General features: G+C 68.9%; 60 protein-coding genes and 1 pseudogene (1 of these 61 only partly in view). 30 read left to right on the top strand and 31 right to left on the bottom strand.

Annotation, left to right across the window (positions count from 1 at the left end):
* Window positions 1-1,089 carry the 5' portion of a glycosyltransferase 87 family protein gene (locus N803_RS11165; RefSeq protein WP_245617209.1) on the bottom strand. 177 nt of this gene lie to the left of the window's left edge, so the window shows 1,089 of its 1,266 coding nt (coding positions 1-1,089); it begins with the start codon at window positions 1,087-1,089; its stop codon lies off the left edge, out of view.
* A 97-nt stretch (window positions 1,090-1,186) separates the two neighbouring features.
* On the opposite strand from N803_RS11165, the gene N803_RS11160 reads away from it, so the two are divergent.
* A complete protein-coding gene (locus N803_RS11160; protein ID WP_035905298.1) occupies window positions 1,187-3,361 on the top strand; it encodes a hypothetical protein in 2,175 nt (724 codons plus the stop codon).
* On the opposite strand, the gene N803_RS11155 is transcribed toward N803_RS11160, so the two are convergent.
* From N803_RS11155 to N803_RS11135, 5 genes are read right to left on the bottom strand one after another with little or no spacing between them, the layout of a single operon-like run.
* Complete coding sequence (locus N803_RS11155) at window positions 3,300-4,814, bottom strand: MptA/MptB family glycosyltransferase (RefSeq protein ID WP_035905296.1); 1,515 nt, start codon at window positions 4,812-4,814, stop codon at window positions 3,300-3,302. The genes N803_RS11160 and N803_RS11155 overlap by 62 nt on opposite strands.
* Window positions 4,795-5,580 (bottom strand): glycosyltransferase, encoded by a 786-nt coding sequence (locus tag N803_RS11150; protein WP_052112191.1) that lies wholly within the window; start codon window positions 5,578-5,580, stop codon window positions 4,795-4,797. Before N803_RS11150 ends, N803_RS11155 begins: the two co-directional genes overlap by 20 nt.
* Window positions 5,580-6,476, bottom strand: coding sequence for a DUF5926 family protein (locus N803_RS11145; protein WP_035905294.1), 897 nt, complete (start codon window positions 6,474-6,476; stop codon window positions 5,580-5,582). The genes N803_RS11150 and N803_RS11145 overlap by 1 nt, the downstream gene beginning before the upstream one ends.
* 22 nt (window positions 6,477-6,498) lie before the next feature.
* Window positions 6,499-6,972 (bottom strand): ATP-binding protein, encoded by a 474-nt coding sequence (locus N803_RS11140; RefSeq protein WP_035905292.1) that lies wholly within the window; start codon window positions 6,970-6,972, stop codon window positions 6,499-6,501.
* Between the two features lie 10 nt (window positions 6,973-6,982).
* Window positions 6,983-7,798 (bottom strand): glycerophosphodiester phosphodiesterase family protein, encoded by an 816-nt coding sequence (locus N803_RS11135; protein WP_052112190.1) that lies wholly within the window; start codon window positions 7,796-7,798, stop codon window positions 6,983-6,985.
* Between the two features lie 111 nt (window positions 7,799-7,909).
* On the opposite strand from N803_RS11135, the gene N803_RS11130 reads away from it, so the two are divergent.
* Both N803_RS11130 and N803_RS11125 read left to right on the top strand, forming a co-directional pair.
* The gene (locus tag N803_RS11130) at window positions 7,910-8,389 is read left to right on the top strand and encodes an RNA polymerase sigma factor (RefSeq protein WP_052112219.1); all 480 of its coding nucleotides are present in this window, start codon (window positions 7,910-7,912) and stop codon (window positions 8,387-8,389) included.
* Window positions 8,386-9,009, top strand: coding sequence for a methylated-DNA--[protein]-cysteine S-methyltransferase (locus tag N803_RS11125; RefSeq protein ID WP_052112189.1), 624 nt, complete (start codon window positions 8,386-8,388; stop codon window positions 9,007-9,009). Before N803_RS11130 ends, N803_RS11125 begins: the two co-directional genes overlap by 4 nt.
* Here N803_RS11125 and N803_RS11120 read toward each other — a convergent pair.
* Complete coding sequence (locus N803_RS11120) at window positions 8,969-10,378, bottom strand: tryptophan-rich sensory protein (RefSeq protein WP_035905291.1); 1,410 nt, start codon at window positions 10,376-10,378, stop codon at window positions 8,969-8,971. The genes N803_RS11125 and N803_RS11120 overlap by 41 nt on opposite strands.
* Window positions 10,379-10,460: 82 nt before the next feature.
* Between N803_RS11120 and N803_RS11115 the strand changes: the two genes are divergently transcribed.
* On the top strand, window positions 10,461-10,919 hold the full coding sequence (locus N803_RS11115; RefSeq protein ID WP_035905288.1) for an SRPBCC family protein: 459 nt from the start codon (window positions 10,461-10,463) through the stop codon (window positions 10,917-10,919).
* Window positions 10,920-10,931: 12 nt separating this feature from the next.
* The gene (locus tag N803_RS11110; protein WP_035905285.1) at window positions 10,932-11,891 is read left to right on the top strand and encodes a MerR family transcriptional regulator; all 960 of its coding nucleotides are present in this window, start codon (window positions 10,932-10,934) and stop codon (window positions 11,889-11,891) included.
* 48 nt (window positions 11,892-11,939) lie between these two features.
* On the opposite strand, the gene N803_RS11105 is transcribed toward N803_RS11110, so the two are convergent.
* The 3 genes from N803_RS11105 to N803_RS11095 all read right to left on the bottom strand — a co-directional run bounded on the left by N803_RS11105 (window position 11,940) and on the right by N803_RS11095 (window position 14,019).
* Entirely contained in the window at window positions 11,940-12,242 is a 303-nt protein-coding gene (locus tag N803_RS11105) for a hypothetical protein (RefSeq protein ID WP_035905283.1), read from the bottom strand.
* Window positions 12,243-12,382: 140 nt separating this feature from the next.
* On the bottom strand, window positions 12,383-12,751 hold the full coding sequence (locus tag N803_RS11100; protein ID WP_035905280.1) for a tetratricopeptide repeat protein: 369 nt from the start codon (window positions 12,749-12,751) through the stop codon (window positions 12,383-12,385).
* An 80-nt stretch (window positions 12,752-12,831) separates the two neighbouring features.
* Window positions 12,832-14,019, bottom strand: a complete 1,188-nt coding sequence (locus N803_RS11095) for an acyl-CoA dehydrogenase family protein (RefSeq protein ID WP_035905278.1) — start codon at window positions 14,017-14,019, stop codon at window positions 12,832-12,834.
* A gap of 58 nt (window positions 14,020-14,077) precedes the next feature.
* Here N803_RS11095 and N803_RS11090 point away from each other — a divergent pair, with 58 nt between their 5' ends.
* Window positions 14,078-14,452, top strand: a complete 375-nt coding sequence (locus tag N803_RS11090; RefSeq protein ID WP_035905276.1) for a hypothetical protein — start codon at window positions 14,078-14,080, stop codon at window positions 14,450-14,452.
* Between the two features lie 84 nt (window positions 14,453-14,536).
* On the opposite strand, the gene N803_RS11085 is transcribed toward N803_RS11090, so the two are convergent.
* Window positions 14,537-15,019: an SRPBCC family protein gene (locus N803_RS11085; protein WP_169743085.1), complete on the bottom strand. Its 483-nt coding sequence runs from the start codon at window positions 15,017-15,019 to the stop codon at window positions 14,537-14,539.
* Between the two features lie 25 nt (window positions 15,020-15,044).
* Window positions 15,045-16,085 carry a helix-turn-helix transcriptional regulator gene (locus N803_RS11080; RefSeq protein ID WP_052112188.1) on the bottom strand — a complete coding sequence of 347 codons (1,041 nt, stop codon included), beginning with the start codon at window positions 16,083-16,085 and terminating at the stop codon, window positions 15,045-15,047.
* Window positions 16,086-16,205: 120 nt separating this feature from the next.
* Between N803_RS11080 and N803_RS11075 the strand changes: the two genes are divergently transcribed.
* The 3 genes from N803_RS11075 (at window position 16,206) to N803_RS11065 (ending at window position 18,885) form a co-directional block, all read left to right on the top strand.
* Window positions 16,206-16,601: a RidA family protein gene (locus N803_RS11075; protein WP_211253512.1), complete on the top strand. Its 396-nt coding sequence runs from the start codon at window positions 16,206-16,208 to the stop codon at window positions 16,599-16,601.
* A gap of 150 nt (window positions 16,602-16,751) precedes the next feature.
* Window positions 16,752-17,087 (top strand): DUF1761 domain-containing protein, encoded by a 336-nt coding sequence (locus tag N803_RS11070; RefSeq protein ID WP_245617207.1) that lies wholly within the window; start codon window positions 16,752-16,754, stop codon window positions 17,085-17,087.
* 73 nt (window positions 17,088-17,160) lie between these two features.
* Window positions 17,161-18,885: an ABC-F family ATP-binding cassette domain-containing protein gene (locus tag N803_RS11065; RefSeq protein ID WP_035905271.1), complete on the top strand. Its 1,725-nt coding sequence runs from the start codon at window positions 17,161-17,163 to the stop codon at window positions 18,883-18,885.
* 64 nt (window positions 18,886-18,949) lie between these two features.
* Here the strand turns inward: N803_RS11065 and N803_RS11060 are convergent, their stop codons facing one another.
* Together N803_RS11060 and N803_RS11055 are read right to left on the bottom strand one after the other, a co-directional pair.
* A complete protein-coding gene (locus N803_RS11060) occupies window positions 18,950-19,756 on the bottom strand; it encodes a VOC family protein (protein ID WP_245617205.1) in 807 nt (268 codons plus the stop codon).
* A 149-nt stretch (window positions 19,757-19,905) separates the two neighbouring features.
* Complete coding sequence (locus tag N803_RS11055; RefSeq protein ID WP_156969753.1) at window positions 19,906-20,595, bottom strand: hypothetical protein; 690 nt, start codon at window positions 20,593-20,595, stop codon at window positions 19,906-19,908.
* A 139-nt stretch (window positions 20,596-20,734) separates the two neighbouring features.
* On the opposite strand from N803_RS11055, the gene N803_RS17565 reads away from it, so the two are divergent.
* From N803_RS17565 to N803_RS11040, 3 genes are all read left to right on the top strand, one after another.
* Entirely contained in the window at window positions 20,735-22,663 is a 1,929-nt protein-coding gene (locus N803_RS17565) for a sensor histidine kinase (RefSeq protein WP_156969752.1), read from the top strand.
* The gene (locus tag N803_RS11045; RefSeq protein WP_035905265.1) at window positions 22,651-23,325 is read left to right on the top strand and encodes a LuxR C-terminal-related transcriptional regulator; all 675 of its coding nucleotides are present in this window, start codon (window positions 22,651-22,653) and stop codon (window positions 23,323-23,325) included. The genes N803_RS17565 and N803_RS11045 overlap by 13 nt, the downstream gene beginning before the upstream one ends.
* A gap of 159 nt (window positions 23,326-23,484) precedes the next feature.
* Window positions 23,485-24,012, top strand: a complete 528-nt coding sequence (locus N803_RS11040) for a GNAT family N-acetyltransferase (protein WP_035905264.1) — start codon at window positions 23,485-23,487, stop codon at window positions 24,010-24,012.
* A 14-nt stretch (window positions 24,013-24,026) separates the two neighbouring features.
* On the opposite strand, the gene N803_RS11035 is transcribed toward N803_RS11040, so the two are convergent.
* Window positions 24,027-24,326, bottom strand: a complete 300-nt coding sequence (locus N803_RS11035; protein WP_035905550.1) for a GNAT family N-acetyltransferase — start codon at window positions 24,324-24,326, stop codon at window positions 24,027-24,029.
* Window positions 24,327-24,336: 10 nt separating this feature from the next.
* On the opposite strand from N803_RS11035, the gene N803_RS11030 reads away from it, so the two are divergent.
* From N803_RS11030 to N803_RS11000, 7 genes are all read left to right on the top strand, one after another.
* On the top strand, window positions 24,337-25,257 hold the full coding sequence (locus N803_RS11030; RefSeq protein WP_245617203.1) for a pirin family protein: 921 nt from the start codon (window positions 24,337-24,339) through the stop codon (window positions 25,255-25,257).
* Between the two features lie 51 nt (window positions 25,258-25,308).
* Window positions 25,309-25,617 (top strand): metal-sensitive transcriptional regulator, encoded by a 309-nt coding sequence (locus N803_RS11025; protein WP_052112186.1) that lies wholly within the window; start codon window positions 25,309-25,311, stop codon window positions 25,615-25,617.
* Between the two features lie 89 nt (window positions 25,618-25,706).
* Window positions 25,707-25,913: a heavy-metal-associated domain-containing protein gene (locus N803_RS11020; RefSeq protein WP_035905263.1), complete on the top strand. Its 207-nt coding sequence runs from the start codon at window positions 25,707-25,709 to the stop codon at window positions 25,911-25,913.
* A 5-nt stretch (window positions 25,914-25,918) separates the two neighbouring features.
* On the top strand, window positions 25,919-26,914 hold the full coding sequence (locus tag N803_RS11015) for a hypothetical protein (protein WP_035905262.1): 996 nt from the start codon (window positions 25,919-25,921) through the stop codon (window positions 26,912-26,914).
* A complete protein-coding gene (locus tag N803_RS11010; RefSeq protein ID WP_035905259.1) occupies window positions 26,898-29,171 on the top strand; it encodes a heavy metal translocating P-type ATPase in 2,274 nt (757 codons plus the stop codon). Before N803_RS11015 ends, N803_RS11010 begins: the two co-directional genes overlap by 17 nt.
* Before the next feature lie 149 nt (window positions 29,172-29,320).
* On the top strand, window positions 29,321-29,707 hold the full coding sequence (locus N803_RS11005) for a GatB/YqeY domain-containing protein (RefSeq protein ID WP_052112185.1): 387 nt from the start codon (window positions 29,321-29,323) through the stop codon (window positions 29,705-29,707).
* A gap of 142 nt (window positions 29,708-29,849) precedes the next feature.
* On the top strand, window positions 29,850-31,229 hold the full coding sequence (locus N803_RS11000) for a cryptochrome/photolyase family protein (protein ID WP_035905256.1): 1,380 nt from the start codon (window positions 29,850-29,852) through the stop codon (window positions 31,227-31,229).
* Window positions 31,230-31,278: 49 nt separating this feature from the next.
* Here the strand turns inward: N803_RS11000 and N803_RS10995 are convergent, their stop codons facing one another.
* From N803_RS10995 to N803_RS10985, 3 genes are all read right to left on the bottom strand, one after another.
* Window positions 31,279-33,228, bottom strand: a complete 1,950-nt coding sequence (locus N803_RS10995) for a penicillin-binding transpeptidase domain-containing protein (RefSeq protein ID WP_035905254.1) — start codon at window positions 33,226-33,228, stop codon at window positions 31,279-31,281.
* Window positions 33,229-33,315: 87 nt separating this feature from the next.
* Window positions 33,316-33,921, bottom strand: a complete 606-nt coding sequence (locus tag N803_RS10990; protein WP_035905251.1) for a DedA family protein — start codon at window positions 33,919-33,921, stop codon at window positions 33,316-33,318.
* 37 nt (window positions 33,922-33,958) lie between these two features.
* Complete coding sequence (locus N803_RS10985; protein ID WP_035905247.1) at window positions 33,959-34,372, bottom strand: VOC family protein; 414 nt, start codon at window positions 34,370-34,372, stop codon at window positions 33,959-33,961.
* 203 nt (window positions 34,373-34,575) lie between these two features.
* Here N803_RS10985 and N803_RS10980 point away from each other — a divergent pair, with 203 nt between their 5' ends.
* From N803_RS10980 to N803_RS18915, 3 genes are all read left to right on the top strand, one after another.
* The gene (locus N803_RS10980; RefSeq protein ID WP_052112183.1) at window positions 34,576-35,697 is read left to right on the top strand and encodes a YibE/F family protein; all 1,122 of its coding nucleotides are present in this window, start codon (window positions 34,576-34,578) and stop codon (window positions 35,695-35,697) included.
* Between the two features lie 72 nt (window positions 35,698-35,769).
* Complete coding sequence (locus N803_RS10975) at window positions 35,770-36,750, top strand: GlxA family transcriptional regulator (RefSeq protein ID WP_035905246.1); 981 nt, start codon at window positions 35,770-35,772, stop codon at window positions 36,748-36,750.
* 68 nt (window positions 36,751-36,818) lie between these two features.
* Window positions 36,819-37,031 carry a hypothetical protein gene (locus N803_RS18915; protein ID WP_035905245.1) on the top strand — a complete coding sequence of 71 codons (213 nt, stop codon included), beginning with the start codon at window positions 36,819-36,821 and terminating at the stop codon, window positions 37,029-37,031.
* 6 nt (window positions 37,032-37,037) lie between these two features.
* Here the strand turns inward: N803_RS18915 and N803_RS18910 are convergent.
* Window positions 37,038-37,106 (bottom strand): annotated as a pseudogene (locus N803_RS18910) (hypothetical protein); the annotation flags it as partial.
* A gap of 239 nt (window positions 37,107-37,345) precedes the next feature.
* On the opposite strand from N803_RS18910, the gene N803_RS10960 reads away from it, so the two are divergent.
* On the top strand, window positions 37,346-39,112 hold the full coding sequence (locus N803_RS10960) for a patatin-like phospholipase family protein (protein ID WP_084764411.1): 1,767 nt from the start codon (window positions 37,346-37,348) through the stop codon (window positions 39,110-39,112).
* Between the two features lie 143 nt (window positions 39,113-39,255).
* On the opposite strand, the gene N803_RS10955 is transcribed toward N803_RS10960, so the two are convergent.
* Window positions 39,256-40,605, bottom strand: coding sequence for a DJ-1/PfpI family protein (locus N803_RS10955; protein ID WP_156969751.1), 1,350 nt, complete (start codon window positions 40,603-40,605; stop codon window positions 39,256-39,258).
* 224 nt (window positions 40,606-40,829) lie between these two features.
* Here N803_RS10955 and N803_RS10950 point away from each other — a divergent pair, with 224 nt between their 5' ends.
* Complete coding sequence (locus N803_RS10950) at window positions 40,830-41,651, top strand: DinB family protein (protein ID WP_035905242.1); 822 nt, start codon at window positions 40,830-40,832, stop codon at window positions 41,649-41,651.
* On the opposite strand, the gene N803_RS17555 is transcribed toward N803_RS10950, so the two are convergent.
* Complete coding sequence (locus N803_RS17555) at window positions 41,623-42,078, bottom strand: cupin domain-containing protein (RefSeq protein ID WP_052112180.1); 456 nt, start codon at window positions 42,076-42,078, stop codon at window positions 41,623-41,625. The two genes, N803_RS10950 and N803_RS17555, sit on opposite strands and share 29 nt — an antisense overlap.
* 170 nt (window positions 42,079-42,248) lie before the next feature.
* Here N803_RS17555 and N803_RS10940 point away from each other — a divergent pair, with 170 nt between their 5' ends.
* From N803_RS10940 to N803_RS10915, 6 genes are all read left to right on the top strand, one after another.
* On the top strand, window positions 42,249-42,590 hold the full coding sequence (locus N803_RS10940; RefSeq protein ID WP_035905240.1) for a gamma-glutamylcyclotransferase family protein: 342 nt from the start codon (window positions 42,249-42,251) through the stop codon (window positions 42,588-42,590).
* A gap of 37 nt (window positions 42,591-42,627) precedes the next feature.
* Entirely contained in the window at window positions 42,628-43,113 is a 486-nt protein-coding gene (locus N803_RS10935) for a hypothetical protein (protein ID WP_035905237.1), read from the top strand.
* A gap of 104 nt (window positions 43,114-43,217) precedes the next feature.
* Window positions 43,218-44,318 (top strand): phospho-N-acetylmuramoyl-pentapeptide-transferase, encoded by a 1,101-nt coding sequence (mraY, locus tag N803_RS10930; protein WP_035905233.1) that lies wholly within the window; start codon window positions 43,218-43,220, stop codon window positions 44,316-44,318.
* Window positions 44,319-44,422: 104 nt separating this feature from the next.
* A complete protein-coding gene (locus N803_RS10925) occupies window positions 44,423-45,061 on the top strand; it encodes a dihydrofolate reductase family protein (protein ID WP_035905231.1) in 639 nt (212 codons plus the stop codon).
* Between the two features lie 170 nt (window positions 45,062-45,231).
* Window positions 45,232-46,131, top strand: coding sequence for a PhzF family phenazine biosynthesis protein (locus N803_RS10920; protein WP_035905229.1), 900 nt, complete (start codon window positions 45,232-45,234; stop codon window positions 46,129-46,131).
* A gap of 75 nt (window positions 46,132-46,206) precedes the next feature.
* Window positions 46,207-46,800 carry a hypothetical protein gene (locus N803_RS10915; protein ID WP_035905227.1) on the top strand — a complete coding sequence of 198 codons (594 nt, stop codon included), beginning with the start codon at window positions 46,207-46,209 and terminating at the stop codon, window positions 46,798-46,800.
* 51 nt (window positions 46,801-46,851) lie between these two features.
* Here N803_RS10915 and N803_RS10910 read toward each other — a convergent pair whose 3' ends face one another.
* From N803_RS10910 to N803_RS18735, 10 genes are all read right to left on the bottom strand, one after another.
* Window positions 46,852-47,067: a VOC family protein gene (locus tag N803_RS10910; RefSeq protein ID WP_052112179.1), complete on the bottom strand. Its 216-nt coding sequence runs from the start codon at window positions 47,065-47,067 to the stop codon at window positions 46,852-46,854.
* A gap of 21 nt (window positions 47,068-47,088) precedes the next feature.
* On the bottom strand, window positions 47,089-47,697 hold the full coding sequence (locus N803_RS17550) for a hypothetical protein (RefSeq protein WP_052112178.1): 609 nt from the start codon (window positions 47,695-47,697) through the stop codon (window positions 47,089-47,091).
* Between the two features lie 48 nt (window positions 47,698-47,745).
* On the bottom strand, window positions 47,746-47,985 hold the full coding sequence (locus N803_RS17980) for a DUF4258 domain-containing protein (RefSeq protein WP_084764409.1): 240 nt from the start codon (window positions 47,983-47,985) through the stop codon (window positions 47,746-47,748).
* Window positions 47,982-48,230: a ribbon-helix-helix domain-containing protein gene (locus N803_RS10895; protein ID WP_035905223.1), complete on the bottom strand. Its 249-nt coding sequence runs from the start codon at window positions 48,228-48,230 to the stop codon at window positions 47,982-47,984. The genes N803_RS17980 and N803_RS10895 overlap by 4 nt, the downstream gene beginning before the upstream one ends.
* Before the next feature lie 204 nt (window positions 48,231-48,434).
* A complete protein-coding gene (locus N803_RS10890; RefSeq protein WP_156969750.1) occupies window positions 48,435-49,052 on the bottom strand; it encodes a hypothetical protein in 618 nt (205 codons plus the stop codon).
* Between the two features lie 225 nt (window positions 49,053-49,277).
* Window positions 49,278-51,302, bottom strand: a complete 2,025-nt coding sequence (locus N803_RS10885; RefSeq protein ID WP_052112177.1) for an ATP-binding protein — start codon at window positions 51,300-51,302, stop codon at window positions 49,278-49,280.
* Window positions 51,295-52,512: an SIR2 family protein gene (locus N803_RS10880; RefSeq protein WP_035905220.1), complete on the bottom strand. Its 1,218-nt coding sequence runs from the start codon at window positions 52,510-52,512 to the stop codon at window positions 51,295-51,297. The genes N803_RS10885 and N803_RS10880 overlap by 8 nt, the downstream gene beginning before the upstream one ends.
* A gap of 141 nt (window positions 52,513-52,653) precedes the next feature.
* Window positions 52,654-53,766, bottom strand: a complete 1,113-nt coding sequence (locus N803_RS10875) for an XRE family transcriptional regulator (RefSeq protein WP_169743084.1) — start codon at window positions 53,764-53,766, stop codon at window positions 52,654-52,656.
* Window positions 53,750-54,406, bottom strand: a complete 657-nt coding sequence (locus N803_RS18555) for a hypothetical protein (RefSeq protein ID WP_035905215.1) — start codon at window positions 54,404-54,406, stop codon at window positions 53,750-53,752. The genes N803_RS10875 and N803_RS18555 overlap by 17 nt, the downstream gene beginning before the upstream one ends.
* Window positions 54,407-54,488: 82 nt before the next feature.
* Window positions 54,489-55,179 (bottom strand): hypothetical protein (locus N803_RS18735; protein WP_211253505.1); only part of this gene is annotated, 691 nt, incomplete at its 5' end.

Genomic DNA, 55,179 nt, shown 5'->3' with positions numbered 1-55,179 from the left:
CCACGGCATCCGGCACAGGAACCAGGCCGTCACAACGACCCCCGCGACCAGTCGACGCGAGCGCCACCACGGCACTCCAGAGTCTCCCCGCCTCCACGGCCGCGCCCCGAGCAGCGCGAAGATGACGACGACGATCCAGTGGTAGTGGTGGATCCACGCCACCGGGGACAACAGGCAGGCCAACAGGCCGACGACCGCGACCTCACCGATCGAGTCGTCGCGCAGCCACATCTGCCGGGCCAGCCGATAGCCGAAGAACCCGACGACAGCGACGAGCACCAGCCACAGAGCCGTCCCGGCCACGCCATCGGGCCCGACACGCAGCAGGAACCCGCGCAGCGACTGGTTCGACGTCCCGAAGTTCGGCCCGAGCCGCGTCGGGTCCTGCAACGCCCCACCCCAGAACGCGAACGACGCCTCGGGCAACAGCACCCATGCCCCGAGGGTCACGCCGACAGCCGTCCCGACCGCCGTCGCGGCCTCGCGCCAGCGACGGTTCACGAGGTAGTGCACGACGAAGACACCGGGCGTCAGCTTGATCGACATCGCGAGTCCGACGAGCACGCCCGGCGGCACCCACTTCAGGATCCCGGGCCGCGGCCGGCGCAGGTCCATGAGGCACGCGAGCACCATGAACGCGTTGACCTGCCCGAAGCGGATCCCGTCCGACACCGGGTGCAGCCAAAACATTGGTGCAGCAAGCACTGCAAACACCATGGGCACCCAACCGTCGGCGCGATGGATGAGCCGCCACCCGGCATACCAGACGATTGCGGCGGTCGCGATGACCTGGGCGAGCGTCCAGAACCACGCGGCCACGGGGAACGGGACCCACGCCAGCGGCAACGCGAGGATCGCCGCGAACGGCGGATAGGTGAACGGGAGCAGCTGCGGCGCTTCCGTCATCGCGGCATAGATCGGGCGGCCGGTGAGGATCGAGACGCCGGCCTCGCGATAGACCTCGACGTCGACCTGCCACTGGTCCATCGGCCAGAACACGAGGTAGCGCAGCACCACGGGCGTCGCCGCCGCCGCGATGAGGAGCGCCGCCAACGGCCATTGCCAGCGCGTCGCCCTCGTCGTGGTCACCGAGCCATTGTCCATGTATGCCGTCCGCACACCTTCTCCACACGCCCCTCACGTCCTCGGCAGATCGCCCCACAACCGCCCCCGTAGGATCCCTGACGTGTCCAGACGATCGCTCGCCGCCCTGCTCGCCGCTCTCGCGACGGTGCTCGGCCTGAGCGCCCTGGCTCCTCGTGCCACGGCCGGCTCGCCGACCGCACCCTCGGACCCGTTCGGTGCGACCGTCCTCATCGGGACCGGCGGCATCACGTGGACCGACGTCTCGGAGAAGGCGACCCCAAATCTCTGGATGCTCCTGCGCGACGGGTCGAGCGCGGCGATGTCGATCCGGTCCGTCGAGACGAACACGTGTCCCGTCGATGGCTGGTTGGGGCTGTCCGCGGGCAACCGCGCGGCGGCGCCCCGGACCGGCTCCGGCCCGGCACAGCAGCGTCCGTGCAGCCCGATCGGTGAGCCCACCGGCGGGGTCGTCCCCAACTGGGAGTCGTTCGTCCAGGCGGCGCAGAGCCGCAAGTTCGACAGCAAGCTCGGACTGCTCGGCGAGGCGGCCGCGAAGTCCGACGTCTGCATCAAGCCCGTCGGACCGGGCGCGGCCATCGCGGCGGCGACCCCGGAGGGTGACGCGGACCGCTACTCGCCCTACTCCGACGAGACCCTCCTCGTCGACATGAACACCTGCCCCGTGACGATCGTCGACGTCGGCAACGTGCGCGACCCCGACGACATTGCCGAGGGTGAGCAGCCGGTCGAGGGCAGTCGGACCCAGCAGATCGCGGCGATCGACAAACGCCTCGGCGATGTCATCAACGCCGCGCCGGGTGGAGCCGACTTCATCGTCGCGAGCCTGTCCGACGCGGGCATGACCGAGCGTCTGCGCCTGGCGGTCGCCCGCGGCCCGCACTACGGACCGGGTGATCTCAACGCGCAGTCGACCCGGCAGCCGGGTCTCGTCCAGGCTCAGGACCTTCCGGTGACCCTCATGGGCATCACGGGTATCGAGATTCCGCTCGGCCTCGGTGGCACGCAACTCACGAGTGAGCCGGCCCCCGACAATTCGGAGAAGCGCGCCGAGGACCGCCTCCAGAACCTCGTCGACTACGACCTCGCCAGCCACGAGGTGCACAGCCTCGTGCCGCCGTTCTTCAACACCTTCGCCTACGGGCAGCTCGTCATCTACTTGCTCGTGTTCCTCGTCTGGAAGGGCAAGATCGGCACGTCCGACACGCGCCGCCGCGTGCTCGGCATCGTCCGCATCGTCGCGGTCGCCGCGGCGTCCGTGCCTGCGTCGACGTTCCTCGCGAACCTTCTGCCGTGGTGGCGCTTCCCCATCCCGATGATCTCGATCGTCGCCGCCGTGGGCGTCTTCGTCGGACTGATCGCGTATGCCGCACTCAAGGGTCCGTGGCAGCGCTCGGCTCTCGGACCGCTCGCCTTCGTCGCGGCCGTGACGTGGATCGTGCTCGCCGGCGACATCGTCACCGGCTCGCGGCTCCAGCAGTCGTCGCTCATGGGTCTGCAGCCGGTCGTCGCCGGACGCTTCTATGGCATGGGCAACGTGACCTTCGCCCTCTTCGCGACGTCGGCGATCCTGCTCTCGACAGCCGTGTCGAGCTATCTCGTGAGCCACGGGCGACGCAAGGTCGCGGCGATCGTCGTACTCGCCATCGCGGGCCTCACCGTGCTCATCGACGGAGCGCCGTTCTGGGGTGCCGACGGTGGCGGCCCGCCCGCCTTCATCCCCGGCATCGCCTATCTCATCCTGTCGATCCTCGGGTTGAAGATGACGTGGAAGCGCGTGGCCATGATCGGGCTCGGGTCGGTGGCGCTGTTCTTCACGGTGGCCTTCCTCGACTGGTTGCGCGCACCCGACAACCGCAGCCACCTGGGTCGCTTCATCCAGGCCATCATCGACGGCAACGCCCTCGACATCGTGGTCCGCAAGGGCGAGCAGAACTGGAACATCCTCCTCGGCAACGCCCCGCTGACCCTGCTCGTGCCGGCAGCACTGCTCTTCGTCATCTATGTGCTAGCGCGCCCGACGTCGTGGGGTTCCAAGGGCCTGGCCAAGTCCTACGAGAAGGCGCCGACCCTGCGCTCCGGTCTCATCGCCCTCGTCATCACGTTGACGATCGGCTTCCTCATCAACGACTCCGGCACGGCCATCCCTGCGGTCGGTGCCACGGTCGCGGTGCCGCTCATCGTGAGCGTCGTCGTCAGGAACCTCGAGGAGGACCTGCGCTCGGTCGCCGGGACCCGGCGCGCACGGCGCTCGTGACGAGCCAGCCCCAGACGAGCAGCAGCGCGACGGGGGCAACGCGCGTCCGGAAGGTCATCGTGAGGTCCTCGACGGCCGGGGTCATGCCCACGACGCGGCCCAAGGCATAGGCGAGCCCCATAATCCACAGGCGGGCCAGCAGGACGAGGTCGACGACGGACCCCGCACCAACCCCGACGGCAACGGGCACAGCGGGCAGGGCCGCCCAGACCATGACGTCGTACCACGGCAACGAGTACGGCGCCGCGAGCGCGTAGCCCCCGCCGAGCACTGCCACCCACGTGAGCGCCCGGGCCCCGACGTTGGTGGTCGGGGCTGAATCCGGTTGCGCCACGACGCTTTCTACAGCGTTGGACCTCGCGAGGCGGTGCAGACAGAAGGCGAAGCCGATGGCGGCGAGCGCGGCGAGCATCGAGATGAGCGACCGCACCGACGCCCCACCGCCGCTCTGCTCGAGGGCCCACCTCCACGGAGAGGCCAGCGCCACGGCCCGCGCCGACCGCCCGAGCTGGTCATAGACGTGCGGCCCCGCCCACCAGTGCAGGGCACCGGCCACGACGACCGCCGACCCCACGAGCACCGCGCTGCGTGCGACCCGACGCTCCCGGAAGGCGAGGACGAGCGCAAGGAGGACAACGGCATACGTGAACTTCGACGAGAGGGCGAGGGCAGCGAAGGTGCCGGCGAGTGCGGCTCCGGGCAGGCCGGCATACCGGTGCACGGCCCAGACGGTGAGCACGAGCAGTGCTGCCGCGACGAGGTCGACGTGCGCGCCGAGGACGCCGAACGAGAAGACGAGCGGGTTCGCCGTCCACAGCGCGTCGATGCGCGCCTCGCGCCCGGGCAGCATCCGACGCAGCACCCAACGGATCGTGAGCCACGCCGCGATGCAGAAGAGCTGCCACAGCCACACGGTCTGGCGCAGGTTGTCGCCGCCGCCGAGCGAAGTGAGCCCCTGGAGCAGCGTGGCGAACGGCCCGTAGACACTGGGCTCCTCACGCCACGGGGCCTCGACCGCCGACACGACCGGATCGAGCCCGCCACGGTAGGTCGCCGGGGAGACGAGCCACGGGTTGTCGCCGAGCGCGAGGATCCGGCCGTACGCGGCATAGCTCAGGTGGTCGCCCGACCCGAACGGTGCCGTGAGCGCTGCGGCGACGGCGAGGAGCGCGACGACCGGGCGCGGGAGTTCGCTGCCGCGGCGCCACACCGCGAGGGCGACGCCTGCGGCGCCGAGGGTGTATGCCGTCCACACGGCTGCCGTGACCGCCGCCGGGCTGAGCGTGAACGGGAGGAGGGTTCCCGGGGCCCAGCCCCGCGGACCAAGGTCGGGCGCGGCGGCGTTGGGCAGGGTGAGCCCGACGAGCAGCAGGAGGGTGAACGAGACGAACAGCAGCCCGGGTCGCACCCGATCGATCGGGCGTGCGACGACCTCAGAAGCGTTGTGCGACACCGGGTGCACGCTGTCCGATGGCCTTGCGGACGCGTCGACGGGTGAGGGCGCGCCAGACGTCGCGGTACTGCTTGGCGCGGTGGACCTGGCCGCGCCAGTCCTTGCCGGAGACGCGGTGCTGGAGTTCGCAGGGGACCTCTTCAACGCGCAGGCCGGCACCGAGGATGTCGACGGTGAGGCCGACCTCGACGCCCCAGCCGGGGGCGAGTGGGCTGGCCGCCTCGAAGGCTTCGGCGGTGAGGCAGCGCATGCCGGAGAGGGGTTGCCTGGCGGTCCAGCCGGTGAGGCGCTCGATGCCGTCGCGGGCAAGGCGGACGACGAAGCCGTGGCCCCCTCCGGAGGTCTTCTGCGGCGGAAGCGTCGCGATGGTCATGTCGGCACGACCCTCGAGGACCGGCGGGATGAGGACGCCGAGGTTGGCGGCCGAGCCCTCGAGGTCGCCGTCGACGAAGAGGAGGTGGCGCGGGGCGTGCTCGTCGGTGGAGTTCACGCCCTCGAGCTCACGCAGGTGGCGGACTCCGGTCTCCAGCGCTGCAGCCTTGCCGAAGTTGCGGGCGTGGACGATGACGTCGGCGCCGGCGGCGTCCGCGGCTGCGGCGGTGTCGTCGGTGCTGCCGTCATCGACGACGACGACGCGGTCGACTCCGTCGAGAACCAGGACCGCCTCGACCGTCGCGACGATGCGGTCGGCCTCGTCCTTGCACGGGATGATCGCGGCGACCGTGCGACTGCTCGCCCGATCGCCCCGCCCCACGCCGGCACCCATCAGCGCAGGGTCACCTGTCGGCTGAGGAGACCCGAGCGGGCCCGGCGCTCCTCAGCGGTGAGGGCCTCCGTGGAAGCCAGCGCAGCGGCATACCGGCCGCCGAAGGCCTTGAGGGAGTCATCGTGAGCGGCGGGTTCGGTGTCCGCGGGCACCTCAAGGACGGGCACGAGCAGGCCGCAGGCGCGGAACGCGCCGAGCAGGCGAGTGCCATCGCCGAGGCCGGACTCACCTGCGGCGTGCATGCGGGACAGGGCGTCGGTGGCGACGTCCTCGTCGTCGGGGAGGACGACGCGGATGTAGGTGCGCTCACCGATCCGCACCCAGTAGGCCGAGGGGAGCGCCGCCATGCGCACGGTCGGGACGACCGACTCGTTGGCGCTGTCGAGAGAGGCGCGGCCGTCGTCGTCGAGTTCCTGGCCCTCGACCCAGAAGTCGAAGCCCTCGTGGACGACGACCTCGAACGGCGCGTCCGTGTCCAGGAGATCCTGCAGTCGTGGCGTGTCGGCGGTGGCGGCGGGCACGTGCTGGACGGCGCTGCCTGGCTCCGCGGCGGCGCCGGCGAGGAGCTGGGCCGCGAGGTCACGGCTCGGGTCACCCGACGTCGAACCCGACTGGGTCCCGACGAGGATCGTGCCGTCGGCACGGTGCACGGCCGGCCAGGCCATGGGCAGGACGGTGGCGATCGTGGCGCCCTCGTGACCCTCGGGGGCCGAGTCCTTGGCGAACGACACCGACGCCGTGGCCGCCGGGAGGATCTCGCGGATCGCCACCCATTCGGTCTCGTGGGGCAGGCCCTCGAAGGGTCGCTGCACATAGGGGACGCCTGCGTTGCGCTGCCGCTTGGCGGGTGCGCCCGAGTCGTCGGTGGTCCTGCGCCGTCGTGATGCCTTGCCCATGGGCGTCAGCGTAGTGGGCGACTCAGGTGGCTCGGCGGCGGCTCGGTCCGCCCATTGCCGCCCAGACGGTCTGACCGCCCTTGTCCTCGCCGACGCCCCACTCGTGGGCGAGGGAACGGATGATCCGCAGGCCGCGCCCGCTCGACACCCAGACCGCCGCGGGCGCGGGGACGGGGGTGGTGTCGCCGCCGCCGTCGGTCACCTCGACCTCGACGACCTCGCCGCGCACCTTCCAGCGCACGCGCAGGCAGCCGTCGGCGAGGGGCCGGGCGTGCCGGATGGCGTTGGTCATGAGTTCGGAGACGACGATCTCGGACTCGTCGATCGTCTGCTCGTCGAGGTCGCGGGCGCGCAGGTCGGCCACGACGGCCTTGCGAACCCGGGTCACCGTCGAGGGCCCCCAGGGCGCGCGGATGGTGCGCACCTGGCCCTGACCGATGGCGCCACCGAACTCATCGAACTCGGCGTCGTCGACTCCCTTGTCCGCTGCATTCACGCCGGGAACTCTAATCGAGCAACGCCATGACGTCGCGCGGGCGATCGCTGATGAGGACGTCGACACCGAGTTCCAGGCAGCGTTCGACGTCTTCGCGCTCGTTGACGGTCCACACATAGACGTCGTGTCCGCGACGCTGGTGGGCCCGCACGACCGACGGGCTGCGGCGCACGATCCGGACGTCCAGACCGACGGCGTTGACCCCGCTCGGGAGCGACCCGTCGAACGACATGCGCGGTGCCGCCGCCTCGACGAGATAGACCAGCGGGATCTGCGGGGCGAGCCCGCGCATCCGCATGAGGGCGAGCAACGAGAACGACATGACGCGGACGTGCGGCAGGTTCGGCAGATCACCGATCGTCAACCCGAACTCGCGCAGCACCGTCACCAGTTGGCGCTCGACGAGCCCGCCGTAGCGCGTCGGGTGCTTCGTCTCGATGAGCGTGAGGAGTTCCTGGTTCTGGTCCACGAGCGAGGTGAGGAGGCGGCGCAGGGTGAGGATGCGGCCGCGCTCCGGGTCCTCGTCGGCGGCCTCGGGGGCGCTGCCGTCGTCGAGGACCTTCCAGCTCGCCCAGTCGAGCTCCTCGAGCCGGGCCAGTTCGAGCGTGGAGATGACGCCCGTGCCGTTGCTCGTGCGGTTGGCGCGCCGGTCGTGGACGCAGACGAGGTGGTGGTCGGCGGTGAGCCGGACGTCGCACTCGATGCCGTCGACGCCGAGGTCGAACGCCGTCGTGTAGGCCGCGAGGGTGTGCTCGGGCTGCAGTGAGCTGGCGCCTCGGTGGGCGATGACGAGCGGCCTGCCCCCGGGGCGCTCCTCAGCGTGCATCCGCCCATCGTTGCAGCGCACCCGGGCCGGTGGGTGGAGCGACTCACGGGTGCGACTCACACGGGTGAGCGAGGCGACTCACACAACCGGACGGCATACCGTTTCATCATCGTGAGCCTGCCGCCCTTCCAGACCCTCGTCGACGCGCACTGGCGCGACGTCGCCCGGCTGGCGCATGCCCTCGCCGGTCCGAACCTCGGTGACGACGTCGCCCAGCAGGCGTGGACGCAGGCGTTGGCGGCCTATCCGCGACTCACCTCCGCCCGCAACCTGCGCGGCTGGCTGCTGACCATCACCCACCGGTGCGCCATGGACGCGCACCGTGCGGCCCGGCGGACGGTCGCGCATGAGGACCCGGCCTCCCTGACGGCGGCGCCCACCGTCGACGGGCCGGTTGCCCACGATGACGGGCTCTGGGCGCGCGTCGCCGCCCTGCCCGATCGGCAGCGCGAGGCCGTCGTCCTCAAATACGTCGCCGACCTCGACCACCGCGGCATCGCCACCGCCCTCGACACCACCCCGGCCATGAGCCGCCGACTCGTCTCGGACGCGCTCGCCACCCTCCGCCTCGACCGTGAGGAACTCCGATGAATGCTTCCCCCATCACTGCTGTCTTCGACGACTTCGCCCCCGCCATCCTCCCGCCCGTCCTGCCCGAGTCCGACGTCTCGTATGCCGTCGAGGACACCGCCGTGGGCCGCCTCCTGCTTGCGGTGCGCGCCGACGGTCGGCTCGTCACGTCCGCCTACGTCGCCGATTCCGACACAGAGGACGCCTGGCTGCAACGCCTGTCCGACCACGTCTCGCCGCGCGTACTCCGCCACACGCGACCGCTCGATACGGCGCGACGGGAGCTCGCGGCATACCTCTCAGGCAAGGCGACCACGTTCTCGGTGCCGGTGGATCTCGTTCTCGCGAGCGACTTCCAGCGATCGGTTCTGGACGGGCTGCGAGCGCGGGTCGGCTATGGCGCATCGACGACCTACGGCGAGCTGGCCGCGGCCATCGACCGGCCGCGTGCCTCGCGCGCGGTCGGGACCGCGCTCGGCGGCAATCCCCTGTGCGTCTTCGTCCCGTGTCACCGCGTGCTGCCGGCGGGCGGTTCCGTCGTGGGCGGCGTCCGCAACGTCGGAGGGTATGCCGGTGGGCCGGCTGCCAAGGAATACCTCCTCACGCTCGAGGCCGGTTCCTCCGGTGGATCGCGGCGCTGAGGACGGTCGCGAAACCCGTCCACACGGCATACGGAAGAAGGGCCCGGCCGGCACCCGGGTGTGACCGGGAGACGCGCCGTGCGAGCTCTGCCGAGCTGACGGCGAGGACGGCGCTCTCGACGGCGGCCAGTCCCGGTCGGCGGATCCTCCAGAAGACCACGCTCCAGCCGGCGTTCAGGACGAGGTTGGTGGCGAGGGAGCGCCGGAGCCTCCGGGCGTCGTCGGTCTCGCCGTCCGCGTCCAGGCGCGTCAGGGCGGCTGCCGTCGCCACGGCGATGTCTGCGTAGAGCGCTGTCCACACGACGGGGAACGCGAGCTTCGGTGGCTGCCATGGGGGGAGGTCGAGTGAGCGGTACCAGCGCGAGTCCGGTTGGGTCGCGGCCATCCCGGCGAGTGCAGTGACGGTGACCGCCGCGGCCGTCAGTCCGAGGTTGCGCAGCGCCCTGTCCGGTCCGGTGTCGGCCAGGGCTCGACCGACGGCCTCATCGAAGGTGAGGGCACCGCTGGGGATCGGAACCAGTCGGATGAGGTCGTCCTCCTGCGCGACGATGTCGTGGACGAGGCTGTCGACGAGCGACCTCGCCAGCCCCGCAGGCACGGGCGTCACGAGCCGCACCCAGCGGCTTGCCGTCTGCGGCGCGAGGTAGCGGGTCCCGACGACGACCCGGGGCACGAGTCCGGCAATGTCGGCGAAGCGGCCGATCATCTCGCGGTAGGTCAGGACGTCGGGACCGCCGACGTCGAAGGTCCGGTTCACGCTCGGCGGAAGGTGTGCCGCACCGGCGAGCAGGGTGACGACGTCGTCCACGGCGATGGGCTGGATGCGGTTGTCGAGCCACGTCGGCGCGACCATGACCGGGAGGCGGGACGTGAGGTGGCGGAGCATCTCGAAGGAGGCCGAGCCCGCGCCGATGACCATCGCGGCCTGGAGGGCGGCCGTGGGCACCCCCGAGCGCAGGAGGATGCGGCCGACCTCCGCGCGGGAGGCGAGGTGGCCCGAGAGCGGTTGGTGGTCGGGGTGCAGCCCGCCGAGGTAGACGATGCGGGAGACGCCCAGGTCGCGCGCGACCTCCCCGAAGGCGAGAGCAGCCTGCCGGTCTCGCGCGGCATAGTCGGGTTCCTCGCTCATCGAGTGGACGAGGTAGTAGGCGACGCCCACGTCGGCGAGGGCGCGGCGCAGTGTGTGCCGGTCGGCCACGTCGCCGACGACCACGTCGACCTCGTTGACCCACGGCTGGTCGGCCACGCCATCGGAGCGTCGGGTCAGGACCCGCACCGCCCATCCCTCGGCGAGGAGGCGTGGCACGAGTCGACTGCCCACGTGACCGCTCGCCCCCGTGACGAGGACCCGGCCGTTGGGGTGCGTCATGGGAGCTCCTGCAGGGGGTCGCGAACCGGGCGGGATCACCGTAGAGTTGGTGTGCAATGTTTGTCAAAGGTTGGGAGACCCCATGCGCATCGTTCGGACCATCACGGCAGACGTACCCCGAGCGACAGCCTTCGGCTACCTCCGGGACTTCACGACGACGACGGAGTGGGACCCGGGCACCGTCACCACGGAACGGGTCAGCGGTGACGGTGGAGTGGGAACCACGTATCGCAACGTGTCGCGATTCCTCGGACGGACGTCGGAGCTCACCTACGAGGTCACCGCACTCGAGCCCGATCGGCGTATCGCGCTGCGCGGCACGAACCAGAGCCTCGTCGCCCACGACGTCATGACGTTTGCCGGCGATGAGCGGCGCACCTCAGTCACGTATGAAGCGACCTTCACCTTCACCGGCGTGGCTCGGCTCGTGGCGCCACTGCTCGGCCCGGCATTCCGGAAGCTCGGCGACGATGCGGAGCGTGGACTGAAGGCCGCACTCGAGGACCTCGGGCAGCAGCACAGGGGACACCTGCGAGCCTAGGCTGCACTAACCATGTACACCATCAAGAAGGCTGCCGAGCTGACCGGGATCGGCCTCTCGACTCTGCGGGCCTGGGAGCGCCGCTACGGGATCGTCTCGCCCGTGCGCTCATCCGGTGGATACCGGTTGTACAGCGACGTCGACGTCCGCGCGCTCGCGATCATGACCTCCCTCGTCCACGACGGGTGGACGGCCAGCGAAGCCGCCGCCGAGACGTTGCGCCGTGTCGACGGCGCCCGTCCGAGTGGGTCGCGGCCGGGGGCGCCCGGCGACGTCGCCGGGGAGAGTTCGAAGGTCGCTGTCGACGTGGTCGGGGCACCCGAAGGGCTCGACGACCTCATCTCGGCCGCCCAGGACATGGACGTCGTCCGGGTCGGGTCACTGCTCGACCACGCCTTCGGGAGCGGTCGCGACTTCCTGGACACGACAGGCCGGTGGCTCATGCCCGCCCTCGTCGGAGTCGGCGACGCCTGGGCCGACGGCCGGCTCGGCGTGGCCGGCGAACACCTCGTGAGCAACGCCGTCCAACGGAGGCTGTCCACGCTTTATGAGAATGCCCCGCGAGCCAACACCGGACCACTCGCCCTGGTCGGGCTACCGCCAGGCGCCCGGCACGAACTGGGACTCCTGAGCTTCGCCGTCGCCGCGCGGCGCTCCGGGCTCGCGACCGCGTACGTCGGCGCCGACCTGCCCGGCGAGGACTGGGCGCGGGCCCTGTCCGCCCACGCCGCCGGCGCGGCGGTGATCGCAGTGCCCAGGCTTGCGGACGTCGTGCCCGCCCAGACCGTCGTGGATCGCCTGCGACAGGAGACGCCGTCGACCGTCGTCGCCGTCGGCGGTCGACACCAGGACGAGGTCAAGGGAGCACTGCGGCTCGGTCACGACTTCGCCAGCGCGGTCGAGGTGCTCCGCAGCGCCCTCGCCTCGCATCGCCGTGCGCCGGAACGCACTCCACCCCTCGCCGGTCAATGAGACGAGGGGTGGAGTGCGGGGCGCCGGCCCAGTCGGTACGCGCCCGGCTCAACACCAGGGGTAGATGAAGAGGCTGTCGTCGCCGGCCCGGTGATCGGCGAGAACGACACGGAGGGGCAGGGGGTCGGGCAGGGCGCTGACGTCGGTGCCTTCGCGGGGCACGACTCCCACGCTGACCGCCACGCTGATGGGCAGCCCGTCCTTGGCGACCGCCGAGAGCAGGCCGGCGTCCTTGAGGACACCCAGCCCGGCGCGCATGCAACCGGTGTCAGGTGCGGCGCTCGCGGCGGGGGCGGACGCGACAGTGGCAGCGAGAGCCAGAGCGGCTGCGGTGGTGACGACCTTGATCATGTGGATCTCCTTGCTCTTCGCCCCCGGATCTCGGGGCCTGGGCCCCCAGCGAATCGCGCACCCGTTCAGGCGTCAAGGGTTTGTACAAGGTTGGCGCCCAGCGTTCGCGCGACCGGCGCAGAAGTTGGTGACCGGAGCCGTCAGTCTTCGTCGAACGCGGGGCCGTCGATGTCGTAGCCACCGAGCAGCTTGGCCATGGCCAGGTGCGGCTTGGCCTCGTCGTGCCGGCTCTGCCGCTGCAGGGTGCGGCCGAGCAGGAGCAGGGCGTAGTGGTCGTCGGGGTTGTCGACGAGCATGGCGCGCAGGATCTCCTCGGCGCGCGCGAGCTGGGCCGAGTGGTAGTAGCTCCGGGCGAGGTAGAGGCGCAGCTCGGTCGTGCCGTGCAGCGGCGGCTCGAGCGCGGAACGGTCGACGAGGGTGGCGAACAGGGGTGCAGCCTCGGCGAACTCCCCCGCGTCGAAGCGCTCACGCGCTGCCTCGTAGTCCGCAGCGAACGACGTGTCAGCCATCCTTCTCTCCTCCTCGATGTGGGCCGCTAGTTCAATCTAGGTAATGGCCTAGATATTCCTAGCCGGACCGATCGACGTGTTCATCGGAACGCCGGGAGCCCGGTCAGGGCCTGTCCGATGATGAGCTGGTGGACCTCGCTCGTACCCTCGTAGGTGAGGACCGACTCGAGGTTGTTGGCGTGCCGCATCGGTGAGTACTCGAGCGCAATTCCGTTGGCGCCCAATAGAGTTCGGCACTCACGGGCGATTGTGATTGCCTCGCGGCACGAGTTCAGTTTGCCGAGCGAGACCTGCTCGGATCGCAGCGCCCCGGCGTCCTTGAGGGCGCCGAGGTGCAGCGCGAGGAGCATGCCCTTGCCGAGCTCGAGCGCCATGTCGGCGAGCTTGGTCTGGGTGATCTGGTAGCCGGCGAGGGGCTTGTCGAACATGTCGCGCTCGGCCACATAGGCCAGCGTCACCTCGAGCGAGTCCCGGGCCGCGCCGAGCGCGCCGAAGATGATTCCGAATCGCGCCTCCGACAGGCACGACAGTGGGCCGGACAGCCCGCGAGCCTCGGGCAGCATCGCCGACGCCGGCACGCGCACGCCCTCGCAGACGAGCTCGGCCGTGACGGACGCCCGCAGCGAGAGCTTGCCGCTGATCGCGCGTGCCGTGAACCCGGGCGTCGACGTCGGCACGACGAACCCGCGCACCGTCTCACCGTCGGACGCATCGGTGCGCGCCCACACGACCGCGACGTCGGCGACGGACCCGTTGGTGATCCACATCTTCGTGCCATCGAGGACCCAGTCGTCCCCGTCACGCCGGGCGCGCATCCGCATGCCGGCGGGGTTGGACCCGAAGTCCGGCTCGGTCAGCCCGAAGCACCCGATCGCCTCGCCGCGCGCCATCCGCGGGAGCCACTCCTGCTTGTGCTCCTCGCTGCCGAAGCGCCAGATCGCGAACATCGCGAGCGACCCCTGGACCGAGACGAGCGATCGGATCCCGGAGTCGACCGCTTCGAGCTCGGCACAAGCGAGTCCGTATGCCGTGGCGCTCGTCCCAGCGCAGCCGTACCCCTCGAGGTGCATCCCGAGAAGACCCAGCTCACCGAGTCGGGGGGCGAGTTCGCGGACAGGAACCGAACCGGACTCGTACCAGCCAGCGACGTGCGGGCGGACCTGCGCATCGAGGAACGAGCGCACCGTGTCCCGCATGTCGCGGTCCTCGGCGGACAGCAGCCCATCGATTCCGAACAGATCGAGCGGGTGCTGAGCATCGGCAGCCATGCTTGCCAACCTACCTTCAGAGACTCCCGACGACGGCGGCCGCCGTTAGCCTGCGGACGTGACCGAAGCATGGAGAATCGTCGACGGGGAACGATCCGTGACGGGTCCGGAGGCCGCTGAGCTCGTGTCCAACCAAGTCGGGAAAGGCACGCTGACCACGTACTTCGAAAGTGACGATGGCCGCATCCTCACGGTCGTGACCAACGGCATCCGCGCCATGGTGATGCTTCTGTGGGGTGAAGGTGATCCTGGCGAGCACGCAGTAACACCGGGTGCGGTCGGCTCGAGCGACGGCTACGTCCTCGAGAACGGCCAGGTGGACACATACGAAGATGCCGACACTGTTCCTTTGGCGGAGGCCCTCGACATCGTGAGATCGATCATCGACTCCGGCACACCTCCGAGCGAAGCGTCCTGGAACGTCGACCGCTGATCCTGTCGAATCGCTTGGCGTCGCTGGCGGGACTACAAGCGGCTGCTCGAACTCGAGTTTGTCCTCAAGGTGCCCGAGGCACCCTCAGGCGGACCGCCCCTCTGCCTCGCGCTTGATGCTGTCGAGGGTGCGGCGCATCCCCGACGTCAGCTCGGTCTCGAGCCCGCCTGCCCCACCGGGGAAGAGCTTGCCCAGCTTGAGCGACATCTCTGTCACGCCACGTGGCGTCTCGCGACGCTGGACGACCCGCGTCCCGATCTCCGTCGGCTCCAGCGTGAAAGACCACACCGCCTGGTTGTCCTTGGCGACGAAGGCGTAGCGGCGCGGCTCGTCGTACTCGATGACCTTTGTCCGCATCGGCCAGAGCAGGAGACCCTTGCGGTTGAGGTTGTAGGCACGCGTGCCCTGCCGGACGGGACGGACGCGTACCCACGACGCCACGACCATGGGGCTGTGCCGGACCATCGCGGCCGGGTCGGCGAGGATCGCCCAGACCCGCTCGGGTGTCGCGGCGATCTCGACCTCGGCCTCCAGCGTGGGCTTCATCCGTGTAATTCCGGCGCTCATGCTCGTCAACCTACCTGCGGCACCCTCAGCCATCCTTGGCTCTCTCGCGGGGGACGGCGCCAGCCTCCTCGTCGTAGTGCGCGAGCACCGCCGCCGCGCGATCACGCACGGCCGCCCGCAACTCCGGCCGATCGAGCACCTCGGCACCGACCCCCAACTGCCACAGCGCCCAGATGGCGTGCCGCTCATCCTGGAAGGTTGCAGTGGCACGAACCCATCCGTCGCCCTCGACCCGCTCGTCGTGCATGGCCACGGCCGTGCTCGCGAGCTCGATGCGGCGCGCGGGGTTGACACGCACGTCGACAGTGAGCAGGTCACCGCTGTTCCGGAAGGCCTCACTCCGCTCGCGCCACACCTGGCCGAGATCGACGCGGTCGGGACGGTCCGCGCGTTCCTCCAGCGCCTCGGCCGCCTCGATCCGTGAGAGCCGATAGGTGCGGTCCTCACCGGACTTCGTCGCCAGCAGGTAGCCGTGGTCGCGGACCGTCACCAGACCGATCGGGTCGACCGTCCGCCAGGTCGGCGATCGCATCGCCGGAGTGTCCGACCGCGCCTCCACAGGGGCAGCCGGGAGATAGCGGATTCGCAGTTTCAGTCCGGAGATCACCGCACGGCGCACCTCACGCATCGCCTCAGTGGGGGCGTCGTCGAACGATTCGCGCCGCGCAAGGAGATCGGTCGTCGGATCGATCAACAGGCGCTCCGCCACATCGGACGCCGCGCCCCGATGTCTGGCCGGGAGAGCGTCGACCACCTTGAGCATCGCGGCGGAGAGCTGCGGTCCCAGACCGAGGAGCTGGGCCCCGCGCCGTGACCCGGCCACGAGGAGGGCAAGGACCTCGTCATCGCCCATGCCGGTGAGTTCGGTGCGGAAGCCCGGGAGCAGTGCGAAACCACCGTGGCGCCCACGCTCGGCATAGACCGGAACGCCGGCCGACGACAGGGCCTCCATGTCGCGCAGCACTGTTCGCGTGGAGACCTCGAGTTCGCGCGCCAGTTCCGCAGCGGACAGCCGGCCGTGCTGGCGCAGCATCAGCACCAGGGACACCAGCCGATCCGCACGCACGCCCAGATCCTCGCAGGAATACCTGACACAAGGTGTCGTGATTGCCCGACAAGGTGGGCCGCGCCCGAGAACGCGGCAACCCGGCATACGAGATCAAGGACCAAGGGAGCAGAGATGGCAATCGAACGCACGGCAATCAACCCGGTGACGTGGTCACTGGAGATGGGCTTCAACCAGGGAGAACTGGTGACCGGACAGGGGCGCACCCTCTACTGCTCCGGGCAGACGGCGATGGGGGCCGACGGCACACCCCAGCACGAGGGTGACATGGCCGCCCAGTTGGCACTGGCGCTCGACAACCTCGAGGCAGTGCTCACCGCTGCCGGAATGGGGCTCGCCAACCTTGTCCGGCTGAGCGTCTTCACGACGAATGTGGACCTGCTCTTCCGGCACTACGGCGTGCTCGCGGGTCGACTCGGCGCGGCCCGAGTCGCACCCACGACAACCATGCTGGGGGTGACCCGGCTCGCCATCCCCGGACAGCTCGTCGAGCTCGAAGGGACAGCCGTCGACTGACGCGGGCTGAACTTCTGCGCGAGGTCCTCCCGGGGAGACCCGGGAGGACCTAGTCTCCGCTCATGCAGACCCTGAGATCAACTACCTCGCTGTCGCCCTCGCCGTTGTCGCGAGCATGATCGTGGGCTTCGTCTACTACCACCCAAGGTCATGGGCGAGCGATGGATGAAGGCGATCGGCCACACCGACGAGTCGGTGCAAGGCGGATCCAACGCGGTCTACCCGATGATGATCGTCGCCAGTTTCGTCACGGCGTGGGTCCTGGCGGGTGCGACGTCGCTGAGCCACGAGTTCTATGGCGGCTCCTACCTGACCAACGCACTCATCACGTCATGGATCCTCTGGCTGGGCTTCACGGCTGCCCGGGTCTTCGTGCACGACGCGTTCGACCCCCGCAAGTTCGCCGTCACCGGCCACACGGTGCTCAACGAATTCCTCGTCATCACGGGCATGGCGCTCGCGATCGGCCTGCTTCCCCCGGGCTGAGGTGGCTGCCGCGGACCGGAACCGTCGAAAGTCGGGTGACGGGACGGCATACCGGCTTGGACAATCGACTCTCGTGGCACATCTCGAGGTCAACCAGGTCGGGTTCACGCTCCCCGACGGACGCCCCCTGCTCGACGGGGTGCAGTTCCGCGTCGGCGACGGGCAGCGGGTCGCGCTCATCGGACCGAACGGCACCGGAAAGACGACGCTGACCCGGATCATCTCCGGCGACCTCACGGCTCACGAGGGTGCGATCACTCTCAGCGGCACGCTCGCCGTCATGAACCAGTTCATCGGCAAGGTCCGCGACGACTCCACGGTGCGCGACCTGCTCATCTCCGTTGCGCCAGAACGCATTCGGAAGGCCGCGACCGCTGTCGACAAGGCTGAGCTGAGGATCATGGAGGTCGACGACGAGCCGTCCCAGATGGCGTACGCGCAGGCGCTCGCGGACTGGGGCGACGCGGGTGGCTACGAGTTCGAGACGACCGTGTGGGACACGGTCACGACACAGGCCTTGGGTATGCCGTTCGAGCGGGCTCAGTGGAGAGCCGTCACCTCCCTGTCGGGAGGCGAACAGAAGCGGGTGGTGCTCGAGGCGTTGCTCAGCGGGCCCGCGGACCTGCTGCTGCTCGACGAGCCGGACAACTACCTCGACGTGCCGGCGAAGCGGTGGCTCGAGGACCGGCTCATCGCGTCGGACAAGACCGTGCTCTTCATCAGCCACGACCGTGAGCTGCTGTCACGCGTGGCAACGGCTGTCGTGACTCTCGAGCCGGGTGCGCTGGGCGCGACGGCGTGGACCCACCCCGGCTCGTTCGCGACCTGGCACCAGGCACGCGTCGACCGCAACGACCGGCTCGAGGAGATGCGCCGCCGCTGGGACGAGGAGCACGCCAAGCTCAAGGCGCTCGTCGTCATGTATCGGCAGAAGGCGGCCTACAACTCCGACATGGCCTCACGCCTCCAGGCCGCGGTCAACCGGCTCGATCGCTTCGAGAAGGCCGGCCCGCCCGAAAAGGTCGCCATCCCACAGAACGTCCGGATGCGCCTCGCCGGTGGCCGGACGGCCAAACGCGCTGTCGTGTGCACGGGGCTGGAGCTGCTGGCGCCGGGTATCCAGGAGACAGGGTCGCGGGACGTTGATCCTTTGATGCAGCCGTTCGACCTCGAGGTGTGGTTCGGCGAGCGCGTGGCCGTGCTCGGGTCCAACGGGTCGGGCAAGTCGCACTTCCTGCGCCTGCTTGCCGCCGGCGGATCGGACCCCGACATCGAGCATCGTCCCGTGGGTGACATCGCGCCAGAACCGGTGCGGCACAGCGGTTCTGCGCGGTTGGGATCACGGGTGCGACCGGGCTGGTTCGCCCAGACGCACGACTCCCCTGCGCTGCGCGGTCGGACCTTGCTCGAGATCCTGCACCGCGGGGACGAGCACCGGGCCGGACGGGGGCGCGAGGAGGCATCGCGGGTGCTCGACCGCTACGAGCTGGCGCGCCAGGGCGAGCAGACCTTCGACTCGCTGTCGGGTGGGCAGCAGGCGCGGTTCCAGATCCTCTTGCTCGAACTCTCGGGTGCAACGCTGCTGCTCCTCGACGAGCCGACCGACAACCTCGACCTGCACTCGGCCGAGGCGCTGGAGATCGCGCTCGGTGCGTTCGAGGGGACGGTGCTCGCTGTGACGCACGACCGCTGGTTCGCGCGCGGCTTCGACCGGTTCCTCGTGTTCGGGTCCGACGGTCGGGTCGTCGAAACTCCCGAGGCCGTCTGGGACGAGAAGCGCGTGGCCCGCGCTCGGTGAGTCCTGCCGCGCCGCCGGCGTCTGACTTCGCTTCGCTGGCTCTCACTTCGCTTGGTCGCGGCGATCAAGCGAGGTGAGAGGAACCCACTTCGGGCGGGAAAGTTGAGGTCATGAGGGAGAACTCCTCGCCGTCGGGGCCGAGCACGGTGAGGATCTCGCCCTGCTCGGCCTCCCACGGCTCGTCGGGTGCCTCCCCACCCTCGTCGAGAACCCGCTGCCGTGCCGTCTCGAGGTCGTCGACCTGGAAGGCGACGCACCAGCGCGGACCCAACGCGTCTCCGGGCACCTGCGCGCCCATCCCGCCGACGGCCCACTCCACGCCCGGTGGTGTGAAGGTGAGATAGGTGGCCTCGTCCACGCTCATGTCCTCATAGGTCAACCCGAACACCGAGCCGTAGAAGTCTCGGGACACCTCGAGCTCCGGCGTCGCCAGGTCGACCCAGCCGACCGTACCGTGTTCGCCGTGCGCGACATATCCCGTGTGCTTGCGCGCCTCCCACGCCCCGAACGCCGCGCCCACCGGGTCGATCCACAACGCGGCCCGGGCGAGCCAGCCGATCTCGAGCGGGTCCATGAGGACCTGCGCTCCCCCAGCCACCGCCGCGGCCGCCGTGGCGTCGACGTTGTCGCTCGCGAGATACGTCGTCCACACCGACGGCCACTCGTCGTCACCCGGGATCGGCGGGGAGATGCCCGCGACCCGCCGCCCTCCGAGGTGGGCATTCGTGTAGTGCCCGAACTCCTCGCCCAGGTCCTCGAACTCCCACCCGAGCACGGCGGAGTAGAACCGCTGGGTCCACTCGAGATCGCCCGCCATGATCTCGATCCAGCAGGGCGAACCCGGGGGCCACTTCGTCGGGTGCGTCGCCATGAACCCAGACCGTATGCCGTCCGCCCGCGACCGCGCCAGACGCACGTATGCCGTGTGGTCCCGAATTGGGGACCACACGGCATACCCGCGTTTTGGAAGCTTCAGCCGGAAGGTGAGACGTCAGTCCGACGTGACCATCGGGCTGCGCCTCAGGCCAGCGCGTCGCTCCGGCGCAGCAGCACCCCAGCGAACCCGACGGCGATGAGGACCGACGCCAGCGGTGGCCCGACCACGCTGAGACCGGTCAGCAGGCCGATCACACGGACGGGCTCTGACACGATCATGGCCCAACCCGCCCACGCAGGCACGGCGTCGCGCTGTCGTAGCATCGCGATGCCCAGGATCAAACCGCCACCGAGTGCCCCGAGCCCGAAGACGAAATAGACAGCGAACATCACCGGGGAGGTGTGCTCGTCAATAGCGGTGGCAAACGAGACCGGATCGCCTCCCTGCGCGACCGCCAGATTGATCAGGGACTCGATCCCGAGGACGCAGAACATGATGTATCCGGTGGCCATCATCCAACCGCCAACGGAGGCCAGCCACGGCGTCCGAGGCCGCAATGTCGTGGCGACGGTCCAGATACCGGGGACGAGGAGGGCCGCGGCCACGAAACCGATCGCGCTCGATACCTGGAACATCGTCGGGTTCTCGCCTGCCACGCGAATGATGTCGACCGTCTCCTCGACATCGCTCTGGCCCGGGGTGAGACCCACTGCCAGGTTGCAGACAGCAAGGACGAGTGGGCCGACAATCGCAGCGAGGACACCGCCGGGGATACCAGTGGGCTCGCGTCGGCCTGCAATCGCCGTTGATGGTGATGCGGTGGATGTTGACATGGCCTGCCTTCCTGCTTCGGGGTGAGTCTCGAACGTGAGTGCCTCGAGTGAGTGCCTCGAAAGTAGGAGTCGCGAGACCCCCGAAACATCGGCGATTTCGCCTATTCCCCCGGTGATCGATTGGACCGACCATGGGTTCATGCACACGGCAACCGAGCGAGTCCGGCCGCGCCCCGCGTGGGCGCTCGCCTCGATGTTGGGCACAGCGGCATACGTGGCCGTCGCCGCTGCCGGGATCCCGCGCACCGAGGACTCCCTCCCACAGGGGGTCGAGGTCCTCGTGGTCGGGTCGGGCCTGGCGCTGCTACTGCTCGCGGCGAGGACGCCGAAGGGCGTGGACGGCGCCGTCACTACGGCGACCGGCATCCTCGGCGCCGCCGTGATCGCCTACCCGACCCTGTTCGCCATCGCCGTCGCCGAGGTCGCTGGCCCCTTCGTCACCACCATGGGCATGGCATGGCACACCTTGCCACTGACCCTGGTCCAGGTGATTCCCGTCATGGCCAGCGCGCGAGCGACCGGCCGGAGCAAGCGCCCGTGGCTGATCGCGATCTGGGGCGTCGCGGTGGCGGGCTTCGCCCTCGCCGGCCTCAGTGTCGCGGGGGTGCCGGGCACCCTGCTGCCCGGCACCGTCCTCTTCCTTGCCTCGTTCGTCCTGGCCCCCGTGGCCACATGGATCGGCGTCCGCGGCACCGTCGGTGAAACACGACGACGAGCCATCGTGGCGGCCCTGGCGGCGATGTTCCCCGTCATCCTGATCGTCTGGTGCCAGACACTGGGGTATGCGGCCGTGGTCCCGGGTGGGGAGGACAGCGTCACGGTCGCGGCGCTGTTCACCGGCTTCGCACTGGGAACCCTCCTCTGCGGATGGCACGGACTGGGCGCCGTCGGCGCCGCGGACTCTCTGCTGCTGCGCAGCCGCACGGTCGCCCTGACCCTCACGGTGTTGTTGGCAGGCGTCACCGCAGTGCTGGGCTCCTTGGCTGCGTTGGTGGCCACGCATCTGGACCTCTCCGTGGGTGTGGCCCTGCTCATCGGTGGGGGGCTGGCCGCCGGACTGGGGCTTCCCTGGTTGCGGTTCCGTGCGTCCATCCTGCGGTTGGTCGACCCCGCCGCGGAGCTGAGGCACGAGCTCCAGCGCGACGGAGCAGCGGCCGACGGCAGCCATCGCGACGCCGCCCAGCGAGTGCTGCGGAAGGTGCTCGACGACCCCGGGCTCGAACTCCGCTTCCCTGTCGACACCGATCGCGCCATCGACACGGCCCGAGCCATCGAGGTGTGGGATGCGACCGCGTCGCAGGACGAGTCCGGCGGGTCGGGCTCGGCAGTCACCGTGGCCCGTCGGGACGACGGGGCTGCCTCGGTGGTCGCCCTCGCGTCGCACCCGGACGCGGCCAGGCGCCTCGCCTTGCTGGGGCCCTGTGAGGGTGTGTTCGAGAGAGCGGTGTGGGAGGCACGCGCTGCGTACGCCGCGCTGCGCACCGAGGCCGCGGCGGAGGACGAACGCCGCCGGGTCAGTCAGGACCTCCACGACGGCCTCCAGGGCAAGCTCGTGGGGCTGGCCCTGCAGTTGCGGCTTTCGGCGCCGACTGTTGACGACCCCGCGGTGCGGCTGCTCCTCGACGAGACGGTGAACGGTATCCGGGACGCTGTGGACGAGGTCCGAGCGCTCGCCGGTGGACAGTTGCCGCACCTGCTCGTCGAGCAGGGTCTTGCCGGGTCCCTGCCCGCCCTGTTCAGGCCCGTGGGGCGCGTCGTCGACCTCGATCTGCCGGCCGAGCGACTGCCGGCGCTCATCGAGGCCACTGCGTACTTCGTCATCAGCGAGGCCGTCGCGAACGCGCTCAAACATGCCTCGGCGGAGACGATCTCGGTCCGCGTCGCCCAGGGCGGCGAACAGGTCGTGGTCACCGTCTCGGACAACGGTCGCGGCGGCGCCGACCCGCGAGCCGGCTCGGGTCTGCGTGGGCTGTCCGAACGCGTGGGCGCCGCCGGCGGAGTTCTGGTCGTCCGAGACGCCGAACCGGCGGGCACAGTGGTCGAGGCGGTGCTGCCGTGCGCGTCGTGATTGCGGAGGACCAGGTCCTGCTCCGCGACGGCGTCACTCGACTTCTGACGGACAACGGGCACGACGTGGTCGCCCAGGTGGGCGACGCCAACGTCCTCGTGGACGAGGTGAACCGCCACCGCCCCGATCTGCTGATCGCCGACATCCGGATGCCACCGACCTTCACCGACGACGGTGCGAGGGCGGTGCTCTTCCTGCGCCGGAGGTTCCCGCGCCTCGCCGTGGTGATGCTCACCGAACGCGTGGATCCGGGACTGGCCGCCCAGTTGACCGACGGTCGCGTCGCGTCGTTCGGCTACCTGCTCAAGGACCGCGTCCTCGACACCAACGACTTCCTCGCGAGCCTCGACGCGGTGGCGGGAGGCGCGACGATCATCGATCCCATCGTCGTCTCCGGCTACGTCCGCCGCGAGGGTGGTCGGCTCGCCACGCTGACCTCCCGCGAGGTGGAGGTGTTGTGCCTGGTTGCGTCGGGTCGAAGCAACCAGGGCATCGCCGCAGATCTCATCGTGTCGTCCCGCACCGTCGACGCACACATGCGGTCGATCTTCACCAAGCTCGGCATCGGCGGGGATCCCGAGGGCAACCAGCGCGTCCTTGCCGTCCTGGACTGGCTCGCCGAACTTCCCGGGCAACCGCCGATGGTTCACAGTCGAGCGTGATGCGCGGCCACGCGGATCAGCGGCAACTCGCGGCGGGCAGGTTCGTGCCGGGCTCGCGGAGTCAGCGCGCCAGAGCCCGAATGACGGCCATCGCCTGCGCGGCGTAGCCGCCACCGAAGAGTCCTTGTCGTCAACGATGTCAGGCGCACACTGTCTGGCATGGGAATGCCCAACGACGTGACGATCCGCGAAGCGACGGCCGACGATGGCCCGGCCTGCGCCGCGATCTACGCGCACTACATCGAGCACACCACCGCGACGTTCGAGGAGGTCGCTCCGGGAGCCGACGAGATGGCGACACGCATCGCCAACGCGCGCGTCCGGCATACGTGGCTCGTCGTGGAACGCGATGGTGAGGTGGTCGGGTACGCGTACGGCGGACCGTTCAAAACCCGTGCGGCGTACCGCTATTCGTGCGAAGTGAGCGTGTACCTCGACGTCGCCGCCCGCGGTGGTGGGCTCGGGCGGAGCCTGTATGCCGCGTTGCTCGCCAGGCTCGAAGCGCTCGGCTTCCGCATGGCGTGCGGAGGGGTCACGCTGCCCAACGACGCGAGCGTCGCGCTGCACCGGGCGATGGGGTTCGAGCCGGTCGGGACGTATCGGCGCATCGGGTGGAAGCACGGTGAGTGGCGCGACGTCGCATGGTTCCAGAAGGCGCTCGGCGGCGCCGGCCCGCCCCGCGACTGATCGCGCGCGGGGGCTCAGTGAGCGAGGAGGTCCTGGTAGTCCTCGTGCTTGGCGATCCAGCCCTTGATGAACGGGCACAGCGGCAGCACCGTCAGGCCGCCGTTCGCGCGCACGTCGTCGAGGGCTCCGCGGGCGAGTGACGAACCGATGCCCTTGCCCTCGAACGCCGGGTCGACCTCGGTGTGGGTGAAGACGATGCGGTCGCCGTCGAGACGGTAGGCAGCGAAGCCGGCGAGGTCACCGCCGAGGTGGGCCTCGTAGCGCAGCAGCTCCGGGTTGTTCGTCACGATGACGTTCTCAGCGTTGTCGGCCATGCTGTTCATCATGACCCAGGTTCAGGTTTTGGGCCCGCGTGAGGTGCCGCTCGGCGGGCCGCGGTCCATGACGGTGCGCCGCACATTGCCCCACCGTGACCGTTCGTTCGTCGGGGCGTGGTGCTTCGTCGACCACTACGGTCCGGATGATGTCGATGCGACCGGGGGCATGGATGTGCCCCCGCACCCACACACCGGACTGCAGACGGTGAGCTGGCTCTTCGAGGGCGAGGTCGAGCACCGCGACAGCGGCGGCGTGCACGCGATGGTCCGACCGGGCGAGGTCAACCTCATGACGAGCGGCCACGGCATCGCCCACTCCGAGGTGTCGACGCCCGCGACGACCACCCTCCACGGCGTCCAGCTCTGGGTTGTCCTGCCCGAGGCCGATCGCGACCTTGAGCGCGAATTCCAGCACCACGCAGCGCCGCTCGTGTCGCTGGCCGACGGTGTCGACGGTCGCGTGTTCATCGGTTCGCTCGCCGGGCAGACCTCGCCGATCGCCACTCGCACAGAGTTGATCGGGGTGGAGGTGACCATCGCGGAAGGTGCGACGTGGACGTTCGCGAGCAACCCGGCATACGAGCATGGGTTGTTGGTCGACACCGGGAAGGTGACGTTCGAGGGGACGCCGCTCGACCGCGGCGACCTCGGGATCGTCGACGCAGGGCCGGCCGAACTCACCGTCGTGGCCGAATCTCCCACTCGCGCAGTGCTGCTCGGTGGAACGCCCTACGACGAGTCGATCGTCATGTGGTGGAACTTCATCGGTCGCGACCACGACGAGATCGTCGCCTTCCGTGAGGAGTGGCAGTCGCGCGCGGAGCGCTTCGGTGAGGTCGACGGGTATGCCGGCCGGCTGACCTGGCTGTCCGCGCCCGAGCTGCCGGGTGGTCGCCTTCGCCCGCGGGATCGCTCCGGCCGCCACTGAGACGGCCAGCCGGGGTTGCGTCAGATACCTTGGGGGGGTATCGTATCTGGCATGAGCGAGCACGACGGCCACCAGCACTCCTACATCGCGAGCGGCCACAAGGACGACTACCTCAAGCGGCTGCGTCGCATCGAGGGTCAGGCACGCGGCATCCAGAAGATGGTCGATGAGGAGAAGTACTGCATCGACATCCTCACGCAGATCTCCGCGATGACGAAGGCCCTCCAGTCCGTCGCCCTCGGCCTGCTCGACGAGCACATGAACCACTGCGTCGCCGACGCCGCCCGCAAGGGTGGCCCCGAAGCCGACGCCAAGCTCAAGGAAGCCAGCGAGGCCATCGCCCGCCTCGTGAAGTCCTGACCCCTGACCCACCCCCTGCCTTGTGTGTATGAGCCCACGCCAGAGCGTGGCGTGAGGCACACAAGGCGAGTCGACAGAGGAGCAACACCATGAGCACGACCCAGAACTTCACCGTCACCGGCATGACCTGCGGCCACTGCGTCGCCTCCGTCACCGAGGAGGTCAGCGAGATCGCCGGCGTCGAGACCGTCGAGGTCGACCTCGCGACCGGGAACGTCGCCGTCACGAGCAGCCAGGCCCTTGAGGACGACGCCGTGCGCGCCGCCGTCGAGGAAGCCGGCTACGCCCTGGCGTGAACCCCATGGCTGACCTGTCCAACGTCAGCACACCGGTCCGGGTGGCCGGTTTCGTCGCCGCCCTGGTGGCTGTCTTCGGCCTCACTCTTCTCGCGGGTCGGGCTTTCGGGCCGGTCGGCGAGGAGGTCGCGGGTTCTGAGCAGTCCGACGGTCACGGCCACGGTGCCACCACCCCGGCACCGACGGGCACCACCGGCTCCGCGGGCTCAACGGGCTCCAGTGCTCCGAGCGAGCATGCGGCCCACCTTCCCGGCGGGTTGCAGGTGTCGCAGGACGGCTACTCCCTCCAGCTCCTGCAGACCGAATACTCCGCCGCGGGCAACTCGCACATCGTGTTCGTCATCCAGGGGCCGGACGGTGCACCGGTGACGGAGTACGTCCCGCAGCACGAGAAGGAACTCCACCTCATCGCCGTGCGCCGCGACTTCTCCGGCTTCCAGCACGTGCACCCCGAAATGTCGATCGACGGCACGTGGTCGACGTCGCTGGCGCTGACGCCGGGTTCGTGGCGGCTCTTCGCCGACACCGCACCCAAGGGTGCCGAGCCGCTCACCCTCGGTGCGGACGTCTCGGTGGCGGGGACCTTTGCGCCGGCCGCGGCGCCCGTCGCGGACCTGCGCACCGCCGAGGTCGACGGCTACACGGTCAACCTCCAGGGCGACCTCACCCCCGGCAAGGACTCGGCGCTCACCCTGTCGGTGAGCCGCGGCGGCCAGCCGGTGACCAACCTCGATCCCTATCTCGGGGCCTACGGGCACCTCGTGGCGCTGCGTGAGGGCGACCTCGCCTATCTGCACGTCCACCCCGAGGGTCATCCCGGCGACGGGACGACGAAGCCCGGTCCGGGGATCACTTTCGGGACGACCGTGCCGAGCCCCGGCACCTACCACTTCTACCTCGACTTCCAGCACAAGGGCGTCGTCCGCACGGCGGCGTTCACCGTGACGGCGGAGGGTCCCACTGCTGGCGCGGAAGGAGGTCACGATGACCACGCCCACTGACACGAACGCTGTCGAACTCGCCATCACCGGGATGACGTGCGCCTCGTGCGCCAACCGCATCGAGCGCAAACTCAACAAGCTCGACGGCGTCACGGCCACGGTCAACTACTCGACCGAGAAGGCGAAGGTCACCTTCCCGGAGACCGTCTCACCCGAGCAACTGCTCGAGACCGTTGCGAGCGCAGGGTATGCCGCGAGCCTGCCTCCCGCTCCCGACGCACCTTCCGCGTCGGGCGGGTCCGCCGACAGTGGTGAGGTCGACCCGACCCGTCCACTGCGGGACCGGCTGCTCATCTCTCTCGTGCTGACGATCCCCGTCGTCGCGATGGCGATGGTCCCGGCGTGGCAGTTCACCTATTGGCAGTGGGCCTCGTTGGCCCTCGCGGCGCCAGTAGTCGTGTGGGGTGCCTGGCCGTTCCACAAGGCGGCCTGGACGAACCTCCGTCACGGCGCGACGACGATGGACACGCTCGTGTCGGTCGGCGTGCTCGCGGCCTTCGGCTGGTCGCTGTGGGCACTGTTCCGTGGCACGGCGGGGACGCCGGGCATGGTCCACCCGTTTGAGTTCACCGTCGAACGCTCCGACGGCCTGGGCAACATCTATCTCGAGGCCGCGGCCGGCGTGACCACGTTCCTCCTCGCCGGGCGCTACGCCGAGGCCAGGGCCAAGAGGCAGTCCGGCGCTGCCCTCCGGGCCCTGCTCGAGATGGGTGCCAAGGATGTCGCCGTCGTGCGCGACGGCGTCGAGACCCGGATCCCGGTCGAACAGCTCGCGGTGGACGACGAGTTCGTCGTGCGTCCCGGCGAGAAGGTCGCCGCGGACGGTGTCGTCGTCGAGGGCTCCTCGGCGGTCGACGCCTCGATGCTCACGGGCGAGTCCGTGCCGGTCGAGGTCGGCCCCGGCGACGCGGTCGTCGGCGCCACGGTCAACTCCGGCGGGCGCCTCCTCGTGCGGGCCACGCGGGTCGGCAGCGACACGCAGCTCGCGCAGATGGCCCGGCTCGTCGAGGACGCCCAGAACGGCAAGGCCGAGGTCCAGCGACTCGCCGACCGCATCTCAGGGATCTTCGTCCCGATCGTCATCGCCCTGTCCGTCGGGACGCTCGGTTTTTGGCTGGGCACCGGTGGCGGCTGGAGCGCGGCCCTGACCGCAGCGATCGCGGTGCTCATCATCGCCTGCCCCTGCGCCCTCGGACTCGCGACTCCGACCGCCCTCATGGTCGGCACGGGTCGCGGCGCCCAGCTCGGCATCCTCATCAAGGGCCCGGAAGTCCTCGAGTCCACCCGCCAGGTCGACGCCGTCGTCCTCGACAAGACGGGCACGGTCACGACCGGACAGATGACTCTGGCCGACGTCGTGCCCGCGCCCGGTGAGGACCGGGACGAGGTGCTGCGGGTTGCCGCCGCCCTCGAGCACGGCTCCGAACACCCCATCGCCCGGGCCATCGTCACCGGCGCGGAGGAGTCGGGCCTCGAGCTCGCCGCCGTCGAGGGCTTCACCAACGTCGAGGGCCTCGGCGTCCAGGGCGTCGTCACGACGTCGGACGGCGAGTCCCACGCTGTCGTCGTCGGTCGACCCCAGCTCCTCGCCGACTGGGCCCTGCCCCTCGGGCCGGAGTTGGAGGCCACCCTCGTGCAGGCCCGTGGAACCGGCGCGACACCCGTCGCCGTCGGTTGGGACGGCAAGGCGCGCGGCGTCCTCGTCGTCTCCGACTCGGTGAAGCCGTCGTCCGCGCAGGCGATCCAGCGGCTGCGGGATCTCGGGCTCACGCCCTACCTCCTCACCGGCGACAACGCCGAGGCCGCCCGCACCGTCGCGGACCAGGTCGGGATCGACCCGGCCAACGTCATCGCCGACGTCCTGCCCGCCGACAAGGTCAACGTCGTTGCCCGGCTCCAGGCCGAGGGCAAGGTCGTCGCGATGGTCGGTGACGGGGTCAACGACGCCGCTGCTCTTGCCACCGCCGACCTCGGCATGGCGATGGGTACGGGCACCGACGTCGCCATCGAGGCGAGCGACCTCACCCTCGTCCGAGGTGACCTGCGGGTCGCGCCGGATGCGATCCGGCTCGCCCGGCGCACCCTGTCGACGATCAAGGGCAACCTGTTCTGGGCGTTCGGCTACAACGTCGCGGCCATCCCGCTCGCGGCGGCGGGACTCCTCAACCCGATGATCGCCGGGGCGGCGATGGCCCTCTCGTCGGTCTTCGTCGTGACCAACAGCTTGCGGCTCAGGGGCTTTCGCGCCGAAGGTTGACGCATGACCTCCCCTGCCTCAAGGGGACGCGGAAATCGTGGATCGTCCCGGTTGCAACCGGGACGATCCACGGTTTCCGGGTCACGAGGTGAGTCGACTCCTCCGAATCACGCGCGACGCGAGCCAGGTCGCCGGTCAACAATGGCCACATGACCGGCCAACCCGTCCCCCGTCCCTCCGTCTCTGAGCTCCGCACCACCATGCGCGGCGCCCTCAAGACCGCCATGAAGGACCGGGACCGGCTTGCCGCCTCAGCCATCCGGTCCGGTCTCGGCGCGATCGACAACGCGGAGGCCGTGCCGGACCAGCCCGCGACCCACGCCGACGGCGACTCCCCCATCGCGGGAGCCGTCGTCGGCCTCGGCGCGACCGAAGCCGCCCGCCGCGAGCTCACCGTCGAGGACGTCCATGAGGTCCTCCGCACCGAGGTCACCGAACGCCGTGAGGCAGCCATCGAGATCGAGGCGGGTGGCCGTGCCGACCGGGCCGCCGACCTCCGCCACGAGGCCGACGTCCTCGAGCGCTTCCTCGACTGAGGGTGAGTTGGGACAGTGCGAGCGCAGCGAGCAACTGTCCCAACTCACCCTCAGTCCAACCGCCCACCGCACCAACTCACAATCAGTCGAGGCGCCCCACCGCACCAACTCCCCATCAGGGGGTGGGTGACAGGATCGAGGGGTGACGTCGATCCTGTGGCTGCGGCGCGACCTCCGTCGCGCCGACCACCCGGCCCTGCTTGCGGCGCGTGACGCTGCGGACGGGGACCTCGTCGTCGCCTACGTGCTCGACCCCGCATTGTGGTCCAGCGCCGGGCCCGTTCGCCGCGCCTGGCTGGCGGCAACCCTCGAAGCGACAGCGCGCGACTACGGCGACGCCCTCACCCTCCTCTGGGGCAACTCGCGCATCGTCGTCCCCGAACTCGCCAAGCGGCTCGGGGCGACCTCGGTCCACGTCACCCGCGAGACGACACCCTTCGGGCGCCGACGTGACGAAGACATCGCCAATTCCCTTGCCGCACAGGGAGTTTCGTGGTTGGAGACCGGGACGCCGTATGCCGTCGGGCCCGGTCTCGTCGTCAACGGCACCGGTACGCCCTACAAGGTCTTCACCCCGTTTGCCCGGGCCTGGCGGGAGCACGGATGGCCCGACCCGGCCCCACGACCCCGGGACCTCCCGCTGCGTCACGCCCGCAACGACGCCGACGCGACCCGTGCCCTGCGCGACGCCCTGACGCAACCGGACCTGCCCACACTCCCCGACGCCGGTGAGGAAGCCGCGCACGCGCGGTGGCGAGAGTTCCTCGAAACGGGCGTCACGGCATACGCCACGGATCGCGACCTGCCGGGCAGGGACGGGACGTCACGACTCTCCCCGCACCTCAAACTCGGAACGATCCACCCGCGCACGCTCCTCGCCGACCTCGCGAGCCGGCGCGGGACGGGGAAGGAGACGTTCGTCGACGAGCTCGCGTGGCGCGAGTTCTATGCGGATGTGTTGTGGCACAACCCTTCCAGCGCGTGGACCGACCTGCGTGACGCGCTGGCTGGCATGGAATACGACGAGCCGGCTGACGCGATCGAGGCGTGGCGCGCCGGGACGACGGGCTACCCCATCGTCGACGCCGGGATGCGCCAGCTGCTCGCGACGGGGTGGATGCACAACCGCGTCCGCATGATCACGGCGAGCTTCCTCACCAAGGATCTGCACGTGTGGTGGCCGGTGGGCGCGAGGCACTTCCTCGACCACCTCGTCGACGGCGACATCGCGTCGAACAGCCACGGGTGGCAGTGGGTCGCGGGGACGGGGACGGATGCCTCGCCGTACTTCCGCGTCTTCAACCCCGTGACGCAGGGCGAGAAGTTCGACCCGGATGGTGACTACGTGCGGGAGTGGGTGCCCGAGCTCGCGCACCTCGCGGGGAAGGCGGCGCACCAGCCGTGGGAGCACGCAGATGGGTACGCCCGTGGCTATCCGGCACGGATCGTCGACCACGCGGAGGAACGGCGCGAGGCCCTGCGCCGGCTCGACGCAGTCAAGCGCGGCACCGCTGCGCGCTGAGTCCGATGTGCGCTCCCCCGCCACGTGTCCCAACTGCGCAGCAAGTCGATCAGGTGGCGCGGAGGAAGGCCTCGAGCAGCGGCCCGGCCGTCACCGCGCCACCCTCGCCCTCCTCGACGAAGGCCGCGACGGCCAGATCACCCTGGATGCCGATCATCCACGCGTGCTCCTTGAGGGCGCCCGCGTCACCGAACTCCGCCGTACCCGACTTCGCGAGCACCGGCGCACCCGGGACGTCGACCAGGAAACGGCCACTGCCCTGCTCGACGACCCCGCGCATCAGCGTGCGCAACTGCGCAGCCTCCGCAGCCGTGACGGGAGACGTGGGCGACGGGCTCGGCGCCGGCGTCGCACTCTCCGCCGGTGCATCGCTCGACGCACCGTCCGACGCTCCGCCCGTCAGACCCTCCACGAGCACCGGCGTCACCACCTTGCCTGCGGCGATGGAGGCCGCCACGGTCGCCATCCCGAGCGGCGATGCCTGGACCTTGGACTGTCCGATCATCGACGCAGCCTCGTCGGTCCCCGGCTCCGGCGACGGGACGGACCCGAGGAAGGCCGGCACCCCGAGCGACGCACCGGCGGTGAGCCCGAGCCCCGCCGCAGCCGTCGGCAGGTCAGCCGGCTCGAGCTGAGCGGCACCGCGAATGAAGGCGGTGTTGCACGAGTTCGCGAACGCGGTGCTGAACGGCACGGACCCCAGCGCCGACGTCGGATAGCCGTCGACGTTCTTGAACGTCCGTCCGTCGACCGTGACGGTCGGCGTGCACTCCACGGTCGACGACGGCGTCACTCCGGCGCGCAGCAGCGCCAGCGTCGACACCGTCTTGAACGTCGACCCCGGCGCGTACCGCCCCTGGGTCGCGGTCGAGATGCCCTTGCTCCCGGGGCCCGAGGCCGCCGCGAGGATGTGCCCGGTCGAAGGGCGCAGAGCGACGATCGCCGACGCCGGGGCGACGTTCTCGAGCACCTTCTCCGCAGCTTCCTGCGTGGCGATGTCGAGGGTCAGGGTCAGCGGCTTCCCGGGCGTGGCCTCGGTGCTGAAGAGCGTCCTGGCCTCCGGCCCGCCGGTCGCCACGACCGACAACGCGGGCGTACCGGACAGCTGCGCGTCGAACGCCGACTGGAGCCCTCCGATGCCGACCTGGTCGCCGGCCGCGACCCGCCCTTCCGACTTCTCGACGATCTCGGCGGTGGCGTCGCCGACGACGCCGAGGAGCGGCCGGGCGAACGACGCCGTCGGTGCGAGCGGGATGGTGGCCGACGTCAGCAGCACACCGGGTGCGTCCACCTCACGCGCGGCCTGCTCCTCGGAGCTGCCGTCGCGCGCGACGATCGCCTGCACGAACGCCTGCGGCCCGGCGTTCTGCACGCTCTTGACGTAGTTGTCGACGTTCACGCCGACCGCCTCCGCCAACGCTCGTGCCGAGGTCGCCACCTCCGTCGCCGACACCTTGGTCTTGTCGATGCCGATGCGCTGCACGGGCCGCGGCTCGACGATCGGCGTCCCACCCGCGCCGAGGATCTGCGCCCGATCCGGCTGATCGCGCGTGATCCGCAGCTTCTCGTCGACCGTGAGCTCCGGCGCGACCACACCCGGAGCCCACTCGCCGACCCACTTCTCCCCGACCTTGCGGACGGTGAGCGGCACGTCGTACGTCCAGTCCGCGTTCGCGCCGGACGCCTTCCACGTATGCCGGAGGGTTGCCTTCGCGGCGCCATCCTGCGGTTCCGAGACACTCACCACCGAGACGGTGTGCCCGACCTTGCCCATGCCCGCGACGACGGGGGCGAGGTCCGGCGTCGCACCGGACGCATCGGCGATCGAGCCGTCGGTGAAGGTCCCCTTGGCCAGTCCGCTGGCGACGGCCTCGGCCGCCCGACGGGCCTTCTCACCCTCCCGGTCCCCGAAGAGCGTCAGACCACCCCACACACCGACCCCGAGCAGCGCCGCCACGACGACCGCGATCCCGACCTTGCCTCCCCACCCGTTGCGCATGCGCTCCACCCTGTCACGGAGCGGGGCGAGAGGGACGCGCAGAGGTGAGCGACCGGCATACCTTCACCGGACCTTCACACGGCACCGTCAGGTGACGGGCGCAGGTGGTGCGAGTCGCCGGACGACCCGCTCCACCGCCACGGCGACGACCAGGGCCAGGGCGATGCCGAGGCAGGCGGCGAGCAGGGCGTTCGACTCGACCCAGTGTCCGGCCAGGGTGCCGAGGCCGACGGACCATGCCGCCCACAGGCTCCCCGAGAGGACGGTCCAGGACGCAAATCGCCTGTGCGAGAACGCTGTTGCGCCGGCCGTGAGGTTGACCGCGGCCCGCCCGACGGGGATCCAGCGGCCCAGTACGACGATGAGGGCACCGCGTCGCTCGAAGTTGCGGCGCGCCCACTCAAGGGCTCGCGCGCCCCGGGTCGATCGGGCCACGAGTCGGTCGAGGCGCCCGTGCCGACCGAGGAGGTAGGCGAGGTTGTCGCCGACCCACGCCCCTGCGGCGGCCGCGACGAACAGCGCGAGCCAGTGAGGAGTCCCGGTCGAGGCACCGACTGCGGCGAGGCCGACGAGGACGCCCTCACTGGGCAGTGGCGGGAGGATTCCGTCGACGGCGAAGAAGACGAACAGCGCGGGGACGAGCCACGGGGCGCCGGCGTGGAGTTCGATGAAGCCGTTGATCGCCTCGACCATGACTCAAGTGTGTCGGACCGGGTCGCCGCCGATGACCTCAGCCCACGAAGAGGCAGAACGTGTGGCCGGCCGGGTCGGCGAGCACATAGAGCGGCTCGTCCTCGTCGTCGGTCCGATCGAGCCGCAGCTCCGCGCCGAGCCGCAGCGCCGTGTGCTTGTGCCGTTCGAGGGCGGCCCGATCCTCGACGACGTAGTCGATGTGCGCCTGCTGCGGCACCCGCTGGTCGGGCCACGTCGTGCGCGCCTGCTCGCTGACCTGCTGGATCGCGAGCTGCCGGGTGCCGTCGGGCTGTGTCAGCACGAGCCAGTCGGCGGTGTCGGGGGTCCCGTCGGTCGGCGGCTCGTCGCCGGGCCGATAGACGAGTCCGAGAAGCTGCCGATAGAACTCGGCCAGTTCGCGCGGCCGCTCACCATCGAGGACGGTGTGCAGGTATGCCGGGTGCTCGCCCATCGCGGTCACTCACCTTCGTTGGTCCGCCAGTAGCATCGCCGGAGCCCACCCTGCCCGACACAGGGGATCCGGTCCATCGAGGGAACCTGCATGGGACACCACCACTCGCGCCACGCGACACCCGACAACAGCCGGATGCGTCTGGTCGCGCTCGCCGTCATCGCGCCCGCCGCCCTCCTGACCCTCGTCGCCCTCATCTGGATGTGGCCGCGTCCCCCGAGGCCGTCCCTGACAGTGGCCGCAGCGAGCAGTTCGTCGGGGTCGTGGAGTCGATCACGAAGCAGGAGTGCCCACCCAACGCCGAGACCGGCAGCAGCAGCGACCCGCTGCCCGGGACGATGGTCGTCAACGGCTGCGGCACGGCGGAGGTCAAGCTGACCGACGGACCGGACCGCGGGCTGACCCAGGTGGTCGACCTCCCCAACGGACCGGGCGCCCCCGCTCTCGACGTCGGCGACGATGTGGTCCTCGCGAGCACCGAGATGGACGACGGGACGAGCTACGACGTCATCGACCACCAGCGCTCGAGCGAACTCTGGCTGCTCGCAGCGGCGTTCGCGCTGGCCGTCATCGCGTTCGGACGCTGGCGGGGGCTCTCGGCACTCTTCGGCCTGGCCGTGACGTTCGCGCTGCTCCTGCTCTTCGTCGTCCCGGCGATCCTCGCCGGCCAGTCACCTCTGCTCGTCGCGATCGTGGGTTCGTCGGCGATCATGCTGACCGTCCTCTATCTGACCCACGGCATCGGCTTCTCGACGTCCGTGGCCGTGCTCGGCACCCTCGGCAGCCTCGTGCTGACCGGCGCCCTCTCGGCAGCGGCCGTGCGGCTGATGCATCTCACGGGATTCGCCGACGACTCGTCGACGTTCCTCGCGACGACGCACAGCGTCAACATGCAGGGGCTGCTGCTGGCCGGCATCATCATCGGCACCCTCGGCGTGCTCGACGACGTCACCGTGACGCAGGCCGCGACCGTCACCGAGGTGGCGCGCGCGAACCCCGACTACGGGACCCGCGAGCTCTATCGCGCCGGCACGCGCGTGGGCCGGGCGCACATTGCCTCGGTCATCAACACGATCATCCTCGCGTATGCCGGGTCGTCCCTTCCGCTGCTCATCCTCATCTCCGCGAGCAACTCGTCCCTGAGCAACGTCCTCACGACGCAGGTCGTGAGCCAGGAGATCGTCCGCAGCGTCGTCGCCACCCTCGGCCTCATCGCGGCCGTGCCCATCACGACCGCGCTCGCCGCGCTGACGGCCCGACACACCGTCGACCGGTCGGCGGACACGGACGGGTCCGGCCGGTCCGCGCATCACGCGCACGGGTGAGGTCCGAAAACCTGCGATCCCCGTCCGGCGGACACGGGTCACACAGGCGAGCACCCGGCATACGGTGAAGGAATGAACGCCACTCGCCGCGTCCTCGTCGTGGGTTATCCGGGCGCCGAGCTCGTCGACATCGCCTGCGTGACGTCGACGCTGCAGATCGCGAACCACCTCAAACGACAGCATCTCTATCGGGTCGAGCTCGCGTCGCCGGGTGGAGCCCCGATTCGCACGGCAACCGGGCTGACCCTGCAGAGCGACCTCGCGCTCGAGTCCGTGCGCGGACCGCTCGACACGCTCATCGTCTCGGGTGGGCTCGGGTTCGTCGAGGCGATGGACGACGACATCCTCGTCGCGCACGTCCGGCGGCTCGCGCGGGAGACGCGACGGGTCGCCTCCGTGTGCACCGGGTCCGGCATCCTCGCCGCGGCGGGGCTGCTCACCGGTCGTCGCGCCGCGACGCACTGGCACCACGCCGACTACCTGTCCCGACGCTTCCCCGACGTGCACTTCGACGAGGCACCGATCTTCGTCACCGACGACGGCATCTGCACGTCGGCGGGCGTCACCGCTGCTCTGGACCAGACCCTCGCATTCGTCGAGGCCGACGCCGGGGCGGAGCTGGCCCGGGCCGTCGCGCGACACCTCGTGACCTATCTGCAACGGCCAGGCAACCAGGCCCAGATGAGCATGTTCACGGCGGCCCCGCCACCGCAGAGCGAACTCGTGCGCGACACCGTCGACTTCGTCGAATCGCACCTCGGTGAGGACCTGTCGACGACGGCCCTGGCGCGGCGGGTCGGCGTGAGCGAACGGCACCTCGGGCGGCTCTTCCACGAGAGCGTCGGGACGAGCCCGGGCCGATACGTCCGCCGGTGCCGCGTGGAGGCGGCGGCGCACCTGCTCACCACGACCCGCCTGACCGTGGAGGCGATCACCGCCCGGTGCGGACTGGGCACCGTCGAGACGCTGCGGCAGGCCTTCCACTCGCGCTACGGCGTCTCCCCGTCGCACTACCGCGCCACGCAGATGGGCGCCGCGAGCCTCGCGGGTTAGGTGTGGATCCGGGCAAAATTCAGTGAGACCACGGACGACACCGCGCGGCCCCGGTGTCAGGGTGAGGCGTGCTCATCCAGATCACGCTCGACCACGCCCGTCCGCCGTCGGGCAGCGTCAGCGTGGCGTCGGGCGGGGAGGCGCCGGGCGTCGCCGCCCCGACCCCGTTCGGCGGCTGGCTCGACCTGATGGCCGTCCTCGACGGGATCGTGGTCGCGGCGGGCGACGAAGAGGACAAACTCGGTGCGGGAGCGCAGGCCGAGCTTCGCGAGGACGTGTGACACGTGGCTCTCCACGGTGCGCCGGGACACGAAGAGGACCTCGGCCACTTCCGGATTCGACAGTCCCGTGGCCACCTGTCGGGCCACGACCTCCTCGGTCCGCGTGAGGGCCGCCCACCCGGTCTGCGTTCGGGGCGTCCCACGCTGACCGCGGAAGGTCACGCCCAGCGCGCTGAGCCGAGCGCGGGCCCGCCCCACGTCATGGTCCGCACCGACGTCGCGATAGGCGTGGAGGGCGACCTGCCCGGCGACCGCGGCCTCTCGAGTCGGCCGTCCCGCGCGAGCGCGACGGCGGCGAGTTCGGCAGCCTGGCCGTGCGCCATGCGCCGGGGTGTGGCGGCGAAGAGTTCGGATCCGTCGAGCAGCAGGTCCGCGTCACCGGTGACGAGACCGTGGACGACCCGGGCCGTCGCGTCGAGGTGCACGACATCCGGGTTGCGCCGGGACACGTCCGCGACCACCCGGTCGATCTCGTCGGCCCACTCGCGGTCGCCGAACTCGACTGCGAGGTCGCGGTCGCAGCAGGGTCCTGGATCGTGCGGCAGGGCGACGTGGCCGACTCGCTGTTCGGCCTCACGTCCGGGCGGGCCGAGGTCGTCGTCGACGACCGGCCCGTGCGCGAACTCGGGCCGGGAGCGGTCGTGGGCGAACTCGCACTGCTCACGAGCAGCACCCGCTCCGCCTCCGTGCGGGCCCGGCGCGACTGCGAACTCCTCGAGGTGGAGCGTGACCTCCTCGAGTCGGTCGTGTGGAGCGACCAGGACGCCCTGTCCGCACTCGTCGCAACCCTGGCCCAGCAGCTCGCCGACTCGCGGCCGCCCGACATGAAGGTCATGCACCCGAACGTCGTGGCCGTCGTGGCAGCGACAGCCGGGGCGCCGGCGCACTCAGTGGCCGACACCCTGCTCGACCTGCTCGGTCGAAGCCTGCGCGTCACGGCCCTGCGCACCCCTGCCGACGGTCAGCTCGACCGGGTCGAACGGGACCACGACCGTGTCCTGCTCGTCGCGGACGGTTCGGACGAGGGATGGACCGAGGTTTGTCGACGCCAGGCCGACGTCCTCATCCTCGTGGCCCGCGCCGGTGAGCCGCCCGCGCTGGAACCTGCCGGAATCCGGTCCGCGGCACCCGATGTCGTCATCGTGGGGACGTCACCCTCCGAGGAGTGGCTCGCCCTGTGGAGCGCGTTCGACCCGTGGCAGGTCACGGTCACCGCGGAGAGCGAACTCACCGACGGCCTCGCCCGGCCCGGCGCACGCCTCGTCGGTCGCTCTCTCGGTCTGGTGCTGTCCGGCGGCGGGGCTCGGGCCCTCTCGCACGTCGGCGTCCTCCTCGAACTCGAGGAGGCAGGGATCCACATCGACCGTGTCGCCGGTGCGAGTTTCGGCGCCATCATCGCGGCTGCCTATGCGAGCGGGCAGTCGGCCCGGGAGGTCGAAGCGCTCGTCTACGGGGAGATGGTGCGTGGGAAGCCCTTCAGCGACTACACCGTGCCCCGGGTTGCCCTCGTGCGCGGCAAGCGCACTGATGACGTCATGGAGCGCACGTTCGGGTCGCTGCAGGTCGAGCGACTGCCACGCCAATTCCGGTGTGTGAGTGTGGATTTGCTCAGTCGCGACCTGGTTGTCTTCCGCAGCGGTTCGCTGCGTGACGCCGTTCGCGCGTCGTCTCGATTGCCCGGGCTGTTCCCACCGATCGCCACCGAATCCCAGCTGCTCGTCGACGGCGGCGTCCTCGACAACACTCCGATCGACGTCCTCAGTGAACGTCGCGAAGGGCCCCTCGTCGTCGTCAACGTGACAATGGGTGCCCGACCCGGCACGTCGGTTCCACACGCGCCGAGGAAGAAGCCGATCCGCATCCCCATGCTCGGCGAGACGCTGCTCCGCACGATGATGATCGGCGGTTCGGTCGACGCCTCGAACCAGCCTCCCGGCGTGCACGTCATCACGCCCGGTTCGATGGGTGTGGGCCTCCTCGAGTTCCACCAGCTCGACACGATGATCGAGTCCGGGCGGCTGGCGGCCCGCGACCTCCTCGACCGGGTCGGCGACGAACTCCGCGCCACCTCCCGGGCCTGACCACTTCTTGCGCAGTTGAGACACGCCCCCACCCACTTCTTGCGCAGTTGGGACAGGCGCGGCCACTCCATCCCGTCCCAACAGCGCAAGAAGTCGCACGTTCGTATGTCTCAGCGGGGCAAGAAGTCGCAGGTTGCTGTGTCTCATCCGCGCAAGAAGTGGGCAGCCGGCTGGCGGCGGGTTGCGAACCACCCCACCAGGCCCCCCACGAACGCCAGAGCGAGGCCGACGAAGGAGGCGAGCCACGGCCACCGGGAGCCGCCCTCGAAACGCTGCGGGCCGGCATACTCCAGGCTTTTGACGACCCACGCGGCGCTCGCGCGGTCCCGCGTTCTGGCGAGGTCGCGGACGGCTCCGTCGAAGGCGAACTCGTTCGCGTCCTCATTCAGGTATGCCGTCCGGCTGGCTTCGCGCAGACCGGCTGCCGCCCGCGATGCGGCCGCCTTCACACCCGGGACGAGGATCCGGTCGGTGTGTGCGGACGCGGACTGCCAATCGGAGCGGGGTACGAACGTCAGGCCGTGCGCCGAGCGGATCGGGGCTGCGTCGACCGACACGGACCGGAGCTGGGCGGCATAGGAGAGTTCGGTGTAGGGCCTGAACGCCCCCGCGAGTTCGATCTCGCCGATGTCGTTGGTGAGAAGGACGGCGTCCGTGGGCCGGTCCCATCGGAAGGCCGCGTCAATGAGGGCGACGAGGTCGGGCGGTCGCGGCGAGGCGGCCGGGATGGCGGTCGGACCGCCGGGCCGGTAGCCGTTCCAGTGGATCTCGTCGGCCACCCGGGCAGCGACGTCGGCACCGGCGAGTCGTTCGGTGACCCGCAGCGCGCCGTCGATGCCGGACAGTACGGCGCCCGTCGTGATGACGTCGCCCGTGTCGACGAAGCGTTGTCCCGCAACCCAATTCACGTCGGGGTACGAGCGGCGCAGGCCGATGAGTCCCAGCCAGTTCGACGTCGCGGTGCGGCCGTCGAGGAGGCCGGCGTCGGCGAGAGTTCCCGCACCGACGCAGACGCTCATGATCAGTGGCGCTCCGGCTTCGTCCTGCTCCGACAGCCACGAGACGACGCGGTCCGTCGAGCCGTGGATCTGCGGGACGACGATGACGTCGGCGGGCCGACCCAACTCGCGGTCAAGTGCGTCGAAGGTGCGGTCGGGCACGACATCAAGCCCTCCGGTGAGCGGGACCGGCTGGTCGGTCGGCGCGACGAGGAGGACGTTGAAGGTGCCCGCGCGGGCGAAGACCTCGTACGGGGCGAGGCTGTCGGCGACATTGCCACCCTCCTCGCCCAGGACGATGGCGACGGTGGGTTTGGCCGGGTCGAGCTCACTGTTTTCGGGCCGTTCGGCCGCGGCCAGTGGGCGTGGCCCGGGCTCGGGGAAGACCGACGCCGTGGCCCGCGGGATCGCGAGCGCCGCCACGCCCGCGGGCAGGAGGAGTGCCACGAGCGCGATGAGGAGGATGCGGCCGAGGCGACGCAGTGCGGTCTTCATGCGCTCGATGCTCGTCCGGAACTCCGAGTAGGCCACGTCCCCGGACGTCGCTGGTCCGCGAACCAGTGGTCCCCGTCCGCCCGCTTGGCCTCCACCCCCGCCCCAACATTCCCGCCTGAAGTGGGTTCCTCTCACCTCGCCTGATCGCCGCGGTCAAGCGAAGTGAGAACTCGCGACCGGTTTGCGGACGCCGGTCGTCCGGAATGCGGCCTACGGTCGGCTCCATGACGCAGACCTTCCGCAACGAACAACTCCTCGGCGCGACCTTCGATCACGTCGACCTCACCGGATCGCGCCTCGATCGGGTCGACTTGAGCCGCGCCAGCCTCCGGTCGGTCGACTTCTCCGGGAGCGAGGTCCGCAACGCCGCCTTCATCGACGTGCGCATGCGCGGTGTGGAGTTCCGTCGAGTCGAGATCTGGGGCGAATTCGTCGATGTCCACGTCAACGGCATCGACGTGGCAGCCCTCGTCGAGGCCGAGTTGTCGCGGATCCATCCCGAGCGAAAACTGCTGCACCCCACCGACGCTCGCGGCTACCGGGAGGCGTGGGAGGTCCTCGACGGGCTGTGGGCGGGGACCGTGGAACGTGCTCGTCGGCTCGTGGATCGGGACCCCGACCTCCTGCACGAGAGCGTCGACGACGAGTGGTCGTTCATCCAGACGCTGCGCCATCTCGCGTTCGCGACGAGCTCCTGGCTGAGCCGGGCGACGCTGGGCGACCCCGCCCCCTGGCACCCGCTCGAGCTGCCGTGGGACGAGATGCCGCCGACGCCTGGCGTCCCGCACGACCGCGAGGCCCGGCCGTCGCTCGACGAGGCGCTGGCGCTCCGGCATGACCGGTTCGAGCGGGTCCGGGCGCACCTCGCACAGCTCACCGACGACGACCTCACCCGGTCCGCTGTCGTGCCCGACGGTGCCGGCTGGCCCCCTGCCGGCGAGACCGTGCCCGCCACCGACGCCCTGGACACCCTGCTCAACGAGGAGTGGTGGCACCGACAGTTCGCGGAGCGCGACCTCACCGTCCTCGAGTCGCGGGTGGGGTGAGCGGCGGACCGAGGAGGCGGGTTGCGAGTTCTGCCTCGGACGGCGGCAGATCGACCCCGTCACCGCTCGCGTCCGTGAGCATGCGCTCGAAGCGCCGCTCGAATCCGCCGGGGGCAAAGACGCAGAGGAGCCGACCCGGTTCGGTTCCGTGGTTGGCCAGGGTGTGCGGGGTGTCGCGCGGAGCGAAAGCCCACGTCCCCGGGCCTCCGGTGACGACCTCCTCGCCGAGTTGGAAGCTCAGCTCACCGGCCAGAACGAAGAAGCCCTCGCCGTGGGTTGGGTGAACGTGCAGAGGCGGTCCGGCTTCGCCAGCATCCATGGCCATCTCCACGACGCCGAGGTCGCCGCCGCAATCGAGGCTGCGCAGGAGGACGGTCAACGGATCCGAGGCGACGTGGCCGGCAGCGACCACACGGAGGGAGGTCATCCGTCCAGACTGCTCCCGCTCGTGAGGTCGCACCACCCTTGGCCGCGCCGACAACCCCACAGTTCCGGACCCGGCCGCAGCGGCCGGAGAAGGCCTTTGACAGGACGCGCAAGCCGGGCCACGCTTCGAGCAACGCCATCCGACGCCGAGTCACGGAGGTTCCTGCGTTCATGGCCGACCACCTCTTCGTCTACGGGACGCTGGCGCCCGGTCGTCCCAACGCCCATGTGCTGGCGCGGGTGCCGGGGACGTGGGCGCCGGGAACAGTCCGGGGCCGGCTGCTGCCGCGGGGGTGGGGTGCGAAGTCCGGCTTCCCCGGGATCGTGCTCGACTCGGAAGGACCCGACGTGTCCGGCATGGTGCTCCACTCGGACCGGCTGAGGACCCTGTGGCGCATGCTCGACGAGTTCGAGGGTGACGGCTACGAGCGGGTCCCTACCATCGCGCGTCTCGAGGACGGTCGCGACGTCGTGGTCCACATCTACGTTCTGGCGAGCCAGGCCCCCACCTGACTCACCCCCGCGAGATCGCACGGCCTACGTTGGAACCATGGGGAGCCAAGGGGAACTGCGACGGCGCTACCTCAGCCTCGGCACCGGAGAACTCGTCGCCGCAACGGTTTTCGCTCTGCTCGCCCACTTCTCCGTCGCGCCACGACTGGACCCCGATGCCGTCCCCGCCCTCTGGTCGGCCCTCGTCCCGCTCCTCGTCATCCTCGTCCAGGCCGGCGCCTATTGGCTCCTCGCCCGAGGCCGCATCGGCACGGGTGAAGCGATGCCGGAAGGCGAGCGGACGGCATACCGGATCCTTCGGGTCGTGAACTCGATCCTCCTGATGGCCGGGCTGATCGGGGTGTTCCGGTGGTGGCCCGGGGCTTCGGGCGCGACGGTTCTCTGCGTGCTCATCTGGCTGTTCGGCGTGGCGGAGTTCGTCAACTACTACGTCGTCAGGCTCGCCTACCCGGCCGGCCGGTGGTTCTCGCTCGTGGGGCAGCGGCGGATCCCGCGACTCGTGCGGGACCTGCAGGGACACTGACTCGGAATCCCGACCGCGCGACCGGCATACTTCAGCATCATGCACCGACACGCGCGCGCCCTCCGGACACCGAGCCGTCGCCCCCTCGAAGGAGGCCTCTCCCGGTGAAGCTCATCGTCATCGGCGGCCTGGTCGCCCTGCTCTTCGGGTTGGTGGGCACCCGCTACTACGTGGGGCTCGCGACGCGTCAGGGATGGGGGCAGTTCGTCCGCGACGACGGCCCGACGAGCCATCACACGAAGCGCGGCACCCCGCAGATGGGTGGACTCGCGATCATCGCGTCGACACTGATCGGGTATGCCGTGGCGCACCTCGTGACGTGGGACGCACCGACCGCTTCGGGCCTGTTGGTCCTCTTCCTCATGGTCGGCATCGGTTTCGTCGGGTTCCTCGACGACTGGACCAAGATCACGCGTGAGCGGTCGTTGGGTCTGCGGTCCGGGCAGAAGCTCATCGGTCAGACGGTCGTCGCGGTGATCTTCGCGGTGTTGGCGATGCAGTTCTCGCGCAATGGCGTCACCCCGGCGAGCTACCAGATCTCGTTCACGCGCGACACGGCAATCGACCTCGCGGTGTTCGGCACAGCCATTGGGCTCGTCCTCTTCGTCGTGTGGGCCAACCTCATGATCGCGGGTGCGAGCAACGGCGTGAACCTCACGGACGGCCTCGACGGTCAGGCCACTGGCGCGAGCGCGATGGTGTTCGGCGCGTATGTCCTCATCAGCGTGTGGCAGTTCAACGAGAACTGCGCGAACACTCTGTCGGCCGGCTGCTACGAGGTGCGCGATCCGCTCGACCTCGCCGTCGTGGCGGCCTGCATCATGGGCGCCTGCTTCGGCTTCCTGTGGTGGAACGCGGCTCCGGCCCGGGTGTTCATGGGCGACACGGGCTCGCTCGGTCTCGGTGCCGCCTTGGCGGGTCTCGCGATCATGACCCGGACCGAACTGCTGACCGTCATCATCGGTGGCCTGTTCGTCATGGAGACGGTGTCGGTCATGTTGCAGGTCGGCTATTTCAAGGCGACGAAGCGCAGCAACGGCGGCGTCGGCAAGCGGCTGTTCCGGATGACGCCGATCCACCACCACTTCGAGATGCTCGGCTGGGAGCAGATCACCATCACGATCCGCTTCTGGATCATCTGTGGCGTGTGCGTGCTCGCCGGGCTCGGCGTGTTCTATGGCGAATGGATCCTCGCCGGATCCTGATCCAGGGGTCTCGTCGCCTGGCTTCGGGCCTTTGGGCCGACTGACTCGAAGCGCTCCAACCATCGGTCCCCCGACCGTCGGTCCCCCCACGTAGCGTGACGCTCATGTCCAAAGCCAGGGTCCACAACCTGTTCGTGTCCATGGACGGCTTCGCCGCCGGGGACCACATCACCCTCGAGAAGCCGATCGGCGATGCGCGAGCCCTGTTCGCCCACTTCGACGGCCGGTTCATCCACGGGTTCGGACCCGTCGACGCACCCTTCACCCTCGACCGGGCTCTCACCTCGACGTGGGGTCAGGGCATCGGCGCCGAGATCATGGGCCGCGGCAAGTTCGGACCTCAGACCGGGACGTGGACCGACGACGGCTGGGTCGGGTGGTGGGGCGACGAGCCGCCCTTCCGGACGCCGGTGTTCGTCCTGACCCACCACGCGCGTGACTCCATCGCCTTCGAGAACGGAACCGTGTTCCATTTCGTCGATGCCTCACCCGCCGAGGCGCTGGCTCTCGCCAGTGAGGCCGCGAACGGGCAGGACGTCCGGATCGGCGGCGGCCCGACCACCGTCCGCTCCTTCCTCGAGGCCGACCTCATCGACGTGCTGCACATCGTGACGATCCCCGTCGTCCTCGGCCGGGGCACTCCCCTGTGGGAGGGCCTGGCCGGCGTCGAGGAACGCTTCGACACCGACGTCGTCGCCTCGGGCGGCATCACTCATCACCTGTGGAACCGCAAGCCCCGCTGACCGGCGCCGGACGGTGGCACGAGCTGCGGCGGCGCCACCTCAGCCTGGGCGCTGGGAGTACGCCGCGCTCCTCGCCATCCTGATCGAGGGCGGCCAGTGGTTCGCCCGGGTCGGGCAGTGGCGCACGCCGACGCTAGTCCGCAACCTCGAGGGGTGACAGGCTCGAGCGCATGACCCAGACCCAGTCCACGCCGTTCTCGTTCGTCGACGTCTTCGCCGAGCGCCCGCTGACTGGCAACCCCGCCGCTGTCATCCCCGACGCCGACCACCTCACGACGGTGCAGATGCAGGCGCTGGCGCGGGAGTTCAACCAGTCGGAGACGGTGTTCATCGTCGCGCCCGACTCCGGGGTGGACGCCGACTGGCAGCTGCGGTCGTTCACGCCGATCGGCGCCGAGGTCGGTGGGGCCGGGCACAACGCGCTCGCCGCGTGCCTGTGGCTCGTCGAGCGCGTGCTGCCCTCTGAGCGCAGTGAGTTCGTCGTGCAGATCGGAGTCGACCTGCTGCCCGTGAGCGTCGCACGCCCGGCGGACGGACCCTCGCAGGTGTCGATCCGGCAGTCGGCTCCCGAGTTCGGGGCCGTGCCCGAGAACAGAGAGTCGCTGGCCCACGGACTCGGCCTCACGGTCGCCGACCTCGATGACACGGCGGGCTCCACGATCCAGGTCGTGTCCACCGGCGCCGGTCACCTCCTCGTTCCCGTGCGCGACCGAGCCGCCGTCGATCGCACCCAGCCAGACACGCGCCACCTCGCTGCGGTGCTGAAAACCGTTGCGGGAGAGGGGTGCTACGTCTACAGCATCGATACGGTCGACGGTGACCACGCGGCATACGCGCGCTTCTTCAACCCCACGATGGGTATCGTCGAGGACCCCGCGACCGGCACTGCTGCCGGACCGCTCATCGCCAAGCTCGTGGCTGAAGGGCGCGTCCCCCCGGGCACGCCGGCGGTCGTCGAGCAGGGGCATCACCTGGGGCGGCCGAGCCGCATCCTCATCACCGTCGACGGTGACGACGTGACGATCAGCGGCGCCGGACTCATCGTGGCCGACGGCTCGGTGCTCACCTGAGGAGACAGGTGCGCCGTCCATTACGGTGGACAGGTCGTCCGGGGATGGGCGGCAGAAACAACGAGGGGGTATGCCGTGCGCAGACTTGCGCTGCTTGCGACCGTTGCCGTGGTGGCGGTGTCCGGATGTGGAAGCGACGGAGGCTCGGCCGACGCCACGTCGGCCGCCGCGAATTCCGCGTCGACCAGTGCTGGTTCGACGGCAGGCTCGACGACGGGCTCTGACGAGGTCGACCCGAGCATGGGGCGCCAGGGTGTCGGCGGCATGTGCGCCAACCAGGCGATGATGCCCGACGGCGGGATCTACACGGCGGCTCTGGCGCCGTACGACGTCGACGATTACGACAAGGGGTGGATCAAGGACGGCCAGACCGGCGCCCTGCTCACCATGTCGCTGCGCGCCTCCAGCAACACTCTGGCGACGGCCGACTCGAGCGAGTTCCGGTTGCTCGTGGGCGACGACGAGATCGAGGCCGAGCGGATCGGTGACGACTCCAACGCCTGGGACAGCCGCAGGAACGGCATCGGGTTCCGCAGTGACGACACGGCCGCTGCCGGCGAGACGGTCAGGGGCACGTTCATCTTCCGCCCGAGCAAGGACGCCCTGGCCGACAAGACGGCGGTCGTCGTGCTCGGCGGTGGCGAACGCATCTGCGCCAAGGTCAGCTGAGACGGCCTGAGCCGAGCCGCCCTCAGTCGAGTCGCCTCCGCCGAGGCGCTCTCAGCCGAGACGTTCGGCGAGGGCGACGATGCTGCCCTCCGGCCCGCCGATGTACGTCATCCGCCACGCGTCCTCCCACTCGCCGATGCCGCCGACGACGCCGTAGCCGTCGGCCGCGAGCCGCGCGACCATGCCATGGAGGTCCTCGACCTCGAAGGCTACGTTGCGGATGCCGACGACGTTGGACCTGGCGTCCGGCTGCCCCGGATCGCTCACGGGTCGGAGGTACTGGCCGACTCACCGTCCGTCGTAGTAGGCGACGACTCCCCGCGCCCGAGCCGACAGGAACCGCTCGACGTGATCGAGCACTCGATGCAGCGCGGCGAGCGAGGCGCGCCAGTCGGTGCCGACGTGCAGGCCATGATTGGCGCCGGCGATGTCCACCACCTCACCCCTCAGATCAGGCACAACCTCGCGGCCCCACAGGGCGTCCGCCGTGCCGCCGACGGTGAGGGCAGGCGGGCCGGATGCCGAGAGAGCGGCTGCGATGGCCTCATCGCGGAGGATGGGCGTCAGCCATATCCCCGGGTAGCCCTTGGTCGTCGCCCACGGCGCCGCGTGGGTGCCGAGCGACTTGGCCAGCACGACGGTGACCGGGGCCGGATCGGTTGACGCACAGAGGAATTCGGCTGCCTCGGTGACGAACGCCCCTGGCGCCTTCTTGGCGTCGGCGTCCACCGTCCATCGCATGGACGCCACGCGCCATCCCGCATCGAGCGCGACCTGGCTAGCCCAGAAGAGCAGCGGGTGGTCGACGGTGTAGCCCGATCCCGGGAGGACCAGAACGCGCCCGACCGGCGCCCCCGCGGGTTCCTCGACCGAGACGTGGAAGCGATCGCGGGACACGAAAGCCAGCCTTGCACACGACCGCGCTCCGTGAGGTCAGCCGGCAGATCACTCGAGCAGGTCGAGATACTTCCGACGTGCCTTCATCGCGTGGATGACGAGTCGACTGCGACTGTCGAAGGTCAGGACGACCAGCTCAAGCAGTCGCCCCTGCGTATCGAATCCGAGTACGAACTGCTTGGCGGGCACTTCATCGTCTGGCTCAGATACGTACGCCGCATGCTCAACTGCATGAAGAATGTCCCGTTCGTCGATTCCGTGGCGTCGGGCTGAGTCGTTGACCTTCACGCCACGTAGTCGCGGAGAGCCGCACGGATGAGTTCAGATCGGCTGATGTGTTCACGTGCAGCGCGTGCGTCCAGCGCACTGAGGAGCGTGTCGTCGAGTCGCACCGGCACGACACGCGCGGGCCCATCACCGAGTGGCTTGCGGCCCCGCTTGCGGAGCACCGCCACGTCGTAGCCTGCTTCCGCCTCATCGGCCCAGGCCTGAATCTGCTCTGGGCTCACGGGCTCGCCGTTGATCTTCTCCATTTCCTAATCGTATTACGGAATGGGTGAATGAGCCATGGGTCATGGGGCAACGTGCTCCATGGCCCACCAAACTCCAGCATGGCTGTCAGCCCTGGACCATTCTGAGACACGCCCGTGGGGGCGCCGAAGGATTCTGAGACGCGACCAGCGGCAGATTTTGGGACTAGCGGTTGCGCAGGCGTCCGATCAACCCGACCTCGATGTTCACCGGGGTATCAACGTTAGGTAGGCGTCAAGGGTGAAGTGCCCATCTGTGCTGTCTGCTTCACGGATTGTGACTCGTGGAGCTCTCACACCGTGGGTGTCGAGCCAACCCTCCACGGCGGCCCGTGCCTCGTCGACGGTGCGGCGCGCAGCAAAACCATTGCCGTCGGCGGAGTGCCCACGCATGTATCGCAATGGGCGACGGAGCGTCGCGAAATGCGGCATCCAAGTGAGCAGGAACCCCGGCAAGTTCGGGTCAGGGATGCGGGTCAACTTCGCAACGTCCTTTGCGAACTTGGGCCCCCACATGCCCTGGGCATCGACGGCGTCGGTGGAGTACACCATTTTCGACTCGATGACGGCCCACAGCATCCCCGAGCCGGTGTCGGTCAGCGTGAGATCAGCTCGAGCGATGAGCCCGCGCCGGGACTGTTCTCGCTGCACGATTTGACCGGGTCGCACGATCCGGTTTGTCGCGTGTCTGAGCAAGTCGTTGAGCTCAGCCTCACCGCCGCGCGTGCAGACCTCGAACAACTCAAGGTCATCGAGGTGGTCCGTGCAGTGCGTGAGGGCTCGCAAGAACGGCACTGCTGCTCGCTGGCCGGGACCATCCATCACCGAGTCAGCGTAGAAGGTTCAGGCGTCATCTGCGACACAATCAAGTCGGACGAGGACGCGCGCCTCGACCCCGCGAGCATTCCCAGAAGCGCCCTCGCCTGAGTCGGCCAGGCCTCATATTCATTCTGTCCGGACCACGCCCGCTCCACGCGCTGCGGAAAGCGATCTGGGTCGAGATCTGCACGGAGACTGGGACGGGAGGGATCGGCGCTGCCCTTCCACATTTCAGGATGGCGGCTCGTCCACCGCCCAACTCCCCAGTCGGGTGAAGTCATCCGGCGAGAGGCCAAGCGGGTCGTCCGGCTTCTCGGCCGATTGGGAGGCCGGCCCTTCGCCATCCGGATCGGTACCCGGCACCCAGCCGTCGGCGAGAGTCATCGTCCGGTTGTTCGGCTCGTAGACCGACGGCAGCTGCGCAACGTCGACAACTACAGGCACCTGCGTTGAGATCCCGGACAGCACGCAGGACCCGGTTGGGAGGATGGGCAGCGACTCGAAGGACACCCGATCCAGGTAGGCGACAGCCTTCTCGACTGCCAGAATGTCGAGGTTGTTCACAAGTCGGTGAAGGAAATAGTTGTGCAGTTGCGAGATGACCGTCTCAGAGATGTCGTGCGGCCGCTGGCTCGCGATTGTTAGGAAGACGCCAAACTTCCGACCCTCTTTGATGATCTCCTCGAAGGTCTCGAGGCGGTAGTCCTTCCAAGCTTCACTCTCTCGCGAAGACACGCTGGAGAGGATGTTGTGCGCCTCGTCGACGACGATGTTGAGGTATCGAGACGGATCAGCGTCGCGCTTCTTCTCGTCGTACAACTGGCGACAGATCAGCAGTGGTATGACCTTGCGCATCTCAACGTTGACATCGCGCAATGAGATGACCGTGAGCGGCTTGCCAAGAAGAGGATCGTCCGAGACCCGGATAAGGCGCTTCACACGGGGCATTCGCGACTCAAGGCGTTTGATCAATGGCCCAAGGTGCTCACGGTTGGCATAGCCATTGAAGATGTCCGAGTAGTACTGAAGCACGAGCTTGAAGCGGATCCGATCGACGTCCTGCAAAGCGCTCGGGTCGAAGCCAAGCTCGCCGATGCGGGTGTACGTCAGCTCCTTAAAGAAGCTGTCGTAATTCGGGTCGTTCGCATACCGGCTGACTCCGTCGCCACGGTAGTAGAAGCACTTGCTCATCGAGTGATATCCAAGGTTCGATTGGATGTCTCGGATGTACGCACCCAGACCACCGGGCGCGTCGTCGCCCATACAACCCTCGACCTCTTCGAGGAACTTTACGACGAGGCCTTTGTCAAGGGCGGGGTCACTACTTCGGATGGCGGCATATGTGATGCCAGCAACCGCAGACGCCAGGTCGCCTCCTGTCCCGAGCCGCGTCTCCCAGTAATCGCGCTGCAGTGTCCGCTGAACGAAGGGTGCTTGCGTCTTCTCCGTGGCGTCGAGAAGAACCGTCCAGATGGTCGGATCTTCCATCGCCTCCTTGCTAAGCGGCAGCCGATCGCCCGCCTCGGTGCGAGTCGAGAGGACGAACTGGGTCTTGAGCTCGTTGTCCGTCAGAACCGAACTGCTCTGAGCACCATCCTCAGCTCCCGACCGGTTTACGTACTCGCCGTTGAAGTCGATGAGCAGAACGCGGGCGCGCTTCTTGAAGGGTTCGGAGTCGCCGTACGCGGCAAACAGCTCGTGGTACAGCTTCGTCAGCGTGTACGACTTACCGCTCCCCGTGTTTCCGAAGATTCCGATATGACTTGCGAAGAGGGCGTTGACACCTACGCGGACGTCCTGGCCCTTCTCCATCGCAAGTTGCCCGATCGTCAGCGCCCGGTCCTTCTGATCGACGAAGCTGTGGATCCGATCGAACTCCTGCTCATCGAGCAGGAAGCATTCATTGCCTACCAGTGGGAGCTCCCGCACTCCACGGCGGAACTGGCCACCGGATATGAAGCCGATGAGGCTGACTGTGAGGATTCGCTCGACTCGGTCCCGGGAACTGCGATAGGCGTCATCACCTCGCGCCTCAGCCACCTCCTCGCCGTCCACCTTCGCAACCAACTCGGAGAAACCCTTGGTGATCTTCAAGTAGCCGCCGACGCCAACGTTGCGGAGCAACCTGCCTTGGTAGATCAGATGCGCTCCATTCTTGGCCTTGTCGACGCGCACTCGAACGGTGCGGCCCTGGACTCCGACCACTGCACCGACCCGAAAGACTGCGTCCCGCGTTAGCAGCTCGTGGTCAATCATCGGTCGCAACCAAGGGTTCCTTCACGGATACCTCTATTTCGACTGCCTGCTTCGGTGTGGAGACGTTTGGCGCCACCTTGTCGAAGAACTCCGCGACGACGGTCGGCAGGTCGAAGCGCAGCCCTTCATGACCTTCGGGCGTGTCTGGTGGTGCGACCACCAAGATGTTGCTGTTGGTGATCGGATACCCCTCGAAGGCCCTCTCGATCTCAGCGGCACTGTGGGGACTGTAGGCGAAGATGACGATCTGTAATGTCGGATTCGTTCGCGCCGCTCGAACCATGAGTTCGCGAATGTGCTCGTCGCGGCAGGAGAACCCGACTACAAACAACACTGCGTTCTCCTTCTCCAACTCGTTAGAAAACAGCCGGAGCAGATCGTAATAGTTCTGGTTCAGAACGGTCTGCTGGAACTTCGTCTTCGTCGGGTTGACGATCGCCAACTGTCGGTACGCATCGAGAAAGGGCTTCAGCAAATCAACCGAGTTCAGAGGCACCGGCCCTTGGAGGAGCTCTTGCAGAGTTGTCCCCTGTCCCACGTCGATCAAAAGCGTGTCAACCGCGTCGAGCGCCTCGGCTGCTGTGGCCACTCGCTCAAGGCGCGCGTCAAGCGAGATCCCCGGGCGGTTCTCGTCCTGACCTTCAGCCGACCAACCGACCGAGCCATGCAGTTTGAGCAGGTTGAAGGTGGGTACCTCGGACAGGTTGTCGTACTGCAGGCTCCGACGTGACACGACGGAGCCAAAGTTCGATGTGCTAAAGCTTGGCTGGAGTCGCCCCGCAAAACCATCGTTGAGATGAACCTGGAGCGTCTCGGCGGCGATCTCGATGGCCAGATCGACGTTGGTCGTGAAGATGTTGACCTGCTTGTTGAGGATCGAACTCCGGCGTTCGATGAGCAACCGGTTGATTGTGCCCAGGAAGGACTCATAACGCGTCAATAGGTGAGGTGCCTCGCCTGTGCGTGCGAGCAGGTCCTGGTTTTTCAGGACCACGCTGCGGAAGAATCCTGAATAGATCGAAGCTCGGGCGAATGCTCTTGCGTCCTCGTCGACGTCAGCAGCCTCGAGACTTGTCAGCATATTCTCGACGTCTCCGAGCAGTCGGAACATGGGGGCGGAAGCGCCGGCACCGATCAGGAACGAGAGATGGGCGTCCTGCACTAAGTCACGCAAGCGCTCGGATGTCAGCTCTTTCGACACGAGGGTCATGCGGTTCCCCGCCCCTCGCCCCGCGCTCGCAGTCCGACCTCGTTCGTGGTGGTCCTCGTCGTCACAGCCTGAATCCTTCTTCGCCGTTTGGGTGGATCTGTTGGTTGGAGAGGGAATCGTCGCCGCACCGCGGTCGTCTGCTCACGGCGCAACCGCCCGTCGGCCAATCGGAATCACTTGAGCTTCCGCTGCTGGCAGAGAACTCAGGTCCGTCCAGTGCGCAATGAACGACTCCTTCACGCCCGACCTTGTTGCCACGACCGCGGTGTTTCCGCCGAGTCCGCGGCGAACCGCTTGCGAGAGGAGGCGTGGGGACTCTTGTGCAACCTCTACGGGCTCGGAAGTTCGCCATCCTTGGGATGAGTGCTGGATGTACAGGCTGCGCGCGCGGTCGGGGCTGATTACCCGAAGGTCCGAAGCACGCTTGATCAGAGCGGACACACTAACGCCGTAATCGGCTTTGACTCGAAGGTACCCATGCAGTGTCAATGATTCCGTGATCCGCTTGCGAACAACTGCCGCTGGGACGAGCATCGCCCCCGCGAAACGGTAGGCCCGCCGCTCCTCCGGAGAACGCGTGCTCCGGATCGGCGTGGTCAGCGTGCGGTCATAGATGAGGTGCCCCAACTCATGCATAAGCGTCAAGCGCGTGACCGCCGGGGGCTGGTCGCTGACCGTCGCTACCAGGGGCCGATCGTTTGCGAGGTGGGGTCGCGAAATGCCGTCATGATCGAGCAGGCTTCTGTCGAGCGGGGCGAGGGCGTGGATGACACCTGCTCCAAGGCGCTCAAGAGCTCTCGTCACGTTCGGGATCGGATCGTGGGGGTGGAGACCAAGTAGCGCGCGGATGGCCGCCGCGGCTTCCTCCTCGTCGACCAAGGCGAGAGCTGCGAGGTCGACCTGACGGTAGTTCGAAGACTCTGAGGCCAACCGAAAGAGCCGAGCCGCCTCACCGAAAAGGGCCTTCACATGATGCTCGTCGCGAACACTTGCCTTTGACGACTTGCGGAAGGTCGCGACACCTAGATCGGACATATCGGGGGGCACCGTGAAGAACGCTTCGGGCACGTCAAACTCGATACACGCCTGCCGGGCCACCTCGAGGGGAAGCGGCTTGGACTCCTTCTCGACTTGGGAGACGAAGCTCTGGGAAACAGCCAAGCGTGACGCGAGGTCAGCCTGGGTGAGCTCCTCGAGATGCCGAAGGGTGACCAAGCGAGAGCCCCGAGGTGTCGCCTCACTCAGCGATTTCATCGCCCTCGTTCTCCTCGCGCTCGATCTCGGCGAAGAGATCCTCGTCCTGCGCGTCGCCACGGAATCGCAGCATGTCGAAGATGCCGCCGGTCGGCTTGATTTCGTAGCTGAGGTCAAGCGGAACCTTCGAACCGAACCATCCAGGCTCCAGGGTGTGGACGACTCGCAGAGTGATCCCGAATTCCCCATGGATCTGAGCGGCGTCCCACAGAACGAGCAACCTGATGCAGTCGTCGGACACCGGCTGCGCGGGCAGTGTGAGGCCCAGCGCAGGTTGCCTCCAGGCTCCCTGCCGAGCCGTACTCGCACCTGCGACGGGCACACCGCCTGGGTACGTCCGACGACGCTCCTTCAAGAGCCGCATTTCTATGTTCTCGTGTGTGTTGACAAGCATCGTCTGGCCCATCAAACGAGGGTTCCCTGCAACGGACCACTCCGCAGGAAGGCCGTGGCCCAGCCAGTGCTCGCGCATGAAAGCTCGCGCGTTCAAGGAGAGGAGATGCGGGTAGTCACCACTGTTTGGCAAGCCTCGGAGCATCGCTAGAGCTGAGGCCACGCCCGTGGTGACCCCGTCATATAGCTCGACGGATACCGCGTCGGCGCAGCGCTCGACACGCCGCCTCATGTCATCTGGGGTCATGACACAACCTTTCGCTTGGAATCGGTTATATATTAACCCCAGTTGAAATAAGACGTGCGTTCGACGCGCCGGGCGTGGGGACCTACTTCTCCGCTGACCAGATGCATGGGCACCGTGCAGAGGCTTGGTGAAGGTGACAGTGCGGTTGTTGTGCCAGCTGCAGGGCCGATTGGCCGTGGCCCGAGATCCGCGGGCGGTCGCCCCATGCATGGCGTGCACCTTGCGATTTCAAGGCCTGGATCATTGGCTCGGCGGCTCCGAGCAATGCTTCTTTCATTCCCCACTTCCCAGCGAAGGCGTACCGGGTCCAGTTGCGGGACTTGTCCGGCGGGAACCCGAGGGCGGCACCCGCTTCGACCCAGTCCTTCGCGTCGGAGCACATCCTCACGAGGATCATCGAGACGACAGCTCGCAGGATGCGCTGATCGGGTCGGGTGGATTCACGCAAGTGGTCGGGGAGCGCACAGGGCCACACCAACTGCGGGATGTCGTCGACGCCCCAAGTTGTCGCGTCCATCGGTAGCCCATCCTTGGCGACAAGTCGTCGTTGAATCACGATGTGCGCACGACCGCGCCGACCGAGCAGCTCATCAATGACGGGCTGCAATGCGGCAGAGGGTTGAGTGATCCTGCTGAACGTATTGGCGTGTGGTGCAGGGATTCCCGCGTTATGCAGCCATTCGTCCAACACATCGGCGGCCGCTGCAGGGTCAGCCGCGGTGACGAGTGGTTCGACCGCTTTGTAAGAGTCCCGTGGAGTGGTGGGCTTTGAG

The organism is Knoellia subterranea KCTC 19937 (assembly GCF_000768685.1).
GTDB classification, from domain to species: domain Bacteria; phylum Actinomycetota; class Actinomycetes; order Actinomycetales; family Dermatophilaceae; genus Knoellia; species Knoellia subterranea.
The sequence above is the reverse complement of the archived record's forward strand: the minus strand, read 5'-3'. Positions and strand labels throughout refer to the sequence as shown.

Excerpts from the sequence above, each read along its gene's own strand:
- N803_RS11035 (WP_035905550.1), bottom strand. The coding sequence starts at position 24,326 with ATGGCCGACAACGCTGAGAACGTCATCGTGACGAACAACCCGGAGCTG.
- N803_RS10975 (WP_035905246.1), top strand. The coding sequence starts at position 35,770 with ATGAACGCCACTCGCCGCGTCCTCGTCGTGGGTTATCCGGGCGCCGAG.
- N803_RS11100 (WP_035905280.1), bottom strand. The coding sequence starts at position 12,751 with ATGGCTGACACGTCGTTCGCTGCGGACTACGAGGCAGCGCGTGAGCGC.
- N803_RS17555 (WP_052112180.1), bottom strand. The coding sequence starts at position 42,078 with ATGACCTCCCTCCGTGTGGTCGCTGCCGGCCACGTCGCCTCGGATCCG.
- N803_RS10955 (WP_156969751.1), bottom strand. The coding sequence starts at position 40,605 with ATGAAGACCGCACTGCGTCGCCTCGGCCGCATCCTCCTCATCGCGCTC.
- N803_RS11005 (WP_052112185.1), top strand. The coding sequence starts at position 29,321 with ATGACCGGCCAACCCGTCCCCCGTCCCTCCGTCTCTGAGCTCCGCACC.
- N803_RS11030 (WP_245617203.1), top strand. The coding sequence starts at position 24,337 with ATGACCCAGGTTCAGGTTTTGGGCCCGCGTGAGGTGCCGCTCGGCGGG.
- N803_RS10995 (WP_035905254.1), bottom strand. The coding sequence starts at position 33,228 with ATGCGCAACGGGTGGGGAGGCAAGGTCGGGATCGCGGTCGTCGTGGCG.
- N803_RS11085 (WP_169743085.1), bottom strand. The coding sequence starts at position 15,019 with ATGAGCGCCGGAATTACACGGATGAAGCCCACGCTGGAGGCCGAGGTC.
- N803_RS11010 (WP_035905259.1), top strand. The coding sequence starts at position 26,898 with ATGACCACGCCCACTGACACGAACGCTGTCGAACTCGCCATCACCGGG.
- N803_RS10895 (WP_035905223.1), bottom strand. The coding sequence starts at position 48,230 with ATGGAGAAGATCAACGGCGAGCCCGTGAGCCCAGAGCAGATTCAGGCC.
- N803_RS10880 (WP_035905220.1), bottom strand. The coding sequence starts at position 52,512 with ATGACCCTCGTGTCGAAAGAGCTGACATCCGAGCGCTTGCGTGACTTA.
- N803_RS18555 (WP_035905215.1), bottom strand. The coding sequence starts at position 54,406 with ATGACCCCAGATGACATGAGGCGGCGTGTCGAGCGCTGCGCCGACGCG.
- N803_RS11115 (WP_035905288.1), top strand. The coding sequence starts at position 10,461 with ATGCGCATCGTTCGGACCATCACGGCAGACGTACCCCGAGCGACAGCC.
- N803_RS11105 (WP_035905283.1), bottom strand. The coding sequence starts at position 12,242 with ATGATCAAGGTCGTCACCACCGCAGCCGCTCTGGCTCTCGCTGCCACT.
- N803_RS10925 (WP_035905231.1), top strand. The coding sequence starts at position 44,423 with ATGTCCAAAGCCAGGGTCCACAACCTGTTCGTGTCCATGGACGGCTTC.
- N803_RS10885 (WP_052112177.1), bottom strand. The coding sequence starts at position 51,302 with ATGATTGACCACGAGCTGCTAACGCGGGACGCAGTCTTTCGGGTCGGT.
- N803_RS11040 (WP_035905264.1), top strand. The coding sequence starts at position 23,485 with ATGGGAATGCCCAACGACGTGACGATCCGCGAAGCGACGGCCGACGAT.
- N803_RS11135 (WP_052112190.1), bottom strand. The coding sequence starts at position 7,798 with ATGCACGCTGAGGAGCGCCCCGGGGGCAGGCCGCTCGTCATCGCCCAC.
- N803_RS10935 (WP_035905237.1), top strand. The coding sequence starts at position 42,628 with ATGGGGAGCCAAGGGGAACTGCGACGGCGCTACCTCAGCCTCGGCACC.
- N803_RS11055 (WP_156969753.1), bottom strand. The coding sequence starts at position 20,595 with ATGTCAACATCCACCGCATCACCATCAACGGCGATTGCAGGCCGACGC.
- N803_RS10990 (WP_035905251.1), bottom strand. The coding sequence starts at position 33,921 with ATGGTCGAGGCGATCAACGGCTTCATCGAACTCCACGCCGGCGCCCCG.
- N803_RS10875 (WP_169743084.1), bottom strand. The coding sequence starts at position 53,766 with ATGAAATCGCTGAGTGAGGCGACACCTCGGGGCTCTCGCTTGGTCACC.
- N803_RS10920 (WP_035905229.1), top strand. The coding sequence starts at position 45,232 with ATGACCCAGACCCAGTCCACGCCGTTCTCGTTCGTCGACGTCTTCGCC.
- N803_RS11020 (WP_035905263.1), top strand. The coding sequence starts at position 25,707 with ATGAGCACGACCCAGAACTTCACCGTCACCGGCATGACCTGCGGCCAC.
- N803_RS11120 (WP_035905291.1), bottom strand. The coding sequence starts at position 10,378 with ATGACGCACCCCAACGGCCGGGTCCTCGTCACGGGGGCGAGCGGTCAC.
- N803_RS11095 (WP_035905278.1), bottom strand. The coding sequence starts at position 14,019 with ATGGCTGCCGATGCTCAGCACCCGCTCGATCTGTTCGGAATCGATGGG.
- N803_RS11150 (WP_052112191.1), bottom strand. The coding sequence starts at position 5,580 with ATGGGTGCCGGCGTGGGGCGGGGCGATCGGGCGAGCAGTCGCACGGTC.
- N803_RS10950 (WP_035905242.1), top strand. The coding sequence starts at position 40,830 with ATGACGCAGACCTTCCGCAACGAACAACTCCTCGGCGCGACCTTCGAT.
- N803_RS11110 (WP_035905285.1), top strand. The coding sequence starts at position 10,932 with ATGTACACCATCAAGAAGGCTGCCGAGCTGACCGGGATCGGCCTCTCG.
- N803_RS11025 (WP_052112186.1), top strand. The coding sequence starts at position 25,309 with ATGAGCGAGCACGACGGCCACCAGCACTCCTACATCGCGAGCGGCCAC.
- N803_RS11015 (WP_035905262.1), top strand. The coding sequence starts at position 25,919 with ATGGCTGACCTGTCCAACGTCAGCACACCGGTCCGGGTGGCCGGTTTC.
- N803_RS17565 (WP_156969752.1), top strand. The coding sequence starts at position 20,735 with ATGCACACGGCAACCGAGCGAGTCCGGCCGCGCCCCGCGTGGGCGCTC.
- N803_RS11125 (WP_052112189.1), top strand. The coding sequence starts at position 8,386 with ATGAATGCTTCCCCCATCACTGCTGTCTTCGACGACTTCGCCCCCGCC.
- N803_RS10940 (WP_035905240.1), top strand. The coding sequence starts at position 42,249 with ATGGCCGACCACCTCTTCGTCTACGGGACGCTGGCGCCCGGTCGTCCC.
- N803_RS11145 (WP_035905294.1), bottom strand. The coding sequence starts at position 6,476 with ATGGGCAAGGCATCACGACGGCGCAGGACCACCGACGACTCGGGCGCA.
- N803_RS11060 (WP_245617205.1), bottom strand. The coding sequence starts at position 19,756 with ATGGCGACGCACCCGACGAAGTGGCCCCCGGGTTCGCCCTGCTGGATC.
- N803_RS10985 (WP_035905247.1), bottom strand. The coding sequence starts at position 34,372 with ATGGGCGAGCACCCGGCATACCTGCACACCGTCCTCGATGGTGAGCGG.
- N803_RS11070 (WP_245617207.1), top strand. The coding sequence starts at position 16,752 with ATGGGCGAGCGATGGATGAAGGCGATCGGCCACACCGACGAGTCGGTG.